Source organism: Labilibaculum filiforme (assembly GCF_002843315.1).
Taxonomy (GTDB): domain Bacteria; phylum Bacteroidota; class Bacteroidia; order Bacteroidales; family Marinifilaceae; genus Labilibaculum; species Labilibaculum filiforme.
In genome coordinates, this window is the sequence record NZ_MVDD01000011.1 from 1 (window position 1) to 57,671 (window position 57,671).

Here is a 57,671-nt window from a genome sequence, read left to right on the forward strand (position 1 = left end):
CAATGCAAAACTGAAAGCATTCAGAGCATCACTTAGAGGGGTGAGGGATATTAACTTCTTCCTTTTTAGAGTCGCTAAAATATATGCTTAAAAAATCTTACTCCACCTGATATTCGAATTGATCCAAAATACTGTAAAAACAAAAAAACGCTTCAATTTCTTGATGAGTTTTCAGTGAACGCGGAGGGATTATTCCTCGTTCCTCTACGGCCGTAACCCAAGAGTAATTAGGCACTATCCAGTTATGCTTTTTATTTAATTTTCTGCTCGATCCGATTCAAAATACTGAAAAACAAAAAAACTCATCAATTTCTTGATGAGTTTTCAGTGAACGCGGAGGGATTCGAACCCCCAACCTCTACGGCCGTAACGTAGTGCACTATCCAGTTATGCTACGCATCCTTGTATTACCTCGGTAATGCGGTGCAAATATAGATAAATTTTACATTTTAGCTTAGTAAATACGATCTTTTTTTCAATAAAAATGCAAGATTCCCATGGAGTCTGTATTAAAAAACTCTAAATCTTTCACTTAGGATTTTAGTTAAGAATAAAAAAAACTAAATTTACTTTAATGAGGATTATTTTTTCATCAAACCAAGTATAATACCTCTTGTTTTGTACTTTTGTTATGTAAATCCATATAAATAAATAATATAATGAAGAAGTTTCTAAAGTTTTTTGGAGGATTTGTAGTCTTGCTTTTGGCGCTACTAATCATTCTACCTTTTTTCTTTAAGGATAAGATATTAGATAGAGTGAAAACCGAAATTAATAATACAATAGATGCTGAGGTAGAAATTGGAAATTTGTCGCTATCGATGCTCAAAAATTTCCCAAACCTTTATGTAGAGCTCGAGAATGTAACCGTAATCGGTAAAAATGAATTTTCGAACGACACATTAGCTTCGGTAGGAAGTTTATATACCGCAGTTGATTTGGGTTCCGCATTGTCGGGTACTAAATTGGAAGTTGGAGCAATTGTTTTAACGAATACAAAAGTAAACGCCATTGTTTTGGAATCGGGCAAAGCAAATTGGGATATTGTAAAAGAATCAGACGATACTGTGGTTGAAGAGGAATCAGGCGAGGTTTCCGATTTTAAAGTAATTTTTGAAGAAGTTCGGGTAGAGGATTTTTCTTTGCTTTATGCCGATGCATCTTTAAAGACTACCCTTGTTGTAGATGATTTGGATTTGACATTGAATGGCGATTTTACTGTAAAATCAACCAATTTAAATGTAGAATCGCAAATAACAGGTGTCGATTTAGACTACGATGGAGTAAAATATTTGAAGAAGGCTGGGCTGACTTTAAATGCTGTTATTGGAGCTGACCTTCAGGATATGATCTTCACCTTTAAAGAGAATAAACTTACCTTAAATGAGTTGGTTTTCGGTATTGATGGAAGTATTGGAATGTTAGAGGATGGATATAGTATGGATTTGAAAATGAATGCTCAAGAGGCCGATTTCAAAAACTTACTCTCTATGGTTCCCGATGTTTTCAAAGCTAATTTTGAAGGCATAGAAACAACCGGAAAATTGGCATTAACAGCTTTTGCCAAAGGAGAATATAAAGAAGATTTTTTACCGGCTTTTGGTGCGCAATTAAACGTTAATAAGGCTTCTCTTAAATACCCCGACTTAAAAGAGTCTGTCAATAATATCACTATAAATGCAATGGTAAATCATCCGGGAGGGGATTTAGATTTACTTACTGCAGATATTAATTCCTTCCACTTTGAGGTGGCTAACAATCCATTCGATGTGGTGTTGCACGTTAAGAATCCAATGTCAGACCTTTATATGAGTGGTTTGTTTAAAGGAGTAATCGATTTCGCGAAAATTCGACATGCTATTCCTATGGATAGTGTGAAAATTACCGGTATTGTTACCTCCGATGTTAGTTTTAGTGGTAAAATGTCGGACATCGAGAAAGAGGATTACGAGAAATTTATGACCAAAGGAGATGTGAAATTGAAAAATTTCGAGTTTGCTACTCCTGATTTTCCGCAAGGAATTAAAATTATTAGCTCTGTTTTAAATTTCACACCTAAATACATCAGCTTGACTTCCTTTAACTCTAAAATTGGAGCTTCGGATATTCAGTTGGTTGGTAAAATAGAAGATTATATTCCATACGCCTTAAAGGATAAAGTTTTAAAAGGAAACTTTAATTTAAGTTCAAATTTGTTCGATATAAATGAGTTTATGACCGAGGAAGAGGAGGTGAAAGCTACTTCGGATACCATACCATTAAGTGTAATCGAAATTCCAGCAAATTTAGACTTGAGATTAGTTTCTTCGATGAAACTGATTCAGTACGATAAAATGAACATCGAGAATGTGAAGGGATTAATTGTTGTTAAAAATGCCAAAGCGCAGTTAACCGATTTATCCATGGATATGCTAAAAGGGTCGATGACAATGAATGGTTCGTACAGTACTAAGAATATTGAAAAACCAGCCATCGATTTTGGATTGGATGTAAGAGATTTCGATATCAATTCGGCTTACGAATCATTAAGTATGGTGAAGGAGATGCTTCCAATTGCAATGAATTGTTCGGGTAAAATCTCGTCCGATTTAAATATTACTTCTTTGCTCGATAAAGAAATGAGTCCCGTAATGAATACTTTAAACGGAAAAGGGGCAATTCATTCTAAAATGATTGTGATAAAAGACAATAAAGCTTTCGATGCATTGGCCGCAGCACTAAAAAATGACAAATACAAACGCATATCGATTACGCAAATGGATATGGATTTTGTAATTACCAATGGAAATATTGAGGTGAAGCCTTTTGAAGCCAAAGTTGCTGGACATCCTGCAAAAATATATGGAACACAATCGGTGGATGGGAAATTGAACTTTACCATGGATATGTTATTGCCTAAAGAGGAGCTAGGCAAAGAAGTGAATCAATATTTCGATAAATTGCCTGGTTTCGATGAAGTGAAAGAGCTTGATGTAGCTGTAAAGATTACTGGTACGGTTGATAATCCAAACGTAAAACTTGATTTAAGCAAAGCAATTAAGCAAGCACAACAAGCGGTAGCTAAAGAGTTGGAACGACGAGCCAAAAAAGAATTAGAAAAGAAAGGAAAGGATTTACTGAATAAACTATTCAAGTAGAAAAAACTTACCCTATTTAAGTATAGAACGGAGAATCTTAATGGTTCTCCGTTTTTTTATGCCTAATTGTGTAATGAATGGCGTGATTGTTGTAATTGTCATAAAATATTTATTGCCAATTAAAATTGAAAAAGATGAAAAGACTATTATTTCTGATGTTAATTCCGTTCTCATTTATCCTGGTAGTACAAGGCCAAACTTCATTACATCGGAGTTGTTCTGTTTCTAGAAAACCGGCACAACAACATTTGGTTCTTTTGGATGGAGAAAAGTATTCAGATCCTGAGTTTATGCATTCTATCGATGCAGGTACAATATATAAACTCGAAGTTCTTAAAGGTTATGATGTACAATTTTATGTCGATAAATATGGAGAGTTAGCTCGTATTGGTATCATTACTATTCAAACGAAGAGTTTTGTGGCAAAAGGATGGTACGATCGATTTGCAAAACATCAGGAAGAAATCAACGATATCGTGCAAAAAGAAAAATTCGATTACAAAGAGTACAGGGCCTTTGTAAATGATGAGTTATTGGATAATGAATATTTAGAGACTTGGGAACCTTTATTGGAGAATAAACAAATTACGAATGTTAGCTTTGAATCAATAGAATCTGATGAGGTAAAAGGGGAGATACGAGTTACGTGCAAAGCTCAAGAGGAAGAAAAATAGAATTTAAATTTAATTGAGGATACGAAATTTTAGGCACGAAAAAAGGGATGGCAACCACTCCATCCCTTTCTTAATTCACTTTATAACCTGAATTCTCAATTGAAAATTCAAGCTAAATATAAGAATAAAATTTTTATTGTCAACTAATTAGCTATTATATTGATAATTTATATTTAAAATCACGAATTATTAAACAACAAAAAAGGATGGAAACCACCCCATCCTTTTTTAATCTATTCACTTTAAACCTTAAAAACGGAAACCGTTTTGCTTGTTGTACGCTCAAATTTTTTAAAAGGTTATATAAAAGTCGACATTTTTAATTAATCTACATAAGTATTAAGGTAGATACTTTAATAATTTTGCTTTGGTTCGCTTTTATTTAGGCGCTATTTTAAGTTAGGTGTCGACGCTTTCACAGGAATAAAACAATTTATAAACTGCTCTAAAATAGATGTTTATCGGGAAGAAGGAGCGTTTTGTAATAGATTTTAAAAATTCTTTTCAGAGATGTTATTATTACAATTAGGAAAGGAGTATTTTAACTTTAAAAAAGTGTAAAAAAGTTCCGATTACTCAGTTTTCTTCTCCATTTTCTTAAATGTAAATTCTCATTTTGGAATTGTTCTATTGCTTTTTCCTACTTGAGCTTATTTCTATTGTCCCACGAAGGAATGTTAATGCCAACTTTATTCCATTTTCATTTTTCATTAGGTTCGCTATTTTGTTACAAATTAAAGAAAATTTTTTATTCTAATTTATTTCAAGAATACTTGGTGCAGGAAATGTGATTTAATGGAGAACAAATGGTTTGAAGGATGCAAAGGGCGTATATTTTTTTTCTGCTGAAATTGGTGCATTCAATTGGGATGTATACATTTGTCAGCCCAAAGACAAATGCCCTTCCCCAAATGAAATATCCAGCTTATCTTTGCTTTACATTTAAATTAGAATGAATAAATTTTTAAAAGTCTTACCAATACAATCGTATTTACCACATTACACTCCAATTATAAAGCTTGGGTTTCCGGTAGTTTTAGCTCAGTTAGGCCAAATTACTGTTGGTTTGGTCGATAATATGATGATTGGTCACTTGGGAACGCACGAACTTGCGGCGGCTTCGTTTGCCAATACAATTTTTTGGTTGGTAATTATTTTTGGAACAGGATTCTCTTACGCTATAACTCCTTTGGTAGGCGAGGCTCGGGGAAATTTCAAGCAATCGAAAATAGGAGCTTGGTTTAAGAATGGCATGCTGGCAATGGGTTTTATGGGAATATTACTAACTGTTGCAATTCTTTTACTTAGTCTGTTTATGGGTAAAATGGGGCAGCCAGAGGAAATTATTGCTGATGCGAAAAGTTATTTGTGGATTATTGCAGCCAGTATTTTACCCATGATGATTTTTATGGGATACAAACAATTTGGCGAAGGAATAGCCAATACAAAAGTGGCTATGAATATCATGTTACTTGCCAATTTGGTAAATGTAATAGCCAACTATATTTTAATTTACGGAAAATTTGGACTGCCAGTTATGGGATTAGCTGGTGCAGGATATGGAACTCTTATTGCTAGAGGATTTATGGCATTTGCTTTTATGTGGATTTTTGCAAAAGGCGAAACCTTTAGGCCTTACCGCGAAATGATTAAGGCGTCGGTATATAGTTTAAAAGATTTTTGGCGCATATGGCAACTGGGTTTGCCCATGGGATCTCAACTGGTAATGGAGGCTTCGGCTTTTATGCTGAGCACCATTATGATGGGATGGATTAGTGTGGAAGGATTGGCTGCTCATCAAATTGTACTGACTTTATCTACCGTTAGTTTTATGATTTATCAGGGAATTGCTGCAAGCACAACCATTCGAATTTCTACTTTATTGGGCGAGGAACGTTTTCTGGAAATGAAGAATTCGGCTTGGGCATCTATTCATTTAGTTTTGGGAGTTGTTATTGCAATGTGCGTGTTGTTTGTGAGTCTGCGACATATTTTGCCAACTTGGTTTACGCAGGAGCCTGCAGTAATTCAATTAACAGCTCAGTTTCTCATCGTAATGGTAATTTATCAGTTTTTTGATGCGTTACAAGTTGTTTTTGGAAGTATTTTAAGGGGAATGTCGGATGTCAATATCCCTACCTTGCTTACCTTTATTGCCTACTTTCTGGTTTCCATACCTACTGGATATTTGTGTGCTTTTGTTTTTGGTTTAGACGAGGTGGGAATTTGGTGGGGATTGCCAGCCGGATTAGGTGTAGCGTCTTTTTTATTCATGCTTCGTTTTAGAGGCTTATCCAATAAGCTTTTGCAAAGTAATAGGTAGTTTTTGCAGACTATAAAAAAAGCCACAGAGAAAATCTCTATGGCTAATTTTTACTTTGCTTGTATTCTGCTTGCAATATTTAATATTGCAGGTATAATACTAGTTTTCTTCTTCAGTAACAACTTCTTCTACAACTTCTTCAGTAGCAGTAGTATCTGTAGCACACTCAGTTTTAGCTGAACAACATTTTGTAGTGTCGTTTTCTACTTCTGCAGTAGCTTCAGTAGTTTCTTCAGCAGCAGCTGGTTTTGTTTGGTTTCCACAAGAAGTAAATACAAATCCGCAGATGGCAATAGCAAATAATAACTTTTTCATAATAATTAATTAATAGTGGTATAATTGTGTTAAAAAAAAACGTTTTACAGGTTGAATTAAGATAGTGAAAGTATCTATTCTTATTTAATTTAACAAGTGTTTGGATTAAAAAATAATATGTTTTATAATAGCTTTTAAGCTTTACTACTAGTGAATTTTTCGATGTAAGAATGCACTTTCGTAAAATGTGCTTTTTTCAATAATCTTTCTCTACAAATTGCTTTGATAAAAAAAGTGAATGAAAGCATTTTTAACCTTTTCCCATTTATAATTTCTCGCTGTATAAATTTAATTCGGTTTCCTAGCTAGAAGTTGGTTTTTAATCCGCCTCCTTAATTTGTTTCCTAAATTATTTTTTACAGCCGAGTTTATTTTTGTTTAAAAATCGGATGCAAAAATAGAGGAATGAAATTGCATTACAAAGCAAAGATTGATATTTAAATTTATAAAAATGAAGACTAAATTAATAATGGAAATTGTTGGTGAAATATTCCTGAATTTACTTTTTTTAGAAAGAGGAATGACTCCTTTTTTAAAAGGTATTTTACTTTAAATTTTAAATAATTGAATGTTTGCCAGGGTTTTATTATGTGATAACAAATGCAATAAAATATTTGATGAATGATACGGAATAAACTAATTTAGGTATGTGCTAAAGGGCTTGCCTTTAATTTGTGGTTTACTTCGCACAATGGGTTGTTATTGTTTGTGTGTAAAACTGATAGAGAGCGGTTTAGGCTCTTGTGTTTTTTGGTGTTTTAATTGATGAAAACAGAAAGGTTGACGATAAAAGATAGAATTCATCCTCTTTTATTGCAATTGTTGTTTAAGCGACTTGATAGGTTCATTTTCACACTTTATATGTTAGTTAAGCGACTGGGAATGTAGGTTTGGGGAGTTGAATGGTAAGCTAAGGGGATCGTAATGTAAGATAAAGGAGTAATGATGTAGCTTAAGGGATTCCTAATGTAACTCGAGGGAATAAAGAGGTAGTTTATAGTACTGAAAAAAAATATTCAATTATTAATATTGAAAAAGTAAAATTTGTAGGGTCTGTTATTTGTTTTTACACAAAGGTTTAAAAATAAATAAAAAGTGTGCTTGGAGAGTTTGTTTGTTGAATTTTGGATCGCATTATTTTTAAATCAACATAGTATTAATCAAACTAATTATTTACACATGGGTTTATATTATAAATTCAGACAAGAAGAACTACCAGTAGTGGGAGAGATTCTATTGCAACTGTTTTTGCGTGATCGTGAAAAGTTCGTAAACTTTTCGCCGGAGTTTAATGATGAGTTTGTTAAGAGTTTACAAACTGATATTACTCGTGTGGCTGATCTAACTCAGTCGAAAACACAGACTGCCGAAATTAAAAAAATCACTTCCGATTTGTATGCCAGCCTTGATGCCATTCAACACAAGTTGGAATTGATTGCTGCTTATACGCAACGTGCAAACAAATTAATGCTTGTGAAAGCCTCCGATTTTGGGGTGAAAGAAGCAAGAAAAATGATCCGATTAAGAAACGTGGAAGGGTATTGTGCTAAAGTAAAGGTAATTCAGCAAAATATTGCTAAAAATTTGGATGCATTAAAGGGAAAAGGATACAAGGAGAGTTTAGGTACTGAGCTGGAGCAAATGACTCAGAAAGTGTACGACTTAAACCTGTCGCAGGAGCAAAAAATCAGCGAACGGAAACAGTTGGTGGTTAATAACAATGTAGAACTTCTGCTATTCTGGAAGAAATTGAGTGATATTGCCAAAACAGGAAAAATGATTCTAAAAGAGGATGAGTCGAAAGCCGAAGAGTACATGTTTAGCCATTTAATTTATAAGGTGCGTAAAGTAAATGCTAAAATAGAGTCGAAAAAGAAAAGAATCGAGGTAGCTGTTGCGAACGAAATTCCTGCCCCAAAGCAAGCTCCCGTAAAAAAAGAAGAGGCCATGCTTCAATCCGAGGAATCTGAATCTTTTATTTAGGAGAAAAATTTTAAGAATATTTCCTTGGTGAATTTTAAAAGTAAAGCAAAAAAAATAAGTGTAGGTCCGATTTCTCTGGGCTTACACTTATTATATAGGGATGATTCATTAGAATCATTTGGTCGCTTGAACCAGACTGCTCACTACTTTCTGAAGGCATAGTTATACTCTTTATTGTCAGACACTAAACGAACTTTATATTCTCCTTTTGGCAATGCTTCTACATTGAATTTCTTAGAAAAATTTGGTTCCGACGCGTAAGAGCCATTAAATACTTCGTTTCCTGATTCATCATTAATTGAAATTTGGAAAGTTTTGTTGTTGAAAGAAAGGTAGGTTACAAACAAATCGTTGTTATCGGCTCTAAAAAGAGTTTTCTCAGCTAATTCTACTTCTTTTTCAGAAACTAATTTGTTGTTAGCAACTTCAAATTTCTTTTCAAGATTAATTGCTGCACCAGTTAAAACAATTTTGTAAGTTCCATCTTCCAAGTACGAGAAATCTAATAATTTTTGATCGGTAGTTGCATTACTAACTTTTTTCGAGAAGTAAAGGTTACCTGCTTCATCATAAATTTTCAATTTCAAAATTGATTCTGTTGGATTGATGATTGATACAATTGCTAAATCAGTATCCAAATAAGAATTGATTCGAATGTTTCCGGTTGCAAATACAGTATTTGCTCCTAAGAATAGTACTACTCCCAATACTAATCCTTTTAGTGTAACGTTTTTAATTTTCATGTTTTTTAATTTAAATGATTAAAAATTTTTCAAATCAGTCATTGTTTAGTTGTGATTGACTGACATTGTAAATCTATGTATAAATGATAGAAATGATCTAAATAATAGTTCCTAAAATTGAAGAATTAACAAAAAAAACAACTTAAAACGGTTTCGGAAGCCCTCGAAATTGTTTGCGTTACATTGATTTAATAAAGAAATTTGTCATTATTAAGCTCGAAACAGTAAATTTGTTTTTATGATAACGTTTTCGAATTTTGCCAAAAAAGGCCAAAACGTCATTTTTTTGCTTGATGCTAAAAAAAAGTGATCAAAAACTGCATTCGTGGGTAGGTGTAAAACGATCATTTAAGACTATTTTTGACAAGTATTTTTGAATCACCCCTAATTTTTAGGGGAAGCTTATTAAAAACAACATATTTCACATGAATTATCAAAAATTAATTGACTTCTCTGTTCATCCATCCGATTTAAATCGATTTGAGAATCAATGGAGAGGATTGCAAGAATATATAATAGACAAAAAACTGGATGGAGTGGAACTATTAATAGGTTATGATTCTCCTTCCGAAGAAATACCAAAAGAGATTATTAAAAGTGTTCATTTGCCATTTTGGGTTACTTGGTTAGATGTATGGCGAAAAGGAGGAGCTGCTGCAAACTATTATTTTCCAAACGTGCCGGCAGAGCAATTGCAGTTTTGTTGTGGAGGTGAAAATGCTGGCGAAATGATTGCAACACAAAAGAAATTGTGGGAATATGCATCTAAATTGAATCCGGCACATGCGGTTGTTCATGCAGCACATGTGGAATTAGAGCATGCTTTTACTCGCGATTTTACCTATAAAAGTACCGAAGTATTGGCAAGTCTTGCCGAAATGTTGAACCAAACAGCTCAGGAGTTTGGTAATGGCGAACCTCCTGTTCCTTTAGCCATTGAAAATTTATGGTGGCCTGGTCTCGATTTTTTGTTTCCGGCTCAAGCCGACGATTTTGCTTCTCGTTTGGAATTCTCAAATTGGAATTTACTTTTAGACACTGGTCACCTTATGAATACAAATATTGCTTTGCGTTGCGAAGATGAAGCGATTGATTTTGTATTGGAGCGGGTATCGCGCTTGTCGAAAGATATTCAGGAAAAAATAAAGAGTTTGCATTTAAATTTGAGTTTGTCGGGAGAATATCAAACCAATCAAGTGATGAAAGGTTTGCCTGAGGGATGGGCGGGTTTAAAGGATACGGATAAATATTCTACCACACGTAATCATGTTTTAAAAATAGATCAGCACCTCCCTTTTACAAGTAAGCGGGTAAAAGAAATTATTTATGAGATACAACCAGAAATTGTAATTCATGAATTTATTACTGAGAATATGAGCGAATATTCCGAAAAGTTGGATATTCAGATGAATGCATTGCGTTAGTAACATATTGTGTGTGTGATGCAAATGATTATTATTTTAGATATGCGTGAATGATGATAGTAAAGTCGTTTTTTCCTTAATTAGATACGATATATAATGAGCACTGTTTTGCATCGCATTATTCTATCTGTTTTTTTTGAATAAAATTGATATTTGCGTTTGCCATTTTTAAACTTCTTCTTTTTCCAAAATATTCCATAGATTTGCAACAAATTAGGTTTCTCTCTTTTTTTGAGAATTAAAATGGGAATCCGGTGTAATACCGGAGCTGTCCCCGCAGCTGTAAGCCTCTCAATGAGTTTTTATTGATATGTTCTGACAAATTAGCCACTATGTGAATGTAGTTTTACCTGGGAAGGCGTTAGAATAGGTAAGCCAGAAGACCTGCCTGATGCATTGAACTGTTTCGTAACTTCGGGGAACTGAGTAGCGAAGGTATAATTGTTGTAATTGTATTTTCAAGGCTTCTATCCCCACAATTATTGTGGAAGAAATGAATTTATTTAAACCAAGCTATTGGGTATTAATCCTGATTCTTATAATAGGAACTATTTCCTGTCAATTCGGCGACCATAAAAAGAAAGGAAAAGAATTTGAATCTGCTTCCGAAGCAGATTTAGCCTTTTATCATCCTACAATTATAAAGCATGCCAAGGGATTTAAAATAAATTTTTTGGAGAATGGCTTAAAAGAACTGATTGTTTGGGATCCATGGAACGAAGGAAAAATTTTTCAGAAGTACTATTTAAAGAACCGAGGGGAGAAATTACCATCGGATATTCCTACCGATGGAGTATTGGTAGAGGTTCCTATCAGAAGTATTGCCGCACTTTCTAGTACTCAAATTGGAATTCTAAAATTCTTAGGGGTGCAGGATAAAATCGTTGCAGTCTCTTTGCGCGATCGAATTTACGATGAGGAATTGAATAAAAAAGCACAGAATGGCACGATTCAAGCGGTTGGTCATGCCGAAAGTTTGAATTTTGAGAAGATTGTAGAGTTGGATCCTGAACTGGTAATGGTTGCTGGTTTTATGAAGATTAGCGATAAAGAATCAAAATTAATGAATGCTGGTTTGCCCGTTGCTTATAATATTGAGTGGATGGAAACTTCGCCATTAGCACGTGCCGAATGGGCAAAATTTATTGCTGCCTTTTTTAATAAGGAGGCCGAGGCCGAAAAGCAGTTTAAAGAAGTTGAAAACAGATACAATGATTTGAAGAAGTTGGTGGAGAAAGTGGAGTACAAACCAACTATTCTTTCGGGCTATAACTTTAAAGGTACTTGGTACATGCCGGGCGGGCAAAGTTATCTGGCTCAATTTCTTAGAGATGGGAAAGCAGATTATTGCTGGTTTTCGGATAGTACAAGTGGTAGTATGCCTTTAAGTTTGGAGCTTGTGTTCGATAGACAGGGCGAGGCAGATATTTGGTTTGGTCCCGGACAATGTAGATCCTTAGAGGATATGAAAAATTTGGATGACCGTTATACTCTATTTCAACCTTACAAAACAGGTCGTGTTTTTTGCACCACAAAAAGAATGAAAGATAGTGGAGCTAACGATTGGTTCGAGTTGGGTGTAATGCAACCCGATGTGGTTTTTAAAGATATAATTAAGATTCTTCATCCCGAATTATTGCCAGATTACGAATTGTTTTACTACCAACAATTGAATTAGGAGCTATGCTGTTGAATAAAAATGGAAGATTGTTTTCGCTCATATTTGGAATCATATTCATACTTGTTTGTGGGGTTTTTCTCCTGGATTTAATATACGGAAGTGTAAGCATTCCCTTTAATAAAGTATTTTCCATTCTTTCGGGTGCCGATGTGAAAACCTCCTGGAACTATATCATCTTAAATTTTAGATTACCGAAAGCTTTAACTGCCATTTTTGTTGGTGCCGGATTATCGGTTACTGGCTTAATGATGCAAACACTTTTCCGAAATCCATTGGCCGGACCTTACGTTTTGGGGATTAGTGCAGGAGCAAGTTTAGGAGTTGCTTTAATGGTGATGGCATCGGCAATACTACCTGTTGCTTTCGGAGTAATTGCATCGTTTTTGGGTAGCTGGGCCTTGGTGGTTGCAGCTATTGCAGGGGCATCCTTAGTTTTTATGCTTGTTGCCTTAGCTTCATTGAAAATATCCGATAGTGTTTCCCTGCTAATTATAGGAATCATGTTTGGAAGTATTACCGGTGCGGTAGTAAATATTCTGCAATACTTTAGCGATCCAGAGCAAATACAAAGCTTTATTGTATGGACTTTTGGTAGTTTGGCAGGGGTTAGCTGGAGTGAAATGAAAGTTATGGCACCTATTGTTTTTGTAGGCTTAATTATTGCTTTTTTTCTGATAAAACCTTTAGATGCACTTTTATTGGGTGAGAATTATGCACGCGGAGTAGGCATATCGGTTAACCGAACTCGTATTGCAGTTATTATTAGTACCGCATTAATTGCCGGAACCTTAACCGCATTTACAGGTCCTATTGCTTTTGTTGGTGTTGCAGTACCACATATTGCACGATCAATTTTTAGAACAGCAAGTCATAAGGTTCTTATGCCGGCAGTAGTTTTAATAGGTGCCGCTATAATGCTCGCCTGTGATATTATTTCTCAAATTCCGGGAAATCAAAATACATTACCAATTAATTCGGTAACAGCCTTGTTTGGAGGGCCAGTTGTAATTTGGGTGATCATGCGTAGTAGAAATGTAAAGGCTTCTTTTGCCGGTTAGGATGATTTTATGAAGGAATTCAAAGAAATACGAAAAGACATTCTGGTAACTCAGAATCTTTCCATTGGATACAAGCAAGGGAAAAAGGATCGATTGTGCTTACTTTCTGATATCAACCTAACAATAAAACGAGGAGAAATGGTTTGTCTTCTGGGGCCAAATGGTGCAGGAAAGTCAACCCTCATGCGAACTATTGCTGGTATTCAAACTCCCTTGTCGGGATCTACTTTGGTAGAAGGGATTCCCATTTGCGATCGAAATTTTAAAGAGATTGCCCAACTGTTAAGCATTGTTTTAACGGAACGAATTGATGTTGGAAACCTCACCGTTTACCATATCGTTTCTTTAGGACGACATCCTTATACTTCATGGATGGGACGCTTGTCGGAAGATGATAAGGAGAAAATTAAATGGGCACTGGAACAGGTTGGTTTATTGCACTATGCTGATAATTTTATTAATCAGTTGAGCGATGGAGAAAGACAACGGGTGATGATAGCCAAAGCTTTGGCACAGGATACGCCTTTAATCATGCTCGATGAACCTACGGCACATTTAGATTTGCCAAACCGTGTGGATATCATGCGATTACTGCATCGATTGGCTCGTGAAACCAATAAGGCTATTTTGCTCTCTACCCACGAATTAGATTTGGCACTTCAGGCTGCCGATATAATTTGGTTGATGGCACGTAGCGAACCGATTAAAATTGGAGCTCCTGAAGATTTGGTTTTGAATGGAAGTATAGAAGAAACTTTCCGTAATAAATCATTTAATTTCGACCGAAAAACTGGTAATTTTATTATGAATTATCAGAAAAAACAAAGCATTCAGGTTTTGGGTAATGATGTGATGGGTTTTTGGACTCAAAGAGCATTGTCTCGCGAAGGCTATCAAGTTACTTGTGAGAAGGTTGGCGATTGTTCCGTGAAGTTAATTGAAGATTCTATGGAATGGGAAGTGATACAAAATGGAAGTACTACAAGCTGTGTTAGTATTCAAGAATTATTGGCACACTTACGAAAAAATTCTTCCTTAGATTGAGACATTTATCAGTCGTAATACATAAGTAGATGCGGCAAATAATATTTTTTGCAGTTAAAAATAAATAGTTTTACTGCGCTAAAAAAGGATTCAACCTAAATGGTTGATTTAAGGGAATCCGGTTTAAATCCGGAACTATCCCCGTAGCTGTGAATCCTAGCCCTTATGGGCGAGCTTGTAAATATATTACCACTGTCATTCAATTACTTTATCGAGTAAGATGGGAAGGTTTTTTCAAGTGGGATAAGTCAGAATACCTGCCTTTTTAGAATTTTAATAATAACTTCGGGAGAAAGTCTATTACTGTGCTAGCATAGTTTCATACGCTTTCTTTTCGGCTAATTGTAATTGATGAAACAAATTTTATTGATTTTGTTTGTGATTGTATTGAGCGGAGGATGCAATAATTACAAACGGAAAGAGGTTCATCGTCAGGATGTATCGGCTCAGATTCGAATGAAAAAAGAGAAGTTTGATTTCTCTTTTACGCCTCAGGTGAAACATGCAAAAGGATTTTCGATTGAGGTAAAAAATGGTTTTAAGGAAATTACGGTTTACAATCCTTGGAAGAAGGATATTGTTCTAAAAAAATACATTCTAATCTCACAAGAATGTGAAGTGCCGGATGACATTCCCGAAAATGTATTCTACGTTAAAACACCGGTAAAATCTGTTGCTCTTTTCTCAAACTCACACATTGGAAGTTTTGCTGAGTTAGGATTGTTGGATAAAATTGTTGGACTTACCAGAGCTAATCGTATATACAACAATAATTTACAATCGAGATTTAACAAAGGGAGTCTACCTAATTTGGGGGGCGCGCACAATACAAACTTGGATATTGAGAAAATTGTAGAACTTGCCCCAGAATTGATTATTTTATCTGCTTTAAATGAGGTAAAAGCCGGAGAAACTCATTTAAATAAAATAGGATTCAATATGGCATATGCTTTAAATTGGATGGAATCAACTCCATTGGGTCGTGCTGAATGGATTAAATTTATTGCGGCTTTTTTCAATAAAGATTTGGAGGCAAATAACTTCTTTGAAAATGTGGAAAGTCGGTATGTAAAACTTCAGAAGATGGCAGGTAAGTTGGAGAAAAAATCTTCTGTTGTGATGGGCTGGAGCTATAGCGGAGTGTGGTATGTGCCCGGAGGAAGAAACTACATGGTTAATTATTTAAGAGATGCAGGTGCTAACTATTTTCTCCTTGCTGATACTACAAGAGGAAGTATTCCTATGAGTGTAGAAAGTGTAATGGATCATTGTAGTGAAGCGGATATTTGGTTAAGTCCGGGGCAAAGCAAAAGTTTAAAGGAAATCGAGAATGCAGATCACATTTATACTCAATTTAAAGCGTACAGGAATGGAGATGTTTACAACATCTATAAATTATTGTCTTTGTCGGGAGGTAGCGATTGGTGGGAGACCGCTCCAATTCGTCCTGATCTTGTTTTAAAGGATTTAATAAAGGTATTTCATCCGGAAATATTACCGCAGGATACGACATATTTTATTTCGAAACTACAGTAATCGTGTTGTGAGTTGTTCCTCGAATTTTATAGAGAAATTAGAAAGATATATGGCAAAAAGTAAATTGACTCAGGTAGCTATTTATGGAAAAGGAGGAATTGGTAAATCGACTATTTCAGCCAATGTTTCAGCTGCTCTTGCTGCATGCAACAAGAAAATTTTGCAAGTGGGTTGCGACCCTAAGCACGATTCTACACGTTTATTAATGAACGGGCGAAATATTACAACTGCCTTAGATTATTTGAAAGCTACCGAACCCAATGATTACAATTTAAACGATATCGTATTCCATGGATATCGTGATGTTGCTTGCGTTGAAGCAGGTGGACCAGAGCCTGGGGTGGGTTGTGCGGGTAGAGGTATTATCAGCACCTTTAAATTGTTAGAAGATCTGGGAATAAAAGAAATAAACTTCGATTATACGATTTATGATGTTTTGGGCGATGTGGTGTGTGGTGGTTTTGCAGTACCTATTCGTCGGGAGTATGCTGATCGAATTTATGTGGTCACTTCGGGTGAATACATGTCGATTTATGCAGCGAATAATATTTTAAAAGGAATTAAAAATTACGATCACGGCAAAAAGAGGATTGGAGGAATTATCTTTAATCAGAGAGGTGTTGCAGATGAGGAGGGAAGAGTTCAACGTTTTGCCAAAGCAGTAAATTTGCCAATATGCGTAAATATACCTCGCAGCGACGAATTTGCGATTGCTGAACAGGAAGGAATGACTTTAACTGAGCGTTTCCCTCATTCTTCTATGAGAGAGAAATTTGAGCAGTTAGCAGGTCTAATAATTGAAAATGGAGAGCTTTATGGAGCTAATCCGTTAGAAGATATCGATTTGGAAGAAACGGTTTTAGGCTTTAAAGTTAAAGATTCTAACTGTCGAAACGAGAAAGAAAAAGCAGGTGTAAATGATAAGAATAAGACGGTAGAATCTGACAGTGTAAAATTAGATCATAGTACTGCTAATGAGAGGTTTAATCGTAAAATAGTTGAAAAAAAAGATCCTAAAAGTTTTATTTCTAAGAGCCTTTTGTATCGAGAGCCTTTGCATGGATGTGCCTATAATGGAAGTATCGGAGTTAGTATACAGGTAACCGATGCCATAAGTTTATCTCATGGCCCGGCAAGTTGTGCTCATATGGCAAATAATGCAGTTACCAGTATTGGACGTAGAGCTATGTTTGAGAGAGGAGCAGTGTTGACATCAAATATTATTCCTCCCTTACAAAGTACCGATATGGATGAGAGTGTGATGGTTTTTGGAGGGATGGATCTATTGCGCAAAAAAGTAGAAAAATGTTTGAAAGAAAAACCTGCAGCATTAATTATTACTACATCTTGTACTCCCGGAATTAGTGGTGATGATTTAGATCATATTCTTCAAATGGGGACAGAGGAATGTCCTATTATTCCAATTAAAGCCGATGGGGATATGGCTGGAGATTATTTGCAAGGTGTAATCATGTCTCATCTGGAAATTGCGCGTTATCTGATTGATAAAAAAGTAAAGCCAGTTGGAAATAAGGTTAATATTATTGGAGAACGTTCTGTTGGGCGAAATGCAGAAAACAATCACAAAATAGTGGAAGAGTTAATTTCTTCTTTAGGCTTAGAGATTAACTGTCGATTTATAAAGAATACAACAGTTGAAAATATAAAAAACTTACTGCTTGCTGATTACAACATTCTTGCAATGGATGATTATATGGGTAGAATGTTGAAAGATTTTCTGGAGAATGAATATGGTGCTAAATTTTTCCCTCATCGTTTACCGGTTGGTTTTTATGAAACAAAACAATGGTTACAGGGATTGGCTTCCTTGTATCAAAAAGAGGATGTTTTGACAGATATGTTACTTGCTAAGGAGGATGAATTTACAAGAAGGTTGAATGAACTTAAGCCTTATTTGAAAGGAAAGAAAATATTGATAGTCATGTATATGAGAAATATTGATTGGTTGTTGGAAACTATTTTTGCCCTGGAAATGGAAGTGATTCAAGTTAATATTATCAATTCATGTATGGATGATCGTTTTCTGTCGAGATATTTAGATAGAGTGAAATTGGTCGAGAATTATGAGTTTGTGAATGAGGGTGAGGAGCTTGCAGAATTGCAACCAGACATTTTACTAACCAATTACAATACAACAGTAATTAAAGGAGATTTCTTTTGCGATACTATACCTTATAATCCGGGTTGTGGATTTTTTAGTGGGCTAGATTTGGCAAGTCGATGGAAAGAGATATTTAATAAAAACATTAAAGAAAGCTGGAAAAATGATAGAGAGCACTTTACCAAATATTTTGCCTGATGCCTTTTCAGGTGCATTGTTCGCTCTGGAGGGAATAAAAGACAGTCTTGTAGTATTAAATGGACCTACTGGTTGTAAATTTTATCATGCAGCAGTTTCTGGCGATCAATTAATTCGAGGATTCTCCTATGATCCGGTGACGAATCCAGAACGATATTATTTCAGACAAAATAGAATTCCCTGTACTTTTTTAGATGATCATGACTTTGTATATGGAGCGACTAAAAAGCTGGAAGCTATTCTGGAGTTTATTCGTAATGATCAATTCGAATATTTGGCAATTGTCAACTCTCCGGGAGCAGCCTTAATTGGAGATGATTTGGAAAGTTTTTTTAGAAATGCTTATCCCGATATGCCGGGAATCACAATAGAAAATACTGGATTCTCAGAGGCTTTTTCTAAAGGGTATTCCGATACGTTCTTAAAGATTCTTCAAAGCATAAAGCCTGTTGGAGAGTTGGTTAAAGAGAAAAAAACAGTCAATTTGTTAGGAGTCTCAATTTATCACAAATATTTTGAAGGTGATATTTTAGAAATGAAGCGCCTGTTAAATTTATGTGGCATAAAAGTTAAAACAAGCATGTTGGCTGGTGATTCAACCGAACAATTAAGCCGGTTTACTGAAGCTGAACTCAATATCGTTTTACAGCCGGAATATGGAAAGCGAGCTGCACAATGGATGGAAAAAGAGTTTGGAATTCCTTATATAGAAATGGAAACGGGAATGTGTATTGGTTTCGATGCTTGTGAAAACTTTCTGCAAGAAGTTTGTAATTGCTTATTATGTGATGTTTCGCCTGCAATTAAAGATGTTATGCATGCAAGAGCCAGAGCTTTTGCCAATTTGTACAGTTTTAATTCGTTAACAGGCTTGCCGAAAGGTGCTTATTTTTCTATCAAAGCAGAAGCATCAATGGCCTATGCATTTACCCATTTTATGCATTCTTATTTGGGTATGATCCCGGAAAAAATAGAGTTTATTCCGGCTGATAGGAATGGAGATTATGAGGAAAAATTGAATCGATTTTTAGAAGCTAACGGATTGAGGAATAGTATAGGAAAACTCGAGAATATCGAATTATCTTCTCTCGTATTAGCTGATGCAAACACTATTGCTCAAGTTCAGTTAACCCGTAATTCTTTATTTGGAATAGAAATTTCACTGCCAAGTTTTGGGTATGTACACGTACTTCCAAAAACATTTATTGGAAGTAATGGTTCTTTGTATTTGCTTGAACAGTTGTTGAATGGACTTAAGTTTGTAAGTTAAATTCTGTTCGAAAAAAAAATCTTATCGTTAGGAGGAATAAAATGATATAAAAAGGAATGCGCTGTAAAAATTTATTTATTTTTGCACCGCATTTGGTATTTCATTTCTCATAATCGAGAATGAAATGAAAAGGGAATTCGGTGAAAATCCGAGACTATACCCGTAGCTGTAAGTTCTAAAAAAAGCTTTTTGAAAGACCTATGCCACTGTTCCAATTTTGGAATGGGAAGGCCTCAAAAAGTAGAACAAGTCAGAAGACCTGCCTTTGCAATCAATTTTAAGTCATTGCTTTCGGGAAAAAGAGCAAGTGAACGAAAACTTTATCAACATTGATACAAGGATTGATCTGCCATAACTGGTTCGGTATGTTTTGTTGCAAAATTTTTCTGTGAGCTCCCTGTTTGCATTGCATTCGTTAAACTTATTTCATTTTATTCTTAAAAACATGAAAAGAACATTTTTAACGGCTTTTGCATTGCTATCATTATTTAATTCTGCAGTAAAAGCTGATGAGATTCCAAAATCAACCGAAGATAAAACGGTTGTGAAACACCTCGATTTATCCGAAGTTCAAATTAATGCATCGCGTGTAAATGCCAAAATGAAAGATCTTCCTCAGAAGGTGGAGGTTATTACAAGAAGAATGATTGAGGCAACTCCCGCTGTTGATATGGGAGAATTGCTAAAAAAGACTTCGGGTGTTGATATCATTCAATATCCAGGTATTTCTTCGGCAGTTAGTATGAGAGGTTTCGCTCCATCTACATCCAACAAATACAATGTAATTTTAATTGATGGTAGGCCTGCTGGAACCACAAATATTGCAACAATCGATTTATCGAATGTAGAGCGGGTTGAAATTCTAAAGGGCCCTTTTTCTGCTCAATATGGCTCTTCGGCTATGGCTGGAGTAATCAATATTGTTACGAAAGAAAGCACGCAAAACATTTCTGGAAATGCAAGTGTTTCTTACGGAAGCTTCGAAAAGTATACTGCAAATTTGAGTGTTGGTGGGGCATTATCAGAGTCGATGGATTTTGATGTGAGCTACAACTACCAAAAGCAAGGAGCCGATTATAAAATCGGGGAAAAGAATCTTCTGGGAAAAAGTGACGCCGAAGCCATATTAGATCCATCTACTTACGGAGAGAAAATGGAGCATTCTCAATTCGAAAGACAGAATGCAAGTGCTCGTTTAGGTTTTATTTTAGACGAAAACTGGAAAATCAATATCCATCAGTCTGTTTTTATAGCCAATGATGTCGAAACTCCAGGTTCCTTTTGGCATGTGTATGGGATGAATTCAAAAGATATGAATACATATACAACAAGTGCCGATGTACTGGGAAAAATAGGAAATCATAACTTAAGTTTGTCTCCTTTTCATAGTAAAGAGGAGTCAACTTCATTCAACTCTAAATATGGAGATACAGAAAGTATTCATAAGAACTACGGCTTTATTCTTCAGGATGCGTTTAAAGTTGGAGATCATTCTTTTGCTTTTGGTATCGATAATAAAAACGATGTATTTGAAAGCAATAAATGGACTACCACGGGTGATGTTATCGCGCCTTCTACTCCGAAATATAAAAATGTAGCAACGGGTATTTATGGTCAAATTAATACAAATACTTTAGAGGGTAAATTGAATATCGCCATAGGAGCAAGGTACGATTTGGTAAAATTAAATCTGGAAGCAGATCATCTGTTAGGAAATGAAGCGAGTTCAGAGGAATACAACGTGTTTACACAAAATATTGGGGTGAAATATGAACTTCTAGAGGGTTTAGCTCTGCATTCAAGTTGGGGAAATGCATTTTATGCTCCTGATGCATTTCAAAAGGCAGGTTTGTATACAAGTGCTTATGGAACGACTAAAGGAAATCCAAACTTAAAAAATGAAGAGAGTAATACTTTTGATCTTGGCTTTGAATATCAAAATTTTGCCAAGGGTTTTAATTTTGATTTCACTTATTTTAAAACACATCATAAGAACATGATTGTCAGATTTTCTGAAGATCCAGATGGTACCGCATACAATGGAGATGAGTACATTACATTTAAGAATGCAAATTTTGCCGATATGGATGGTATCGAAATTCAAGCATCTTACGATTTTGGCGCTTTGGTTGATTATAATTATTCACTGAAGCTATATGCAAATTATACCCATATTATAGATGCTATGGTAACCGAGCGAGAGAAACAAACCGATGGAACTTATAAAAATAAAGAAAGTTCGATGAGATATGTTCGCGATAACAATGCCAATTTTGGAATTGACTTTGACAATTTAAATGGATTTTCGACCCGTTTAAATGCTCGTTATATTGGGCATCGTTACGAAGACAATTGGTATACCCATTATCCAGTTCGAACTAATGTTACCGAAAAAGTTCTTCGTCATCCTGTTTCAATGGTTTTTGACTATTCAGCAAATTATACAATCAAAGAGAAGTATAGTCTTGGTTTATCTGTAGATAATTTGCTCGATGAAAATTACACCGAGAAAGATGGCTACAATATGCCTGGCAGAACAATAACAGCAAAGTTTAATTATAAGTTTTAAAAGATTTTTTATGCAGTTGAAAAGGGATGCTCCAGTTTTGGGATGTCCCTTTTCTTATGATTATTAATTTGTTGTGTATTGATTTACAAGGTGTTTTAAAATAGGTTCTAAATAAGAGATTAAGTAATCTGATTTGACTTTTTTTTATATTTTTGCAGAGTAATTGGTTCTCGTGTATCTGATATTTTATCAGGTGGAGATGAAAAGGGAATCCGGTGAGAGTCCGGAGCTGTTCCCGTAGCTGTAAGCTCAATAAAAAAGCTTTTTCACTGCAATGCCACTGTTCTTGTAAAAGGGAATGGGAAGGCCGAAAAAGTTGAGTAAGTCAGAAGACCTGCCAATGCAAACTTAATTTTCAAAACATTCGGAGAAGATGTTTGGAAGACGATCGAATTATCTATTTCTTTTGCTCTGTCCTTGTGTTTTCTTCTTTATCAAATAGTAAGATGAAGTTGAAATTTGTATTTGTGCTGTTAGGAAGCTTTTTAAGCTTGTATGGTAGTGGTCAAACACTTGGGATTGATACGATTCATATCGAATCGGTTGATATTGTAGCGCCACGATTACAGCATTTTTCTGCCACCGAAAAAACAGTTCAAATTGATTCTATTCTTATTCAGAGATACGACGGAAAAGATTTATCTAATTTACTCCAGAAAACATCTTTGGTAAATGTATCGTCCAATGGTGCTTTTGGAGGGCTTGCCACGGTCGGAATGCGTGGTGCTTCGGGTACTCATACATCTGTAAATTGGAATGGAATTCCGGTTAATTCTTTAACAACAGGATCTGCCGATTTATCATTAATAAATGCTGGTTCTTTCGATGAAGTTCAGGTAATTTATGGTGCTGTAGGATCTTTGTATGGTTCCGGAACTTTGGGGGGAGCTATTGAGTTGTCGAATTCTCCAGATTGGAAGAAAAAATCTACTTTGGGAATAATGTCTGAAGTGGGAAGTTTCTCAAACACGAAAACAAAACTTTATGGGAAGTATTCCAATAATTGGATTTCCTATTCAGGTCAGGCATTTTTTCAATATGGAAAGAATGATTTTTCGTACACCGATTTTCATGATTTTGGTTCTCCTACCGAGCGATTAAATAACAATGAGAACAGAGCCTTCGGAACTATTCAGGACATGCATTTAAAAATAAACGAACATTATATCGATTTAGGGGTTTGGTATCAGGTGAAAGAAAAAAATATTGCCGGTTTAATGGGAATTGGCGATCCGGTTAGTTTTCAAAAGCAAAGAGATTCTTCCTTTAAAGCTTACGTAGGGTGGAAGAAGCTGATTGGTAAATTCCGACTGGAAGTCAAATCAGCCTATTTGTCGGATTATTTGAAATATACCGATAGAGGTAGCGCTACAAATACCGGATACAAAATATTTTCGGAAATAGAATCAAAACGATGGTTGAACGATGCCAATTTAAGGTACTATTTAACGGATAAATTGAGCGTTGATGTTAACGGAAAGTACAATTGGTTAAAGGGAATTACGAACAATTACCAAGGCGATATCATTGAAAATGAATCGAGATTAACTTTAGCGACTAAGTATTCTCCATCAATCGGAACCTTTATTTTTACCTATGGTAAAGAATGGAATTCGGAGGTGAACCCACCAGAAATGTATTCTTTTAGCTCTTTGTTTCATCTCGCACCTCATGTTTTAAACTTCCGAGCGAAAGGATCCACTCATTACAGAAGACCAACATTTAATGAGCGATACTGGAATAATGCGGGTAATCTCGATTTAAAATCGGAGAATGGCTGGAATTATGAATTAGGTTTGGTAATGTTGCCACAAAAGACATTAGGTGGCAGTCTTTCTGTTGATTTGAATGCATATAAAGCTTTAAATGATGATTTAATTGCTTGGCAACCAGAATCAGGAACAATTTGGAAACCGATGAATATTGGAAAAACTGTTATTCAGGGATTCGATATAGAGGCGAATCATGTTAAAAATATTAGAAAAAATAGTCTTCATACTTCCTTAAAGTATGCTTATAACGACTCCTATAATAACGATAAAGAAAGTGAGGAGTACAAAGAAACATTAGCTTACCGTCCTCATCATCTAGTGAAATTTTCTTCCGATTATTTATGTGGAAGGTGGGATATTGGAGCCTTGGGAACGCTGCGTTCCAATACCAATACTTGGGAAGGCGATCAGGTAGATGGAAATTTGCTTATTGATTTAAATGGAGCTTATCGTTTCGATACCAAATTTGCAAAAATTAAACTAACGGGAAGAGTAGAAAATCTGTTGGATGAATCATATGAAATTGTTAGGTTTTACCCCATGCCTGGCAGAGCATATTATTTTGGGGTGAATGTAATTTTTTAATACTAAAAATATGAATAGGTTTTTAAAATTTGGATTAGGCTTGTTGATTGCGAGTTTTGTATTCGTATCGTGTTCTGATGATGATAATGACATCTCTAAATTAAAAGGAAATTTTGTACTGAACGAAGGAAGTACTAATGGATCAGTTAGCTTAATTGATGAAGATGACCAGGTTACTTTAAATTATTTCGCTGCTGCAAATAGTGGTATATCTTTAGGTCAGTATCCTCAATCTATGGCAATGAATGGCGATTACATATTTATTGTTGTAACTACAGTAAACGGGGCTGGTTATGTTGAAGTTGTTACGGCTACAGATTTTAAGCATTTTGCTACTATTTCGGGTTTCTCGTACCCTAGGGAAATTGCTTTTGCTAATGGAAAAGCCTACGTATCGAATGGTAATGGTGCTGATGCAAGTTATTCAAAGCAAAATAATGAGGTTTACATTATCGATTTAGAAACAATGACTAAAAATGGGGAGATTGCAGTTGGTGCAGGACCTGAAAAAATGATTGTTTCCGGGAATAAATTATTCGTTGTAAATAGTGGCGGATGGTCGAATGATGACAATACAGTTTCTGTTATTGATGTGGATACAGACAAAGTGGTAGAGACAATCACTGTGAAATCTTGCCCTAAGGATATGGTTGAAGATGCAAATGGCGATCTTTGGGTGTATTGTAGTGGTGTACCTAACTATGATAACTATCCAAGCGTTAGTTATACTAATGCTGGAATATCAAAAATTAGTGGAGATACATATGCAGTATCATCATTTGATTTAACCAATTTAAGTTCTCCAGGAATTAAAAATATTGCAATCAGTAAAGATGAAAAAACTGTTTATTATATGTCTGATGCTGTTTATGCAATGAGTATTACAGCTACAGCTCTACCAACAGCTAAATTTATTGATGCTACTTTCTACGGAATGGATGTAAATCCTCAAAATGGTAACCTTTGGTTGTGTGTAGGAGCAAATCCTGGGAAAGTAATTGTATATTCTTCAACAGCTGAAAAGTTAAAAGAATTTACAGTTGGAGCAATGCCTAATTCAACAACATTTTCTTACTAATAAATCTGTTTTATAAAATATTGGTGGCATTCCTAAATTTAGGGATGCCACTTTTTTTATGCTTATGATTAAATTATGGGAAGAGGATGGAATATTTGTTTATTTTTATACTTCCAAAAGCCTAATACAAATTATTAATCCATTCATTCTATGAGAACTTCCATTTTGTTCTTGTTGCTAATAAGTGCGCAAGTTATGAATTCTACCAATTCCAAAGCTCAAGCAAATAGCTCCATCAGTATTATTCCCAAACCAGCCAGATTAATTCATTCGGAAGGTAGTTTTTTGTTGGAGAAAACTACAAGTATCGTATTTTCTGAAGGTATTGAGAACAAAGAGATTCTAGCCAGCTATTTGTCCGATCAAATTACGGAACTAACAGGATTAAGAATTCAAAAAAATAGTTCGGATAAAGTGTTTGCTACCAATCTTATTTCTTTTCAATTGGTACAAGATGTAGAGTGGGGAGAGGAAGAATATTCGATGATTATTGACCAGAATGGAGTTTTGATTGAGGCTGTTAGCGCAAGTGGTTTTTTCTACGGAATACAATCCTTATTGCAGTTAATTCCTTTAGAAGGTGCTCCAGAAGTTCCATTTGTAAAAATATTAGACGAACCAAGATATTCGTATCGAGGAATGCATTTGGATGTTTGTCGTCATTTCTTTTCGGTTGATTTTATTAAAAAGTACATCGATTTAATGGCCATGTATAAAATGAATACTTTTCATTGGCATTTAACCGAAGATCAAGGCTGGAGAATTGAAATTAAGAAATATCCAAAATTAACCGAAGTAGGAGCATGGCGTACCGAAAAAGACGGCAGTCGCTATGGTGGATTTTATACTCAGGAACAAATTAAGGAAGTTGTTGCTTATGCTACAGATCGTTATATAACTGTAATTCCAGAAATTGAATTGCCTGGTCATTCTGTTGCGGCACTTGCAGCTTATCCCGAATTGGCCTGTAACGAAGGTCCTTTTGAGGTGGAGAATGAATGGGGCGTTTTTGATGATGTATATTGTGCCGGAAAGGAAAGTACCTTCGAATTTTTACAAAACGTGATGCTGGAGGTTATTGAATTATTTCCTTCTAAATACATTCATATCGGAGGAGATGAGTGTCCAAAGGCAAGTTGGGAGAAGTGTCCTTTGTGTCAAAAAAGAATGAAAGAGGAAGGCTTAAAGAACGAACACGAATTGCAGTCCTATTTTATCCAGCGAATGGAAAAATTTCTTCAGACTAAAGATCGGAGAATAATTGGATGGGATGAAATATTAGAAGGAGGTTTGGCTCCGGAAGCAACCGTTATGTCGTGGCGGGGAATTGCAGGAGGAATAGAGGCGGCAAAGCAACATCACGATGTAATAATGACACCAGGAACGCATTGCTATTTCGATCATTATCAGGATGTAAATTACATAGAGCCAACGGCTATTGGTGGTTTTACTTCCTTGCAAAAGGTATATGAATTTGAACCAACACCAGTAGAGTTAAATGATGAGGAGGCGAAATATATTTTAGGAGCTCAGGCAAATGTATGGACGGAATATATGCATACTTCAGATCGAGTGGAATACATGGTGGCTCCGCGTATTTGTGCTTTGGCTGAAGTCGTTTGGTCGCGCAAGCAACAGCGCAATTGGAAGGATTTCCAGACCAGATTGAATCATCACTATTCCTTATTGAAGCAGAAGAACATTCACTTTTTTGTGAAGGCTCCTCATGGAGGAGTGAATAAAAACTTCTTTTTTAATAAAATGGTACTTCCATTAGAAATAGATTCTGAGAATACAAAAATTCGATATACTTTGGATGGATCCGATCCAGATATTTATTCTTCCGTATATCAGCAGGAAATAGAGTTAGATAAAACAAGTACAGTTAAAGTTCAGAGCTTTCATAGTTCAGGCGCAAAAAGTAGAGTAAGAAGCATAGAGTGTATTAAGATTGATCCTTTAGTAGCCGATACGGTTTCGAAATTAAATGTAGGCTTGAAATACAAAATAGTAAAAGGGAAATTTGCTTCGATTTACGATGTGGTGGAAAAAGAAGTTCTAAATTGTGGAGTTGTTGATGAACTTAAATTCCCTGAGAATATCGAGGCAGAATTTTATGCTGTTGAAATTACTGGATATCTTAAGATTGATGAGAACGCGACTTATACATTCTTTAATTACTCTATCGATCCGGCTCTTTTTAGTATTGGGGAGCATGTAGTGATAGAATCGGATGGTTTAAATTCTAGATTGGAGAGAAGAGCTCGTATTTATTTAAAACAAGGTGTGTATCCTATTCGAATGCTGCTAGTGAAAAATACACCTTATGCAAACCAAAAATTAACGTGGTGCTCTCAAGCTTTTGATCAAATAGAAATACCAACAACTCATTTATGTTATTAGTAAAAAAAACAATCTCCTATTGCTATTAAATAGGAGATTGTTGTGCTACAAAAAAAATCATTAGCAACTCATGCTTGTAATATTTTGATTTTATGTATCTTGTATATAAAACGGAAAAAGATGCCAACTACAGAAGAAAATACCAGTTTAAGTTTATTTTATAAAGAGAGGTTCGATTCTTTTTTAATTTATTTGTCGGAGGCAAAACAAATTAAAGAAGAAGACATTCATAAGTTGCGTGTAAGTATTAAATACCTGCGCAGTCTGCTCTTATTAGTCGATGAATTAAAATTAAATACCGATGTTGGTTCGAAGCTATTGAAGCAGTTAAAAGGAATCTTCAAAAGTGCAGGAAAACTTCGTGCATTTCAGGTTTCTAAATCACTGATGCTTGGTGGGGATGTTGTCTTATCTTCCGAGATATTGAGTCTTTTAGATGCTAAACTGAGTGCTCAAGCCGAAGATTTTAGAAAAAAACTAGCTGCATTTGATACGCTGAAGTTTAAAAAGAGAGTTGCACGTTTGTATCCATTATTAAATCAGGTAAATGTTTCGGAATTAACTATTAAGGTGGATAGCATTATTCACGACGAGCTGGGAATCGTCAATAAATTATTTAACTCTTCGAGAGGAGAGGAATATCATCATGAAATTCGAAAAATATTGAAGCTTGTTAAGGCGCTTCAGTATGTATTGCTTGCTTTTCAGGATGAAGAGAATAGACGACAAGCGTTGGATATTGTAAATTCTACCGAAACATTACTTGGTAATTGGCATAATTATAAGTCTTTGGATGATTTACTGATTCTATTCGACCAGGAATTAACGCAACCAACGGTGAAACGAACTATTCGAAATTTAAAAAATCAGAACAATAGATTAAAACAAGAATTTAAAAGTGAGTCTGACAAATTATTGAGAAACCACTTTTAGTTTTTACGTCCAAATATATTTTTAATTTTCTGGTAAATCGAGTTTTTCTCTTTGTCCCGTTTCTCTTTTCTTGCTTTTCTTTTCATCAATTTATCCTCATCATTTGCTTGTACACCAAATAAATTGTCGAAAAAGTTTGATTCCGGTGGCAAATAGTGAGGCATATCCAAATCGGCTAAAATATCACTGTCAGGTCTAGTAATTGGGGCATCAGTATAGCGATTAAAGTTCCTGTTCGAGCTTAATTTATTCATGAATCTTCCGTAAATAGGCAAAGCCATGCTTGCTCCTTGTCCCAGACTTAAGGAGTTAAAATGAACGCGCATATCTTCAGCACCAACCCAAGCTCCGGCTACTAAATTGGAATTGTAACCAATATACCAACCATCGGCTTGCGATTGTGTTGTACCGGTTTTTCCAGCTAAATCACCTTCTAACCTGTAAATAGAACGAAGCGATTTTGCCGTACCATCGTTCACCACCGCTTGAAGCATATGATTCATAATGTCTGCATTTTGCGGGGATATTACGAACCGATTATCTTTTCGTTCAGCACTTAAGTCTACAATTACATTCCCTTTTTGATCCTCGATTTTCGAAATATAGTAAGGATCTGCATGAATTCCTCGGTTGGCCAAGGTGGCATATACTTGAATCATTTCATACAAAGAGATGTTGGCAGTTCCTAAGGCTAGAGATGGAACCTTTGGTAAGCTGCTATCAATTCCCATTTCTTCGGCCAGAGCAATTGTATTGCGAATACCACCTTCCAAAAGAACATCCACGGCGATGGTGTTTACCGATTCGGCCAAAGCTCCTTCCATGCTGTAACTTCCCTCGTAAAGATTATCAGCATTTCGTGGCGACCAATTATCATATTCTTCATAAATCTTCCGTTCGTTAGGAAGGTAATCGAAAGGCGATATTCCTTCCTCCAAAGCTGCGGCATAAACAATAGGTTTAAATATCGATCCTACCTGTCGCTTGGCTTTTACATGATCGTATTTAAAATGATCGAAACTAATACCGCCAACCCACGCCTTAATTTTCCCGCTTTTAGGTTCCATGGCTAAAAAGCCTGTGTTTAATAGTTGGGCATAATGTTTTAAGGAGTCAAGAGGAGACATTTTTACCGCTTTATCTCCATTCCAAGTGAATATTTTCATATTCACCTTTTGGTTAAAAATTTTATTAATTTCTTGTGCCGATTTTCCTTTTTGTTTTAGTTGTTTGTAACGATCGGATCTTAGTTTAGCATCTTCTATTACAGCGGTATTATCTCCCCAAGGGGATTTTTTGCCCCAGTGTTGTACAAATTGTGTTTGTAGGTTTTTCATGTGCTCTGCAACGGCTTTTTCGGCATGCATTTGCATTCTGGCATCCAATGTGGTTATAATGTTTAGTCCGTCGCGATAAATGTCATAGTAGGTGCCATCCTCTTTGGGATGGTCTTTTAAAATCGTATTTGCTTCAATTCTTATTCTTTCGCGCAGGTAGGATGCTAAACCAGCTTGTGTAGATTGCTTTTGATAATTTAATAGTAATGGTCGTGCCTGAATTTCTTTTAGTTGATGATCGGATATAAATTCATATTTGGCCATTTGACTCAAAACAACATTTCTTCTTTGTTTTGATTTTTCAGGATGCAATCGTGGATTATAGGATGTTGGAGCTTTAAGCATTCCAATAAGCACGGCGCACTCATGAATCTCCATTTTCGATGCTGGCTTGCTAAAGAATTGTCGGGAGGCACTTTCAATACCAAAAACATTCTCTCCAAACGAAACTGTATTTAAGTACAGTTGTAGAATCTCTTTTTTCGAATAAATTTTCTCAAGACGCGATGCTGTTATGGTTTCCTTTATTTTATTTACAGGCATACTTAAAGGACCAAAATTACCCCGGGGGTATAGGTTTTTTGATAATTGCTGACTCAGGGTACTTCCTCCACCTGAGCTTCTGTCGCCCATTACTAATGATTTTACCAATACACGCATCAAACTTCTTTGATCGATTCCTTGATGCTCATAAAATCTAGCATCTTCAGTAGCTATCAAGGCATTTATCGCCGCTGGAGGAATATCTTTAAAGCTTACATTGGTTCGGTTTTCGGCATAAACTCTTCCCAAAATAGTTCCATCTTCGGAGTAAATCTCCGAGGCATTTGCATTTTTAATACTTTTAAGAGTATAATAATCTGGCAGTTTGCCCCAAATTCCAATGTAAACACTTCCCAGTAATATTCCTACAAATACCAGCAGTGCAAGTAGACCTAAACCTAAGAAGCGGAACAAGTAATTGGAAAAGGAACGCTTTTTGGAGCTTTTCTTTTTATTGCTTTTTTTCTTTGGAGAGGTGGTTTTTCCTTTGGAAGGTTTTTTTGTTGCTGCCATTCTAAAATTTAATAACGTGGTAGTTTATACAATAACGATTTTTTTTCAAAAGGAGTATGAGCCGAATCTAACCATTTGAAATTTTTCGTGCTCAAATGTAAACAATAATGCTTGTTTTTTTAGTATCTTACTGTAACAGTCTCAAATTTTCACCGTATTCGTTCAATTGACGAGAGGTCTATTTGTTGTTGTTAATTGTTAGATACGGATGATTTAAGTCGTGTGAGAAATTAGACTTTAGTTTAAAACCAAGGGGATGAAAGTAGAAAAAGTTATCATAAGTTCCAGTGCGGAATATTCTAAACTAAAAGACATTCGGCTACAGCCGGATTTACTATTTATATTTGGACTAGGTGAATTGATAAGTGATAAGGAATTTAGAATTGCAATTCGGAATTCTTTTTCTGATTGTCTTATTTTTGGATGTTCAAGTTCTGGTGAAATTTCAGGCTTAGAGGTATTTAAAAATAGTATTTCGATTACTGCAGTTCAATTTTCTTCTACCAAACTTAGAATTGAATCGGTTGATTTGAACGATTATAAAACGAATATTGAATGTGGTGAAAAACTGTGCGAGAAATTTCCGGCTAAGGATTTAAAGCATTTAATGGTTTTATCGGATGGAATTCATATCAATGGATGCCATCTTATCGAAGGAATTCAAAATAAACTATCGAAGAAGGTAGCCGTAACTGGTGGTTTAGCTGGCGATGGAACCAGATTTTCCGAAACTTTTGTATTTACTAAAGAGGGAGAGGCAAAAAACAATTGTGTTAGTGCCTTGGGATTTTATGGCGATGCCATTTCGGTTGGTTATGGTACAAATGGAGGTTGGGAAAATTTTGGTATTGAGCGCCATGTCACAAAATCAAAAGATAATGTTTTGTATGAGTTGGATCAGCAACCAGCGCTTTTGTTGTACAAACAATTTTTGGGCGAACGTGCAAAAGAATTGCCATTATCCGGAATGTCATTTCCCTTAAGTTGCCGCATAGGCGATTCTAAAAATGCAGTAGTTCGCACGGTGCATGGAATCAATGAAGCAGATCAAAGTCTTTTATTTGGTGGAAATATTCCGGAAGGATCTTATGTGAAATTGATGAAGGCCAATGTGGATAGTCTGATTTTAGGAGCTGAACTATCGGCAAAAGCTTGTACGGATATGATCCCAACAGGCGAGTCGGAATTGGCAATCTTAATTAGTTGTGTTGGTCGCAAATTGGTATTGAAGCAGTTAGTGGAAGAAGAAGTGGAGGTAGTAGCTGATGTAATCGGAAATCAAGCAATTATTGGTGGTTTTTATTCCTATGGTGAAATCTCTCCTTTTACGAAAGATAGTAAGTATTATCTGCACAATCAAACCATGACAATAACCACCTTTTCTGAAAAATAGAACTTATGCATCGACTTTTGAAAAGGCAGATCCGTAAGTATTTATCTGCGGAGGATGAAAGTAAATTTGAATACTTTCTGAAGGCAGTGAATGAAGCTTACACAGACTACGATACCGACCTAAAACAGCACGAGAATATTTTGGAAACTTGTTCGGTGGAACTTTTTACGCTTAATAAGGAGCTGCAAAAAACGCTTCAAAATAAAACCGAAGAGGTGAAAGAAACTTCTTCCCGAATGGAAACTATTGTAAATAGTATTTCGGAAATAATTTTTCAAACTACTTTTTCGGGGGAATGGTTGTATTTAAATGTGGCATGGACAAAAATTACTGGTTTTACTATTGATAAGAGTATTGGAGTTAATGCTTTTGAATTTATACATCCTGATGATATTAAGTCCTGTTTGTTGAAATTGAGAACTTTGATAGAAGGGGAAAGTAACTTTTGTTTTATTGAAGGTCGAATATTAACCAATAGTGGTAGTTACAAATGGTGCGAAGCTACTATTAGACTTGCCAAAGAAAGGGATGGAATTAAAAGTGGTTTTACCGGAACTGTAAAAGATATTACCGAAAGAAAAAGATTAGAAGCAGAGAAGAACAAAACAGAAGAAAAATTTAAATTGATATTTGAAAAGTCATCTGTAGCTTATTTAATTACTAAAGGATCGCAGTTTTTTGAATGTAATAAGGCTTGTCTCGATCTATTTGGGGTAAGCCGAAAAGAAGATTTTATTGGTAGATCGGTAGCCGATTTTTCGCCCCAATACCAACCAAATGGAGCTTTGTCATTAGAAACAGCAAGAACTTGGATTGAGGAATGTAAGACCAAAGGTTATGCGAAGTTCGATTGGATACATCTGAAGGAAAATGGGTCGGAATTTCCTGTTGAGATTGCTTTAAATACGGTTCCATTGATGGAAGGGACTGTCTCTTTTGTTGTTCTGAATGACTTATCGGAAAGAAAACGGGTAGAACAGGAGTTAATTATTGCCAAAGAGAAGGCCGAAAATGCAACATTGGTAAAAGCACAGTTTTTGTCCACCATGTCGCACGAAATACGTACTCCCATGAATGCCGTGATTGGAGTTACTCATTTATTATCGGAAGATAATCCTCGCGAAGACCAAATTCAGAATATCAATATATTGAAACTTTCGGCGGATAATTTAATGGCTTTAATTAATGATATTCTTGATTTTAGTAAAATTGAGGCTGGTCGCGTTACTGTGGAAGCGGTAGAGTTTAATTTTAGGAATCTGATTCAAAATATTGCTTCCGTTTTTATCCCTCGATCGAGAGAGAAAGGATTGGATTTTATAGTGGATATCGATCCTAAAATTCCTGTTAATTTAATTGGAGACCCAACACGTATTTCTCAAATTCTTAATAACCTGTGCGGTAATGCAATTAAGTTTACCGATAAGGGAAATGTACAGATTGTAGTTTCCTATCAGGAACGGTATGCGGATAAGCTAAAAGTGAAATTTGAGATAAAAGATACGGGAATAGGAATTCCAGAGCATAAGCAGGACGAAATATTTCAATCTTTTTCGCAGGCCGACTCAAATACCACTCGATTGTATGGTGGAACTGGTTTAGGACTTACCATTTCGAAAAAGTTAATTGAGATAATGGGTGGTTCTATTGATGTAAAGAGTGATCTTGAATTTGGAACTACTTTTACTTTTGATTTGCATTTAATTGTGAGTCATCACCCTCAAATAAAGCTTGATTTTACAGTTCGGAATTATCGGAATCTTAATAAAGTGAAAGGTTTGCATATTTTGCTGGTGGAAGATAATCCGATGAATGTTTTGATGATAAAACAGTTTCTGAAAAAATGGGAAATTACCTACGAAATTGCAACGAACGGACGAGTAGCCTTGGAGAAAGTTCAGTCGGATAATTTTGATATGGTGCTAATGGATTTACAAATGCCGGTAATGGATGGTTACGAGGCAACCGAGAGTATTCGAAGTTTGCCCGGTGAGAAATACCAGAAAATACCAATTTTAGCGATTACAGCTTCGTTATTTAACGAAATTCATACAAAGGTATTGAACGCAGGAATGAACGATTTTGTATCCAAACCAATTAATCCCGAAGATTTATATCTTAAAATTGAGAAATACGTGCACTAACACTACTTACTCTTTAACTTCTATCCACTGATTCATTTTTAGCAACGGACAAAATTCGTCTGATGGATCCAATTCTATAAATGGGTACTTAACTTTCGATAGGTACAAACCTTGCGCAGGAGCTAGTTGTAAAAATTTAGAAGGAATCTCGTTTTTTATCATGGTTTCGAAGGCTTCAATACTTTTTATTCCCATTCCAACTTCAATTAATTCGTGAACAAGAATTCGAATCATTCCTCTTAAGAATCGATTGGCTGTAATTTGTATGCGGAAGCTTGTCTCGGAACTATCGGTAAATATTTGTAGCGAAAATATGCGACAGCGTGTATGGTTGTGCTTGTCTGGCGATTTGCAAAAAGCCCTGAATTCGCGATATTTTGAGAAAATAGAAGCGGCCTTAGCCATTTTATTTAAGTCGGGCTTGATATTATAATAGGAACTAAGCTCACTTAAAAAAGGATTTTCTTTGGTGTGAATAAAGTAGTTGTAAGTTCTTTCTTTGGCACTGGTTTGGGCATGATCATCGGCGCCTGCCTCAAAAACATCGTGCACCACAACATCCGAAGGAAGCATTTTATTTACAACGAAAAGATGTTGTTCGTTCCAGATTTTGTCGGTATTAATATGAAAATAATATTGCGAGGAATGTACTCCTGCATCAGTCCTGCCACATCCAATGCAAATGGTTTTTTCCTTTAGTAGTTTCGACAGATTATCTTCAATAATTGCCTGAACACTTACAACATTTAACTGTCGTTGCCATCCTCTATATTTGGTTCCCTTGTAACTAATGCGAAAAAAATACCTCACTTTACCTAATTTTAACTTTTAAAATTTTCTGCAGGCAAAGGTATAAATTCATCGGGTCAATTTTCAAAATGCATAGCAATTCTCTAAACTCCTTTTAAATAGACTGTTTTTTGCCAATAAATCTTCCGAATAAGTTATCTTAGAGCTCATTTTTAGAGAAATTATAACACAATTGGGTGTTTAGAGCAGAAACTTAAACAACAAAACAATGAAAAAATTATTGGTTGCCATTTTGGTGATTTTCACAATTACTACTCACCAGTCTAATGCCCAATCGGTATTCGATCAGGTGAACGATCCTTATTTCGGAGAAAGTTGTACCAGTATATTGGTCGGCAAAAAAGCCACTACCGACGGATCGGTAATTACCAGTCATACCTGTGATGGAAAATACAGAACTTGGCTGCAAGTAGAAAAAGGACAAAAATTTGAGAAGGATACAAGCCTTGAAATCTACAAAGGAAGTTTAAAAACCGAGACTGCCTGGGACAGACGGAACATGACTGTGGTGGGCACAATTCCTCAGGCAAAAGAAACTTATACCTACCTAAATACCGCTTATCCATGTTTAAATGAGAAACAATTAGCTATTGGCGAAACAACCATTGTGGGACCGAAAGAGTTGGTGAACGATAACGGAATGTTTCTGATTGAGGAGTTGGAGCGGATTGCATTGCAAAGATGTGCAACGGCTCGCGAGGCGATTGATTTAATTGGAAAGCTAATTAAAGAGTATGGCTACGGCGATTGGGGTGAATGTATTACCATTGCCGATAAAAACGAGGTTTGGCAATTGGAGATTTTTGGCGAAGGACCCGATAAAATTGGTGGGGTTTGGGCCGCACAGCGCATTCCAGATAATCATGTTGGTGTATCGGCAAATATTTCACGTATAGGTGTGATCGATCAGAAAAACAAAGACTATTTTAAGTATTCGGAGAATGTATTTTCGGTAGCAAAAGAATTAGGCCGTTGGGATGGACAAGAGGAATTTAAATTTTGGAAAGCCTACGGAAAAGTCGAAAAACCATTTAAAATTCGTGAGTTTTTTATTCTGAATGCCTTGGCACCATCCTTACACCTGGATTTTGAGGCGGCTGAGTTACCATTTTCGGTAAAACCGGATCGGAAGGTTTCTGTGCACGATGTAATTGCTTTGTATCGCGAAACCTACGAAGGAACCGTGTATGATATGACCCAAAATTTGAATGTGCTTCGAAAAAAATACAATGAGGAGAAGGAGGAGATTGGTGTAGATACGATTACTGCTCTTAATGCGCATCCTTGGCCAAATGGCGATAATCGTAAGCTTTATAACTACCTGGAAGAGGGTTCTGTTGAGTACCAGCGAACTGTTGCCGTTTCGTGGTGTTCGTATTCTCATATCATTCAGTTAAGAGATTGGTTGCCCGATGAAATTGGTGGAAGAGCGTGGTTTTCTTTCGATAATCCTGGTCAAAGTCCTCGTATTCCGATTTATTCCGGAACAACGGAATTGCCAGAGAGTTTCCAATTTTGTGGTCAGCAACGCTATCGTAACGATGCTGCAATTTGGCAATATCGGAAGGCCAACAAATTGGCTACTTTGCAGTGGCAAACTACTCGAAAGGAAATGATGGAAGAGGTTGCTTACTTCGAGGAGAAAGGATTTAATGAGGCTGCAATATTAGAAACACAAATTCAGAAATTACTGAAAGAAGGAAAAACCGAAGAAGCAAAAGTAATTTTGAACAAATATACCCGCGATTTTACTGGCGCTACCATGCTGCGTTGGAAAGAACTGGAGAATGAGTATTGGGGAAGATTTGGCATGGGATTTTAATCCGGAAAGTCCTGTAAATAAATAACAAATGAGTTCTAATATATAAATTAGCGACCTTGTTGGAATAAGGAGGAGCTGTTCAATTACCAATTGAATGGCTCTTTTTTTTGTCAAAATCCCATCTTTTTTAACGAAAATCTAGCTGGAAAGAAACATTTTATAAGACTTATTTTGATGTTAATTTGTGATGATGTGCAGTAGACATTCGCCCAAGAAAGAAAAATTGTTACATGTTGAAGTGTTTCGAAAGCGGCGAGGGGGGTGTTTGATTCTAAAAGAAGGTTTTATTTGGTAAAATAGGTTTTTAACTTATTTTTGTTTTAGAATGTTTGCTTAATAAGCATATACTTGCATTTATATAACAAGTTTAAATTATATTTTAGAACTATGAATTGCACATTATTATTCTTACTTGTATTTATATTATTGCCATTTAGTAGTGTTATAGCTCAAAATAACTCAGCAAAAGCACAACAGATTGAATCCATTTTAAGTAAGCTTAGCATCGAAGAAAAGGCTGGGCAGTTGAACTTGATTCCAATTGAGGGAGAACCTAGCGAGAAGCATTTGCAAATGATTCGGGATGGGAAAATTGGAAGTGTGATAAAATCGAATGGAGCAGCTCAGAATTTGAGATTACAGAAAATTGCTGTGGAAGAGTCGAAAAGTGGCATTCCTATTCTATTTCAGGAGGATGTGATTCATGGTTACAAAACCATTGCTCCAATTCCATTAGCCGAAGCTGCCAGTTGGGATTTAGAGGCCATTCGCAAATCGGCGGCTGTTGCTGCCAGAGAAGCTAGAGCTGCAGGCATCCAACTGACTTATGCACCTATGGTTGATGTTTGTCGCGATCCTCGATGGGGACGAATTATTGAAGCTGCTGGTGAAGATCCTTATTTGGGGAGCTTGGTGGCAGCCGCTCGTGTGCATGGCTTTCAGAATTCTGGAGAGAACGAAAATCAAAATATATTGGCTTGTGTAAAGCATTTCGCAGGCTATGGCGCGTCTTTAGCGGGTCGCGATTACAACATTCAGGATGTATCGGAACGGGAATTGCGCGAAGTTTATTTGCCTCCTTTTCAGGCGGCAATTGATGCAGACGTGGCCAGTTTAATGTGTGCTTACACGGCTTACGATGGTTTGCCTCTTACAGCCAGCAAATTTTTAATGCAGGATGTGTTGCGTGGCGAAATGGGTTTTAAAGGCTTAACAATGACCGATTGGCAAACCATTCCAAACATGGTGAAAATTGGCGTTGCCGAGAATGACACGATAGCAACTGTGATGTCTATGGATGCGGGTATTGATATGGACATGTCTTCAGAAAAATACGTTCAGTTGATTCCATACTTGGTAAAAACGGGAAAGATTACAGAGAAACAAGTAGACGATGCAGTTCGTCAAGTTTTGATATTAAAACAAAAAGCTGGTTTGCTGGATGATGCCTTGGCTTTATTCGATGAGAAAAGACAAGATAAAGAGTTGTTATCGGAAAAGAATTTTGCCGAGACAAAAGACATTGCATTGAAGAGTATGGTTTTGCTTAAAAATAAAGAGCAAATTCTACCCATCAAAAAAATAGTGAAGAACATTGCCATAGTGGGTCCTTTTGCAAAAGTGAAAAGAGATCTATTAGGCTGGTGGGCTTGCAAGGGAAATCCTGAGGATGTGATTTCTATTTATGAAGGATTAGAAAAGGAGTTTGGCGGAGATGTTAATTTGACTTATGCCAAAGGATGTGAGATCGATAGCTTTAAAATGGCTGGAGCCCATTTAATTCCAGAAGCTGTGAAAGTGGCTCAAGAAGCCGATTTAGTAATTGTAGTTTTGGGTGAGGAGTATTGGATGAGTGGGGAAGGTGGAGGAACAGCTTCCTTGCATTTGCCTGGATTGCAGGAGCAATTGTTGGCTGAACTAGCCAAAACAAGCAAGCCAATTGTTTCGCTTATTGCAACAGGAAGACCTTACGTTTTAACACAGGTAGCCGAAAATTCGGATGCTGTTCTACAGGCTTGGATGCCGGGAACAGTAGGAGGAGAAGCGGTTGCAGAAGTGCTATCTGGAAAATTTAATCCTTGTGGGAAATTGCCAGTTACTTTTCCTTATCACGAAGGTCAGGTGCCAATTTTTCATAGCTATAAGAAAACAAGTCATTCCTTTAATGCCGGACCTAACGACGACAGGTATTCTACCACTTATCGTGATGTGCAAAATGCACCCTTGTATCCATTTGGTTACGGCTTGTCTTACACCAGTTTCGATTATTCAGCTATTGAGTTGAGTAGTTCGGAAATGACCCAAGAAGGAAGTCTTAATGCGAGTATAAAAATTACCAATACAGGAAAAGTAGCTGGTCGTGAAATTGTTCAGTTGTACTTGCGCGATCAATTTGCATCGGTAATTCGCCCCATGAAAGAATTGAAAGATTTTGCTTTGCTTGATTTAGAAGCAGGAGAGAGCAAAACCGTTATTTTCGAAATTACATCCGATAAGCTAAGTTTTATTGGTCGCGATTACAAAACGACTGTTGAGGCAGGAGAATTTACCCTCTTTATTGGTCCCAATTCAAGCGATTTAAAAGAAACTAGTTTTCACCTAAAATAAGTTTTTAATTAAGAGTTATGAATTATGGAATTCATATTGGAGCTCAGTGCTTAAACTTATCAATATTCTATTTGCTAATTCTCGAGCCTGAAGGGCTCCAACTCCAATAACCCGGGGAAAATGAGCAACGCGAATGCTACCCTGGGATAAGAAGTAACAGTAAGTGCCGACGCAGAAAAAAATGTCATTTGGAAAGCGAGACTTCTTTGCGTCGGAATAGCAATACAGATGATTAAGAGTTATGAATTTGATAATTAAGAATTATAAATTGGGGAATTCATATTGAAGCTTTGTGCTTAAACTTATCCATATTCTATTTGCAACTCTTCGCAAATGGGAATTTGATTTCACTCGAGCCTGAAGGGCTCCAACTCCAATAACCCGGGGTAAATGAGCATCGCGAATGCTACCCTGGGATAAGAAGTAACAGTAAGTACCGACGCAGTGAAAATATCATTTGGAAAGCGAGACTGCTTTGCGTCGGAAAGGCAATATTGATGATTAAGAGTTATGAATTTGATAATTAAGAATTAAAAATTAAGAATTAAAAATTAGGGAATTCATATTGAAGCTTTGTGCTTAAACTTATCCATATTCTATTTGCAACTCTTCGCAAATGGGAATTTGATTTCACTCGAGCCTGAAGGGCTCCAACTCCAATAACCCGGGGTAAATGAGCGGCGCGAATGCCACCCTGGGATAAGAAGTGACAGTAAGTACCGACGCAGAAAAAAATGTCATTTGGAAAGCGAGACATCTTTGCGTCGGAATAGTAATACTGATGATTAAGAGTTATGAATTTGATAATTAAGAATTATAAATTAAGAATTAAAAAATGGGGAATTAACTTTGAAGTTTTTTGCTTAAAAATTAACAAGATTTTACCATATCTGCGGTTCACTTTTGTGTGTTGATAGTTGCTATTGAAATAACATTTTTTTTGAGTGCCTTAGGAGTTGGCATTTTATTAATTATTTAGAATAAGATTGATTTTAAACCAAACATCTTTAATTTAACGAATCACTATAGTCTATGAAATCCATCAAATTTTTAATTGTTTTTATTGTAATCATTGGCTTGGCATCTTGTTCGCAAACGAAAAAAGAGTCACAACAAATTTCAGAATCAGAAAAGCAGATCGCTAAAAAGATAGATGGTCTATTGTCTCAAATGAGTTATGCGGAAAAAATGGGGCAGCTATCTCAGGTGGTTCTCAAAAAGAGTGATGACAATTTAGAGCAACAAATTAGAGCCGGAAAAGTAGGTTCTTTGCTACTTTCTGCCGGTTCGATTCCCAGTGTGGCCAAGCGAAACGAAATGCAGAGAATTGCTGTGGAAGAATCAAGATTGGGCATTCCCATAATTTTTGGCCATGATGTGATTCATGGCTATAAAACCATTTTTCCCTTGTCTTTGGCGCAGTCGTGTACTTGGGATACCCTTTTGGTAAAAGAAGCGGCTTCGCTAGCAGCCAAGGAAGCTTCGGCATTTGGTATCGATTGGACATTTGCACCTATGGTGGATGTATCGCGCGATCCGAGATGGGGACGCATTGCAGAGTGCTTTGGTGAAGATGCTTATTTGAATGGATGTTTCGGTGCGGCATCCATAAAAGGCTATCAGGGAGAGGATGTTGCCAATCCTGAAAAGGTGGTGGCTTGCTTAAAGCATTTTGTAGGATATGGTGCTGCCATGGGCGGACGTGATTATCAGTACACCGAAATTTCGGAACGTAGCTTGCACGAGGTGTATTTGCCACCTTTTAAAGCAGGTGTTGATGCAGGAGCCTTAACGGTGATGAGTGCTTTTAACGATATAAATGGAATTCCATCTACTGCGAACGAGAAAAACCTGACTCAAATCTTAAAAAACAAATGGCAGTTTCCGGGTTTTGTGGTGAGCGATTGGGATGCCGTTGAGCACCTCACTCATCATGGTATGGCTGCCGATTCGATTGATGCTGGTGTAAAAGCATTGCATGCGGGCATCGATATGGAGATGAAGAGTTTGATTTACCCTAAAATCCCGAAAGGGAAAATTGATGGTGAGAAATTGGATGAGGCCGTTCGAAGAGTTTTGTATGTGAAATTTAGAAAGGCTTTGTTCGCAAATCCGTATACCGATGAGAAAAGACAAGATTCGGAATTGTTGAGCAAAGAGAAAAGAGCATTGGCTCGTAAAGTGGCTGCTCAAAGTATGGTTTTGCTCGAGAACAATCAGGTTTTGCCAATCCGCAAAGGAAAATTGGTGGTTTCGGTAGTGGGTCCTTTTGCCAAAGAAAAGCAACTGATGGGCTGGTGGCGATCGGAGGGAAATGAAAAAGATCTGGTTTCAGCCAGTAAAGGATTAAAAGACAATGCACCTGCAGGTGTTCAAGTCATTGATGAGGTAAATGCATCAACAGATGTCATTATTGCCTGTGTGGGTGAAAAACGCAATCTGTTTGGCGAAAACAATTCTCGTTCCGATATTCGCTTACCGAATAATCAAAGTGAATTTATTGAAGGGCTAAAAAAGCACAAAAAACCCATTGTTACTGTTGTATTTAATGGTCGCCCTTTGAATTTAGCCGCCGAAAAACAAAATTCTGATGCCTTGTTGATTGCCTGGCATCCGGGTACCGAAGCGGGAAATGCTTTGGCCGATCTTATTTATGGAAATGAAAATCCATCAGGAAAATTAACCACCACTTTTCCTGCCGCTACGGGACACATTCCAATGTATTATAACCACCGAAACAGTGGCAGACCAGAGTTGAATACCTACTTGCATCAACTGGTGAAGCCTTTGTATCCTTTTGGCTATGGTTTGACTTATTCGGTTTTTAAGTACGAGGATATCCAATTGTCATCTTCAAAAATGAACACGAAGGGATCGTTTGAGCTATCAGCAAAAATCACCAATACCAGTAAAACAGAGGGCACTGAAATTGTTCAATTGTACATTCACGATTTGGTAGGTTCTACCACTCGTCCGATAAAAGAATTGAAAGGCTTTAAAAAAATCAGCTTAAAAGCAGGAGAGGCTAAAGAGGTGAAATTTATTGTGAAGGCCAAAGATTTAGCAGTGCTGAATGCCGATTTGGAACCTGTAGTGGAAGCAGGAGAGTTTGAAGTGTGGATTGCTCCAAATTCGGACAAAGGATTGAAAGCAAGTTTTACGATTGAAGCGTCAAAAAATTAGAAGAAGATTTCAAACAATAAATCATCGGCCATGAGCCGTACTACCGATAGTAATATGGTCTTTTTATAGCTATAAAATAGAGAGATCTGTAAAGAATAAAATGATGATGCAGAAATTAACAATTGGATTGAGTTTACTGGTTCTAGGCCTGTTTTTGTCTTGCACAAACAGCACCGAACCAAAAATGAGTGAAAAAGCAGGGGCATTTCCACTTTACCTTAAAAATTTAGAGTCCGATAGAGAAGTAAGTTCGGCCATAAAACGCAGTTTTGAACACTACGAAGCACCTCGATTGTTAGATAATGAGTTGTACACCAATTTTAAGTATACCGAACTAAAAGGCTTGGATTACCATGGGGGAGATGGAACCATTACCCGTCGCGATCCGTCGAAAGTGATTTTTGAAGATGGAAAATATTACGTGTGGTACACGCATCGTAACACGGCTACAAAACCGATGGGCTACGAGAAGTGTAACGATACCATTCCATCGGTAGATTGGGATTTGGCCGAAATTTGGTACGCCACAAGTACCGATGGTTTTACCTGGGAAGAACAAGGTGTAGCCGTAACTCGTCCGCCAAAACCACAACCAGGCTGGCGTTCGGTAGCTACCTCTGATGTTTTAAAATGGAAAGGGAAATTCTATTTGTATTATCAGGCATTTAGTGCGCCAAGTGGAAAGAAAACTGCTGGCGGAGCTACTGATGCTTGTCCTGTGGCCATGTCGTATGCCGATTCGCCAAATGGACCGTGGACTGCTTTAAATAAAGTTGTGATTCCTTTCGGAGCCGAAAATGAATGGGATCATCGGGTTATTCACGATCCATATCCTTTGGTACACAATGGCAAAATTTACATTTACTACAAATCGGGCTTGGGCGAGCGAGATGCCAACCGTAAACATTGGGATTGCTGGGGCGTGACCATTGCCGATTCGCCAGAGGGACCTTTTGTGAAGCATCCGCTAAATCCGGTGATGAACTCGGGACATGAAACCATTCTGTTCCCATTTAAAGAGGGAGTAGCAGCTATTGTTGGAACCGATGGAATTGAGCATTACACCATACAGTATGCCAAAGACTGGGTGAACTTTGAGATTGCCGCAGTCACCCAATTGGTGCCGACCGCTGCAGGGCCTTTTTCACCCGATGCCTTTGCGGATAATAAAAATGCCGATGGTATAACTTGGGGATTGTCGCACTTTATTAATGCCGGTAACAATTGGAATAAAATGTATTCTAAACTGGGTCGCTTCGATTGCGACTTAAGTCAAAGTACCAACGATCCTAGCATGAAACAATCTAATGTACTCTTGCCAAACGAGCTGTATTTTAAGCAAGGATTAAGTCAACAACAACGCGAGCGAATTGCAAAAGAAAATGCAGAAGTGCTTAGTACCCAATAAAAATACCTGCTTAGCTTGTTCTTGCTGCAAATAAATTGCTTGAGAATAGCCGCAAAAGCAAAATAAATTCCAAAAAATAAACCCTTCGCGCCATTTGGTTCGAAGGGTTTGGTATTTGTTGTATGTAGTTAAAAGAAATATAATTTTTAAATAAACAAAAGAATATAGCTACCTGCAATTTTCCTCCCCCATATAATAGTAATTACTTGCGATAAGGGAACCAGACTATTTTGGTGGGGAGTGCGAAGCTTTTCGATTGCTTAAAATTGAAAATTTTATTTCTCACCTGTATTGACTTGTATTTTTGTAAAAGGTTTAATGGAAGACAGCTTTTTTTATAGAGTGTAATATTTGTTATCCGTTAAAGACATTATTTTACCATCGTGGATGGGTGATCTAGTCTATTGATTTAGTTTTTAGGTCAGTTGAAGCTATTTTTAAGCTAATGGGAGGAGTTTACAAGTCTGTTGATATCGTTTTTTGGTCTATTGAGATATAAAATGCCCCAATGGATAGGTGATACAAACCTTGGGATTAATGATTTCAAGGGTTTCGATAAAAACCTTTTTTTTGTAGCTGATTAAAAAAGAGATAGGAGACAGATCAGATCTTTTGCAAATTTTATTGGAACTTTGGTTTTTCCTTCTAAAACCTCCTGCCATTGTCTTACTTACCGATAATATTTTGCATACAAATCGTTGCGGTTATGTTGGGTGAAGCAGGCCATTTTCGATTTTCGAATGGTATCGAGTTGGTTGGGATCGATAGTAGTTGCACTAAAACCCTTTTCTAACGATTTGGATATGGTTTTTCCTTTAGGGTCGATAATAATACTTAAGCCAGGAATCGCTGTTCCTTTATCGGATACACCATTTAAATTGCAGGCCATCACATAAGAGGAATTATCGTAGGCACGTGTGCTTAAAAATCGCTCGAACCGATCCAGTTTTGTGTTGGCATCTTCTTTTGGCGAGGCAAAGGCGTAGGCGAGAATGCTGGCTTTTTGTTGCGCTTGTATGGTACTTACTATCGGAAAGTGCGACTCGTAGCACAGCTGCATTCCAATAACTTGCTGTGCCAAATTGCACACTGCAATTTCGTTACCAGCCGTAAAGGTATCTTTTTCGGTGGGGCCTAAATGTGTTTTTCGGTGAATGCCGGCAATTTCTCCATTTTCAAATAAAACTTGCGAGATGTAAATTTCCATTCCTATTTGTTCGGGAAAACCTACTGCAAAGGCAATATTTAAACGGGTAGAGGCATTCTTTAAAGCATTAAAAATAAGTTCCTTTTTTTGGTTGGCAGTCTTAATTACCTCTGTGTTTTTTGTGTAGCCAGTCAAATTTAATTCTGGAAAAAGCACAAAGTCAACCGCTTCTGCGCTTAGCTTAGTAAGCCATTTAATCGTTTCTTTTACATTAAAGTCAAAATCCCCAATAATCGATTGGATAGGCACTGCAGCAAGTTTCATTTTTTTGAATTTCGGTTCTTATTTTTTTATTCCATGCCATTAAAGGCTTTTCGGGAATAGTAAAGCTTGGGGGGATGATCCTCTAAATTAGATTCTTTTACTGCTTGCTGTCAGGTGTTTTTAGACGGCGGTTTTTCCTCGTTTTGTTTATTTAATTTGTCGATGGTATTATATTTTGCCTGTCTTTCCTGCCATCTATCCTTTGCATATTTTTGCATGTCGATAATGGTATCGGTTTCATCAATTATTTCCAAACCAAGCATGGTTTCAATAATATCTTCCATGCTTACAATTCCGTCTAAACCACCATATTCATCAACAATTAATGCAATGTGTTCTTTTTTCTCCAGTAGTTTTTCCCACAATGCAAATAGTACCATCGTATTGGGAACGGTAACTATTTTTCGTTTTACATCTTTCAGCTGTAAATTATGTTGGTCTTCTGCCAGTTTCTCAAAAACTTCCTGTCTAAAAACGTAGCCGGTTATGTTTTCATCATTTCCGGAATAAATTGGGATTCGGGAGAACCTTAAATAGTCTTTATTCTTTAAAAATTCGCTTAGAAAGAGGTTTTCATCGGCAACAGCAACAACAACTCTTGGAGTCATTATTTTGGTTGCTTTCACATTTTTAAGACGAAGTAAATTTTGAATTATTTTGTGTTCTTTATTGGTAAAAATACCTTCGTCGGCTCCAATATTTGTTAATGCTGCAATTTCCTCTCTACTAGTAGTTTGCTCCTGCTTATTTTTCGAAATAAGTTTCGTAAGCACTGCCGACAGAATTACCAAGGGATAGGTAATAATAATCATGCCTTGAATAATTTGAGAAGAAATCATGGCCAGATTTCTCCAATAGGTAGCGCCAATTGTTTTTGGAATTATTTCGGTGATCACCAAAATTAGAATGGTTAAAATTGCAGATACAATGCCAAATGAAGCTTCCCCAAAAAGTTGAACAGCTTGTGCTCCAACACCAGCGGCACCAACTGTATGCGCTACCGTATTTAAAGATAAAATTGCAGATAAAGGCTTATCAATATTGGTTTTTAAATCAATAAATGATTTTGCTTTATTGTCGCCATTTTCATGCTTAACCATTAAAAAGGATAGTGGTGTTGAAAGCAATACGGCTTCCATAATAGAACAGAGAAATGAAACAAATAGGGCCAGAAATAAATAGATGATCAGTAAGGTCATGTTTTTTTTTTCAAAATTTATAATGATACAAAAAAATAGGAAGCTGTTTTCTTTACCATGCGTCCTACAATTTTCACTAATTTTTTCGCGCTTTCGAAAACTTTTTGTTCAAAAAAAATTACTTACAAGAGCATGCAAAAACAAGTTGCATAAATTTAAATATTTATTTCGTAACGGGCAGTTTTCGTACTTAAATTAAGAAAGTTTTTAAATAGGGCAGGAGTGGATTTGTATCGCCTTGGCTTGCTGCTTTCCCGGCTTATACCATAGCCCCGTTCACTCCTATTACCTGTCCCGAAATCCATTTGGATTGATCGCTGGCTAAGAAAAGTACCACTTTAGCAATGTCACTTGGTTCGGCAAGTCGGTCGAAAGCGTTCTGACGGATCAATGTTTTTATAAACTCTTCCGATTTTCCGTTTAAAAAAAGTTCTGTGTTGGTTGGTCCTGGTGCTATCGCATTCACCGAAATTCCCCTGCCAATTTCTTTCGAGAAAACTCTTGTCATTTGTTCCACCGCAGCCTTCGATGCCGAATAAAGAGCATAGGATGGTAGCATTAATTTTACGGTGCTCGAGGAAAGATTAATTATTATTCCATTGTCCGATAGTTTAAAGAAAGCCTCCTGCAAGGTATTAAAGGTTCCTTTTACATTGATATCGAATTGTTTTATAAAATCAGCTTCGGTATTTTCCGCTAGTGGTTTATTAATCATTATACCTGCATTGTTGATTAAAACATCTACCTGACCATAGTGCTCCATCGCTTTGTCGAATAGCGATGTAACTTGCTTTTTATTGCTTACATCTGCTTGAATGGCAATTGCAGCACCACCTTCTTTTTTTATTTGTTCTACTGTATTTTTTGCCTCCTTTTCACTATTGGCATAGTTAACAACAATTTTGTCTCCGTTTTTAGCCAATAAAACCGCTATTTCTTTACCAATTCCTCGCGATGCTCCTGTTACTATTACTACTTTATTCATTTTCTATTTTATTAGGTGTTCAGCTTATTTTTAAGTTTTTGCCAATGCTAGTCGGTCAAAAAAAAAGATTCAGTTATACCAATTTAATTTCAAATGAATCATTTTATTAGATGTGTTTCGATGTTAATTTGGTATTATATGGTTTTAAACTTAAATATACTTGTTTTACGGAGACACAAAAAATAACTGTGCTTGTAATTTGCAACACTAAACTAAGTTTTTAGCGGTGTACATTTCAACATTATTTGGTCGAATAGGAGCGGGCTTGAATTGTTTTTATTGGTTTCAATTTGCAAGGCTGGTTCAATTACCATCTTTTTTCACCTCTTTTTCAGGAAAGCATTTTTATTGTCGGTAAAACAAAAAAATAAGCTGCAGATTGTTCTACAGCTTACTTCTATTTTTAAACTTACTACAAGTTTTTATGCTTGCGAGTGTGTCTGCTTTTATGCAACGGCCTTTCCGTAATATTTTTTCTTCAGCCAAAACGAAACCCGAACCAATAAAATTAAAGCAGGAACCTCCACCAAAGGGCCAATAACTCCTGCAAATGCTTGTCCCGAATTTAATCCGAAAACTGCAATGGCAACGGCAATTGCTAATTCGAAATTATTACCCGCAGCTGTAAAGGCTACCGAAGTTGTTTTGTCGTATGTTGCACCTGTTGCTTTGGTAACGAAAAATCCGATGATAAACATTAAGGTGAAATAGATCAGCAAAGGAACTGCAATAATCAGCACGTCCATTGGAATTTGAACAATCAATTCTCCTTTTAGCGAGAACATAACCACAATGGTAAACAAAAGAGCAATTAAGGTAATTGGTGAAATCTTTGGAATAAACTTTTTGGAGTACCATTCTTCTCCTTTTAGTTTTACTAAAATCAATCTACTTAGTATTCCCATAACAAACGGAATTCCTAAATAAATTGCTACACTTTCGGCGATCGTTCCGATGGAAATATCGACAATAGCACCTTCGAATCCAAAGTAGGGTGGAAGAACGGTAATAAAAATCCAGGCATAAAAACTGTATGCAAATACCTGAAAAATACTATTTAAGGCAACTAAGCCAGCTCCATATTCACTACTTCCTTCGGCAAGGTCGTTCCATACCAAAACCATTGCAATACAACGGGCCAAACCAATTAAAATAAGTCCAACCATGTATTCGGGATAATCGCGCAGAAAGGTAATTGCTAAAATAAACATCAAAACAGGACCAATGATCCAATTCAGAACTAGCGAAATAGAGAGAATTTTTGTGTTTCGGAAAACTTTTGGCAACAAGGCATAGTTCACTTTTGCCAAAGGCGGATACATCATTAATATCAAGCCAATTGCAATAGGAATATTGGTTGTTCCGCTACTAAATGAGTTAATGATATTTGGGAAAGTGGGTACGAAATAACCTATTCCAACTCCAATAGCCATTGCTACAAATATCCATATTGTTAGGTTTCTGTCCAGAAAACTTAATTTTTTACCTGCCATCTTTTAATATTTTATTTGAGAAAAAACGAATAATAGTTCGCTTGCAATCTGCAGACTTCTTTCTTTATATTTTTCAGCTTGTTGGGGCGTATTGTCGAATGCTTTCGGATCTTCAAAGGTAATTGGAATCCGTTTTTCGGCACCGGCAATAAAAGGACAAGCTCCATCGGCTTGCGAGCAAGTCATAATTGCTGCAAATCCCGATTTTGGGTTGAAATTATCATTTAGGCTTTTCGAAAATCCGATAATTGGATGCTCGTTATCGGCATATTTAATACTATAAATTGGGTTGTTGCTTTCGGCAATGGTCTCAATTTGAAAGCCTGACTCTTGCAATGTTTTGGCAACCATAGGAAAAAGAGCAGTGCCTTCGGTTCCGCCCGAATAACAAAATACATTTTTAATACCAAAATGGTGAGCCATGGCTTGTGCCCAAATTTGTGTTAAATGACTTCTCCGCGAGTTGTGGGTGCAAATAAAGTTGAGTCTTATTTCCTCCCCATTGGTAACTTTTGATTGAATAAAGTCACTTAGAGCTTGCAAAACTGCTTTACGCTCTGCCGAAATACTTTCCGGATTCAATCCCTTTATGGTTTGGTCTATTTCTGTAAATAGCATAACTTCTTATTTTTATTATTTTATTTTAAAATTATATCGTTTTTTTTAGCAACAGTTTCCATTGGGCGAACAACAAGTCACCACCTTTAAATCGGCAGGATTCAATTTGATTTTATCCTCGGGAATACCACATTTATCTTTGGCCAAACAGTCGGTTTGTTTGCTGCTTAGTAAGAAATTTTTTCCGTCAAAATCAAGTCCGAATTTTCCAATCGTTTCTGCTTGGTATTCTACTTCGATTTCTAAATCTTCTATTTTTAAAATTTTTTCGGAAAGCTCGATGATGTTCAACAATTTTTCGGGATGCAAGCGGTGGTCGTAGTCATTTGCATTCCAAAGTTGAAAGTTTACCACTTCTTCGTTTCTTACGGTTCCGCCACAATCAATAAAGTGTTTTGTGACTTTACCTACCTCGGTTACGTGAAAGTGCTGTGGTACTAATTCTCCGTTTGGCAATTGAAAGCTGATGGATTTCAATTCTTTTAATATCGATTTTACTGCTGATAATTTCATTTCTGTATCTATTTGTTGATTGCGATAATACGATTAATTCATTTAAATTTTTTAGCAACAATCGTCTAATTGACTTAGATCTTGATTTAGAAAATCGGAAAGAAGGCTTTTCATTGCAGTCCAATTTTCTTTGTGAATGCAATAGCAAACACTGGTACCTTCTACATTTCCTTTTATTAAGCCTAACTGTTTTAGTTCTTTTAAATGTTGCGAAATGGTTGGTTGGGCCAATCCAATTTCACTTACTAAATCTCCACAAATACACGAGTCTGTTTTAAAAAGGTATTGTAAGATAGAAACCCTTGCCGGATGTCCGAATGCTTTTGCAAAAAGAGCAATTTCATTTTGTTGATCGGTAAATATTTCTGTTTTTGCTAAACCCATTTCATTTATTTATTTGTTCATTGCAATATTACGATTAAGATTTAAAAAATCAAAATGATGCAGAGGATATTAATACAAAATTTATGTTTTTCAATGCAAATGGGAGTAATTTGTCGTGAAAAAGGACGGCCAGCTTTTAAAATTCGAGGAATGATTGAGGATTGGGTAAAATTGGCTTTTTCTACAGTTTTTCTCCGAGTTCAACTGTTTTTCTTCGTGCGAATGGGCATGGAGTTTATTGCATTTCCGCTTATTACCAGCAATAGCTTTCTTACAAATGAGCAATTTTACTTACATTTGCATCCCGAATTTAGTATCAACAAAGCAGGTGGCATCTCCCTGCGGTGAAGTAAAGAACTGTTTAATCGCGATTTGCGGTCTGTTTTTTCTTACTTCAATTAAAAAATAAAAAAATGCAAAATGAAATTTTATGGCTGGCCATGTTGCTGGCAAACTTCTTGTTCATTATTTTGGCGTATCGAATATTTGGTAAGTGGGGATTAATTATTTGGATTCCAATTTCGGTTATTGTTGCCAACATTCAAGTTATTCAAACTGTTGAGTTTTTTGGTTTAATTGCCACCTTAGGTAATATTGTTTATGCTTCGTCGTTTTTGGTGACCGATATATTATCGGAAAATTACGGGAAAGAAGACGCAAAAAAGGCGGTTTGGATTGGGTTTTTTAGTCTCATTTCCATGACCCTGTTAATGAATATGTCTTTGCTTTTTATTCCCTTAGCGGGAGATGAGTTTGCAGGCCGTGCACACGAAGCTACTAGTACTATTTTTAGTTTAATGCCTCGCATAGCGGTTGCTAGTTTGGTGGCATATTTACTTTCTCAAAGGCACGATGTGTGGGCTTATCATTTTTGGCGAAAACGCTTTCCAAACGAGAATCAAATTTGGATACGTAACAATTTGAGTACCATTATTTCTCAGTTTATAGATAGTACTGTTTTTGTACTTATTGCGTTTTGGGGAGTTTTCGAAACGTCTGTAATGTGGGAGATATTTATCACCACTTATTTCTTGAAATTTATTGTTGCTGTGGCCGATACGCCATTCGTATATTGGGGCAAAAGAATATTCAAAAAGGGAAAGTTCTATTTGGATTAATGTCTGTTTAAACGATGCCTTCATCTGGTTTGCAGTGGTTTAGAGAAATTTTCGTTTTACAAAATCATCAAAAACATCTTTGTACTGCTTGCTAATTGGAATACGTTCTTTTCCAAATAGAATACGATCTCGTTCTATGGTTTTAATTTTATCGAGACTCACGATATAGGAGCGATGGATTCGCATAAATTTATCAGTCGGTAATTTTTCTTCTAAGGATTTCATGGTAGCATGAAAAACGATTGGTTTTATCGAGTCTTCAACATATAATTTCACATAGTCTTTAAGACCTTCAATGTAAAGTATTTCGTTATAATCAACACGCTTTACTTGATAGTCGGCCTTTACAAACAGATAGTTTTCGTCGGTTTCCATTGCGGAATTGGGAGCAACAGATTGTAATAAATCAAAATGCTGTTTTGCATGCTTCACAGAGGTTAGGAATACCTCATAACTAATTGGCTTTAATAAATAATCGAGTGCATGTAATTGAAAGCCTTCAACGGCATATTTATTGTAGGCTGTAGTAAAAATGACTTTACAATCTTCATCAAGTGTTCGTGCGAATTCTATGCCTGTAAAATCGGGCATTTGAATGTCTAAAAAGATAAGTTGTACCGATTTTTTTTGTAAAAACTCCATGGCATCAATAGGATTATCGAATTCACCTTTTAATTCAAGGAAGGGAGTTTTTTTTATATGTGATACCATTAAGCCTAAGGCTAAGGGTTCATCGTCGATGGCTATGCATGTAATTTTGTTCATCCTTATAAATCTAATGGAATGGTTAAGTGAACCAGATACCGGCTTTTGTCTTTGTCTATTGTTAGCTCGGCCAGATTCCCATAAATAAGCTCTAAACGTTTTTTAATATTTACGATGCCAATTCCTCCTGTCCCCTGGGCAGTTTCCTGTTTGTTTTCGGGAATACTATTGGTGCATTCAAAAATGATAGTATTCATTTCTGCTTTCAGCGATATGGATATAAAGGAATTCTCCCGGTAGCTAATGCCATGCTTAAAAGCGTTTTCGATAAATGGGATGAATAACAATGGCGGTATTTTGGCATTGGGTAGTTGAGAATCGATGTCGACATTTAATTTTATTTTTGAACTTAGCCTTTGTTGCATCAAATCAATGTAGTTTTGCATAAATTCAAATTCCTTTTTTAGCTCTACCGTTTTAATATCCGATTCATAGATTAAATAACGCATTAATCCAGATAATTTTTCTACGGCTTTTTGAGCTCTATCTCCATCAATTGCAATTAATGCGTATATATTATTCAGTGAATTAAAAAAGAAATGAGGGCTAATTTGATTTTTTAGGAATGCCAACTCCGTATTTAGGCGCACTTTTTCAATTTCTTTTTGTTCATTTTCTTTGTGTTTTAAGCGTTGTATATTCGCCATTCCCGTGCTAAAACCAAGTACAACCGACAGTAAGAAGAAGTTGTCGATAATTTTAGGATGCAAGCCAAAAGTTCTTTTTGCATGGGCAACTTTTCCACCAATTATACTTTTAGGTCTTAAATTGTCTATCTGCAACAGCTCATATAAATATTGCGATGCAATAAGTAACAGAATGGTAAACAGTAATAGAACACCAATAAAATATAGTTTTTTCTTTTCGAAGAAAAAACGGGGAGCAATTACTAAATAATTAACATAGAAAGCTACAAGCATAAAAATTAGTTGATAATAGTAGCTATACATCCAAAAAATATCTCGGTCATCATTGCTATCAAATACAAAGAGTGGGAGAATGGAAAAAAGTAGTATGCCAGCAACATGAGGTAAGCATTTTTCTATTCTGTTTTTATAAATTTCCATACTGTAAATTTACTATTTTTAATATTGACAACTACAAAGCATGGCATTCATTTCACTATTCGTGACGTAATGCTTCAATTGGTTCCATTTTTGCCGCTTTTCGTGCAGGATACCATCCAAAAAATACACCAATAAATGTGCAAAATAAAAAGGATAATAGGATCGAATTTGTTGTAATTAAAACGGGCCATCCCAATGCATCTTCTACAATATTTGATGCTGTAATTCCTAGTACGATACCAATAATGCCGCCAAAAACACTTAAAAGGGTAGCTTCTAAAAGAAACTGACGCAAAATATCTTTCCCTTTTCCACCAATAGCCATACGTAAGCCTATTTCGCGTGTTCGTTCGGTAACCGACACGTACATAATATTCATAATTCCAATGCCACCTACAATTAAGGATATACCCGCTATGGAGCCTAACAAAACCAACATCATTTCCGATATCGAACCAAAATTGCTAATGAGCTCTTCTTGAGTTCTTATTTCAAAATCATCATCTGCACTCTCTTTTAATTTATGAGCTGTACGCAACAGCTTGGTTATTTCAGCACTTGTTGCCACAATCTGATCTTCCGATTTGGCCGATATAACAATGGCGCGTAAATACGTTTGTCTGTTAATACGTTTCATTACCGTTGTGTAGGGTGCAAGTATCATATCATCCTGATCTTGCCCAAAGGTGTTGTTACCTTTCTCCTTTAAAGTACCAATGACTTTAAACGGAATGTTATTAAATCGTATGCTCTTACCAATAGGATCTTCACCTTCGGCAAATACATTCTCAATTACGGTTTGTCCGACCAAGCATACCTTAGCAGCCTTTTTTATTTCTGCCGAAGTGTAAATTCGTCCAGTTTCAACTTCATATTTTTTAATGAAAGAATACTCCTCGTTGCCACTATAAATTTGAGTGGGCCAGTTGTTGGCGCCATATATTACCTGCCCGCTGCCATCTACCTCGGGGGATATGGCATTAATAAGAAGGCTCTTACTTTTTAAATAGTCAACATCGCTTACTTTTAGTTTTTGTGAAGTAGATTGCCCTTGGTGCACACCACCACGATTCTGACTTTCGGGTTTTACGCTAATCAGATTGGTTCCCATAGAGGAAATTGTACTGCGAATACTTGCATTCGATCCTTGGCCAATGGCCAACATGGCAATTACGGCAGCTACACCTATTACAATGCCAAGCATGGTTAAAAACGAACGCATTTTATTTCGGATAATAGCTGCGGTGGCGATCTTAAATAAATTAATCAGTTTCATTGTTTTATACTTTTTTTATGAAAATCTAATTGCCAAAGGCATACGTTTCGTCTTTTAATTGAGCAAGAGCAGTAATTGCATTTTGTCTGTTGCTTATTCTTTCGTCTTTAATGATAAGTCCATCACGAAAAACAACATTTCGTTTTGTAAATTCGGCAATGTCTGGTTCGTGTGTAACAAAACAAACGGTCATTCCATTATTGTTTAGCTGCTGAAAAAGAGCCATTATTTCAAAAGAAGTTCGTGTGTCAAGATTCCCAGTTGCTTCGTCGGCAAAAATTACTACCGGATCATTTACCATGGAGCGTGCAATAGCTACCCGTTGCTGCTGTCCGCCCGACATTTGATTGGATAAATGCTTCATTCTATCTTTTAAGCCAACAGCAATTAATGCTTGTTCTGCTTTTTCTCTTCGTTCCGTATTGCTAACCAAAGGGTTGTACAGTAAAGGTAATTCTACATTTTCAAGTGCTGATGTTCGGGGCAATAGGTTGTAGGATTGAAATACGAAACCTAGCTTTTGATTTCGAATAGTCGCTAATTGGTTCCTGTTTAATGATTTCACATTTCCACCATCTAAAAAATAATCGCCTGAACTAGGCAAATCGAGGCATCCTAGTATGTTAAGTAACGTGGATTTTCCAGAGCCACTTGTGCCCATTATGGCTACAAATTCTCCTTTCGAAATAGTTAAGTCTACACCTCGTAAGGCCTTTACAGTTTCCTCGCCAACCTGATAATTTTTATGAAGGTTTTTTATTTCGATAATTGTCTTGTTGTTCATTTTAGTCCTTTTTACATGATGATCAATAGTTTCAAAAGCCTTGTGTTAGCGAGGAGGTCCGCCAGCGCCATTTTTTCCTTTTGGTCCTTCCTGAATAAAGGGACTTTTTTGATCCTCATTCTTTTGAGGTAGAGTACTTTCTTCAGAGTCATTGGTTAATGTTAAAGAAGTAACAAGAATATCGCCTTCCTTTAATCCTGAGATTACTTCCATGTTGGAACCATCATTAATGCCTATTTCAACGACAAGTGGATGTATTTCCTCTCCATTTTTTACCCAAACCATTTTGTGTGCATCGTCTAATTCCGGCATGTTTCCTCTTGGAGGCTTAGGTCTGTTATCATTATTTATTGTATTGGAATCATCCGATGGGGCGTTTTGTACTTCCTTCAACAGACTTCTTTTATATTCTTCTAACAATTGTTGGTTTGGAGTAAAACGAGTTGCTTTTCCTGCTATTAGCAGCACATCATTAGCCTCTTCAACAAAAGTGGTAATACTTGCTGTCATTCCTGGTTTCAATTTTAAATCAGGATTACTTACGCTAATAATTACGATGTAAGTAATTACATTGGATGCTTCGTTTGGTTGTAATCGAATTTCCGATACTTTCCCTGTAAAATTAAGATCGGGAAACGCATCTACAGTAAATTCAACTCGTTGATTTTCTTTTATCATTCCTATGTCTGCTTCGTCGATATTTGCTTCTACCTGCATTTCCTTTAAATCGTTAGTAATGGTAAAAAGTTCAGGAGTATTCATGCTCGCAGCAACTGTTTGTCCGGCTTCTACTGCACGATTAAGCACAATTCCATCAATTGGAGAGTAGATAGTAGCATAGCTTAAATTACGAGCCGATCGATCCAAATTTGCTTTGGCAGATTTTACAGATGCTTTGCTCTTTTTTAAGTTGTAAACTACTAAATCGTAATCGCTTTTGGCTAAAAGTTCCTTGTCATAAAGAACTTTCATTCGCAAGTGATTGGAATTTTGATATTCGTATTCTGCTTGAGCATTATCTAAATCTGCTTGAGCATTTTCCAGACTCGATTGCAAGGTGTATTTATCGAGTTCGGCAATTAATTGGCCTTTTTTAACTACCGAATTAAAATCGACATATAGTTTTTCAATAACACCGGATACTTGAGTGCCAACCACCACTGTATTAGTAGCTTCTAGTGTTCCGGTTGCTGTAATGGTATTACTTAACGATCCTTTTTTTACTAGCTCTGTTTCAATAACAAATTTATGCTCATTTTCAATCCATGATATATAGGTGATAGAAATCACAGTAATTAAGAGGATGCCGATTGCGCTTAGTACTAATTTCTTGCGTGGAAAATTTATCTTTTTCATCATCATTGTATTTAAAATAATATCGTATTGCCTA

Annotated in this window: 41 protein-coding genes, 1 tRNA gene and 4 riboswitches (1 of these 46 running past the window's edge); of the genes, 24 read left to right on the top strand and 18 right to left on the bottom strand. The window is 36.3% G+C overall.

Annotated elements, in window-relative coordinates:
* Nucleotides 1-328 precede the first annotated feature (328 nt).
* Nucleotides 329-402: transfer RNA gene (locus BZG02_RS14375), tRNA-Arg, on the bottom strand.
* Between the two features lie 257 nt (nt 403-659).
* Between BZG02_RS14375 and BZG02_RS14380 the strand changes: the two genes are divergently transcribed.
* The 3 genes from BZG02_RS14380 (at nt 660) to BZG02_RS14390 (ending at nt 6,134) form a co-directional block, all read left to right on the top strand.
* Nucleotides 660-3,137, top strand: a complete 2,478-nt coding sequence (locus BZG02_RS14380; RefSeq protein WP_101262141.1) for an AsmA-like C-terminal region-containing protein — start codon at nt 660-662, stop codon at nt 3,135-3,137.
* 134 nt (nt 3,138-3,271) lie between these two features.
* The gene (locus BZG02_RS14385) at nt 3,272-3,811 is read left to right on the top strand and encodes a hypothetical protein (RefSeq protein ID WP_143470482.1); all 540 of its coding nucleotides are present in this window, start codon (nt 3,272-3,274) and stop codon (nt 3,809-3,811) included.
* A gap of 952 nt (nt 3,812-4,763) precedes the next feature.
* Nucleotides 4,764-6,134, top strand: coding sequence for an MATE family efflux transporter (locus BZG02_RS14390; protein ID WP_101262143.1), 1,371 nt, complete (start codon nt 4,764-4,766; stop codon nt 6,132-6,134).
* A gap of 99 nt (nt 6,135-6,233) precedes the next feature.
* Here the strand turns inward: BZG02_RS14390 and BZG02_RS14395 are convergent, their stop codons facing one another.
* Nucleotides 6,234-6,449, bottom strand: coding sequence for an entericidin (locus BZG02_RS14395; protein WP_101262144.1), 216 nt, complete (start codon nt 6,447-6,449; stop codon nt 6,234-6,236).
* Between the two features lie 1,179 nt (nt 6,450-7,628).
* Here BZG02_RS14395 and BZG02_RS14400 point away from each other — a divergent pair.
* The gene (locus BZG02_RS14400; protein WP_101262145.1) at nt 7,629-8,432 is read left to right on the top strand and encodes a hypothetical protein; all 804 of its coding nucleotides are present in this window, start codon (nt 7,629-7,631) and stop codon (nt 8,430-8,432) included.
* Between the two features lie 143 nt (nt 8,433-8,575).
* Here BZG02_RS14400 and BZG02_RS14405 read toward each other — a convergent pair whose 3' ends face one another.
* Entirely contained in the window at nt 8,576-9,175 is a 600-nt protein-coding gene (locus BZG02_RS14405; RefSeq protein WP_101262146.1) for a hypothetical protein, read from the bottom strand.
* A gap of 425 nt (nt 9,176-9,600) precedes the next feature.
* On the opposite strand from BZG02_RS14405, the gene BZG02_RS14410 reads away from it, so the two are divergent.
* From BZG02_RS14410 to BZG02_RS14465, 12 genes are all read left to right on the top strand, one after another.
* Entirely contained in the window at nt 9,601-10,599 is a 999-nt protein-coding gene (locus BZG02_RS14410; RefSeq protein ID WP_101262147.1) for a TIM barrel protein, read from the top strand.
* Nucleotides 10,600-10,797: 198 nt separating this feature from the next.
* Nucleotides 10,798-11,005, top strand: a riboswitch (cobalamin riboswitch).
* A gap of 87 nt (nt 11,006-11,092) precedes the next feature.
* Complete coding sequence (locus BZG02_RS14415; protein WP_143470483.1) at nt 11,093-12,277, top strand: ABC transporter substrate-binding protein; 1,185 nt, start codon at nt 11,093-11,095, stop codon at nt 12,275-12,277.
* A gap of 5 nt (nt 12,278-12,282) precedes the next feature.
* Entirely contained in the window at nt 12,283-13,338 is a 1,056-nt protein-coding gene (locus BZG02_RS14420) for an iron ABC transporter permease (protein ID WP_101262149.1), read from the top strand.
* A 9-nt stretch (nt 13,339-13,347) separates the two neighbouring features.
* On the top strand, nt 13,348-14,382 hold the full coding sequence (locus BZG02_RS14425; protein WP_218972249.1) for an ABC transporter ATP-binding protein: 1,035 nt from the start codon (nt 13,348-13,350) through the stop codon (nt 14,380-14,382).
* A gap of 68 nt (nt 14,383-14,450) precedes the next feature.
* A riboswitch (cobalamin riboswitch) is annotated at nt 14,451-14,661 on the top strand.
* A 72-nt stretch (nt 14,662-14,733) separates the two neighbouring features.
* Entirely contained in the window at nt 14,734-15,918 is a 1,185-nt protein-coding gene (locus BZG02_RS14430; RefSeq protein WP_101262150.1) for an ABC transporter substrate-binding protein, read from the top strand.
* A gap of 49 nt (nt 15,919-15,967) precedes the next feature.
* Nucleotides 15,968-18,238, top strand: coding sequence for a nitrogenase component 1 (locus tag BZG02_RS14435; RefSeq protein ID WP_101262151.1), 2,271 nt, complete (start codon nt 15,968-15,970; stop codon nt 18,236-18,238).
* A complete protein-coding gene (locus BZG02_RS14440; protein WP_101262152.1) occupies nt 18,204-19,508 on the top strand; it encodes a nitrogenase component 1 in 1,305 nt (434 codons plus the stop codon). Before BZG02_RS14435 ends, BZG02_RS14440 begins: the two co-directional genes overlap by 35 nt.
* A gap of 75 nt (nt 19,509-19,583) precedes the next feature.
* Nucleotides 19,584-19,789, top strand: a riboswitch (cobalamin riboswitch).
* Between the two features lie 164 nt (nt 19,790-19,953).
* A complete protein-coding gene (locus BZG02_RS14445) occupies nt 19,954-22,077 on the top strand; it encodes a TonB-dependent receptor plug domain-containing protein (protein ID WP_101262153.1) in 2,124 nt (707 codons plus the stop codon).
* A gap of 147 nt (nt 22,078-22,224) precedes the next feature.
* Nucleotides 22,225-22,434, top strand: a riboswitch (cobalamin riboswitch).
* 89 nt (nt 22,435-22,523) lie between these two features.
* Nucleotides 22,524-24,434: a TonB-dependent receptor plug domain-containing protein gene (locus BZG02_RS14450; protein WP_101262154.1), complete on the top strand. Its 1,911-nt coding sequence runs from the start codon at nt 22,524-22,526 to the stop codon at nt 24,432-24,434.
* A 10-nt stretch (nt 24,435-24,444) separates the two neighbouring features.
* Entirely contained in the window at nt 24,445-25,512 is a 1,068-nt protein-coding gene (locus BZG02_RS14455) for a DUF5074 domain-containing protein (protein ID WP_101262155.1), read from the top strand.
* 150 nt (nt 25,513-25,662) lie between these two features.
* Nucleotides 25,663-27,915: a family 20 glycosylhydrolase gene (locus BZG02_RS14460; RefSeq protein WP_101262156.1), complete on the top strand. Its 2,253-nt coding sequence runs from the start codon at nt 25,663-25,665 to the stop codon at nt 27,913-27,915.
* A gap of 120 nt (nt 27,916-28,035) precedes the next feature.
* Nucleotides 28,036-28,848 (top strand): CHAD domain-containing protein, encoded by an 813-nt coding sequence (locus BZG02_RS14465; protein ID WP_101262157.1) that lies wholly within the window; start codon nt 28,036-28,038, stop codon nt 28,846-28,848.
* Here BZG02_RS14465 and BZG02_RS14470 read toward each other — a convergent pair.
* On the bottom strand, nt 28,845-31,241 hold the full coding sequence (locus tag BZG02_RS14470) for a transglycosylase domain-containing protein (RefSeq protein ID WP_101262158.1): 2,397 nt from the start codon (nt 31,239-31,241) through the stop codon (nt 28,845-28,847). The genes BZG02_RS14465 and BZG02_RS14470 overlap by 4 nt on opposite strands.
* Before the next feature lie 256 nt (nt 31,242-31,497).
* Between BZG02_RS14470 and BZG02_RS14475 the strand changes: the two genes are divergently transcribed.
* Both BZG02_RS14475 and BZG02_RS14480 read left to right on the top strand, forming a co-directional pair.
* Nucleotides 31,498-32,634 carry an FIST signal transduction protein gene (locus BZG02_RS14475; RefSeq protein ID WP_101262159.1) on the top strand — a complete coding sequence of 379 codons (1,137 nt, stop codon included), beginning with the start codon at nt 31,498-31,500 and terminating at the stop codon, nt 32,632-32,634.
* Nucleotides 32,635-32,639: 5 nt separating this feature from the next.
* On the top strand, nt 32,640-34,778 hold the full coding sequence (locus BZG02_RS14480; RefSeq protein WP_101262160.1) for a PAS domain-containing hybrid sensor histidine kinase/response regulator: 2,139 nt from the start codon (nt 32,640-32,642) through the stop codon (nt 34,776-34,778).
* 6 nt (nt 34,779-34,784) lie between these two features.
* Here BZG02_RS14480 and truA read toward each other — a convergent pair whose 3' ends face one another.
* Complete coding sequence (truA, locus tag BZG02_RS14485; RefSeq protein ID WP_101262161.1) at nt 34,785-35,588, bottom strand: tRNA pseudouridine(38-40) synthase TruA; 804 nt, start codon at nt 35,586-35,588, stop codon at nt 34,785-34,787.
* A 208-nt stretch (nt 35,589-35,796) separates the two neighbouring features.
* On the opposite strand from truA, the gene BZG02_RS14490 reads away from it, so the two are divergent.
* The 4 genes from BZG02_RS14490 to BZG02_RS14505 all read left to right on the top strand — a co-directional run bounded on the left by BZG02_RS14490 (nt 35,797) and on the right by BZG02_RS14505 (nt 44,608).
* The gene (locus BZG02_RS14490; protein ID WP_101262162.1) at nt 35,797-37,410 is read left to right on the top strand and encodes a dipeptidase; all 1,614 of its coding nucleotides are present in this window, start codon (nt 35,797-35,799) and stop codon (nt 37,408-37,410) included.
* Between the two features lie 387 nt (nt 37,411-37,797).
* Entirely contained in the window at nt 37,798-40,017 is a 2,220-nt protein-coding gene (gene bglX / locus BZG02_RS14495) for a beta-glucosidase BglX (RefSeq protein ID WP_101262163.1), read from the top strand.
* Between the two features lie 1,032 nt (nt 40,018-41,049).
* A complete protein-coding gene (locus BZG02_RS14500) occupies nt 41,050-43,200 on the top strand; it encodes a glycoside hydrolase family 3 N-terminal domain-containing protein (RefSeq protein ID WP_101262164.1) in 2,151 nt (716 codons plus the stop codon).
* A gap of 103 nt (nt 43,201-43,303) precedes the next feature.
* Nucleotides 43,304-44,608, top strand: coding sequence for a glycoside hydrolase family 117 protein (locus tag BZG02_RS14505; RefSeq protein WP_218972250.1), 1,305 nt, complete (start codon nt 43,304-43,306; stop codon nt 44,606-44,608).
* A 670-nt stretch (nt 44,609-45,278) separates the two neighbouring features.
* On the opposite strand, the gene BZG02_RS14510 is transcribed toward BZG02_RS14505, so the two are convergent.
* From BZG02_RS14510 to BZG02_RS14540, 7 genes are all read right to left on the bottom strand, one after another.
* On the bottom strand, nt 45,279-46,079 hold the full coding sequence (locus tag BZG02_RS14510; protein ID WP_101262165.1) for a carbon-nitrogen hydrolase family protein: 801 nt from the start codon (nt 46,077-46,079) through the stop codon (nt 45,279-45,281).
* 110 nt (nt 46,080-46,189) lie between these two features.
* A complete protein-coding gene (locus BZG02_RS14515) occupies nt 46,190-47,278 on the bottom strand; it encodes a CNNM domain-containing protein (RefSeq protein WP_101262166.1) in 1,089 nt (362 codons plus the stop codon).
* Nucleotides 47,279-47,537: 259 nt separating this feature from the next.
* Nucleotides 47,538-48,263 carry an SDR family oxidoreductase gene (locus BZG02_RS14520; RefSeq protein WP_101262167.1) on the bottom strand — a complete coding sequence of 242 codons (726 nt, stop codon included), beginning with the start codon at nt 48,261-48,263 and terminating at the stop codon, nt 47,538-47,540.
* 446 nt (nt 48,264-48,709) lie between these two features.
* Nucleotides 48,710-49,756, bottom strand: a complete 1,047-nt coding sequence (arsB, locus tag BZG02_RS14525) for an ACR3 family arsenite efflux transporter (RefSeq protein WP_101262168.1) — start codon at nt 49,754-49,756, stop codon at nt 48,710-48,712.
* Nucleotides 49,757-49,759: 3 nt separating this feature from the next.
* Nucleotides 49,760-50,374 (bottom strand): arsenate-mycothiol transferase ArsC, encoded by a 615-nt coding sequence (locus BZG02_RS14530; RefSeq protein WP_101262169.1) that lies wholly within the window; start codon nt 50,372-50,374, stop codon nt 49,760-49,762.
* A gap of 45 nt (nt 50,375-50,419) precedes the next feature.
* On the bottom strand, nt 50,420-50,887 hold the full coding sequence (locus BZG02_RS14535) for a DUF6428 family protein (RefSeq protein ID WP_101262170.1): 468 nt from the start codon (nt 50,885-50,887) through the stop codon (nt 50,420-50,422).
* A 51-nt stretch (nt 50,888-50,938) separates the two neighbouring features.
* Complete coding sequence (locus BZG02_RS14540; RefSeq protein ID WP_101262171.1) at nt 50,939-51,271, bottom strand: ArsR/SmtB family transcription factor; 333 nt, start codon at nt 51,269-51,271, stop codon at nt 50,939-50,941.
* Between the two features lie 54 nt (nt 51,272-51,325).
* On the opposite strand from BZG02_RS14540, the gene BZG02_RS14545 reads away from it, so the two are divergent.
* Both BZG02_RS14545 and BZG02_RS14550 read left to right on the top strand, forming a co-directional pair.
* On the top strand, nt 51,326-51,619 hold the full coding sequence (locus tag BZG02_RS14545) for a hypothetical protein (RefSeq protein WP_143470484.1): 294 nt from the start codon (nt 51,326-51,328) through the stop codon (nt 51,617-51,619).
* 65 nt (nt 51,620-51,684) lie between these two features.
* Nucleotides 51,685-52,389, top strand: a complete 705-nt coding sequence (locus BZG02_RS14550) for a queuosine precursor transporter (RefSeq protein ID WP_101262173.1) — start codon at nt 51,685-51,687, stop codon at nt 52,387-52,389.
* Between the two features lie 39 nt (nt 52,390-52,428).
* Here BZG02_RS14550 and BZG02_RS14555 read toward each other — a convergent pair whose 3' ends face one another.
* The 6 genes in view from BZG02_RS14555 to BZG02_RS14580 are tightly spaced (at most 55 nt apart) and all read right to left on the bottom strand, a layout consistent with a single transcriptional unit that may run on beyond the window.
* Nucleotides 52,429-53,154 carry a LytR/AlgR family response regulator transcription factor gene (locus BZG02_RS14555; RefSeq protein ID WP_101262174.1) on the bottom strand — a complete coding sequence of 242 codons (726 nt, stop codon included), beginning with the start codon at nt 53,152-53,154 and terminating at the stop codon, nt 52,429-52,431.
* 2 nt (nt 53,155-53,156) lie between these two features.
* Entirely contained in the window at nt 53,157-54,221 is a 1,065-nt protein-coding gene (locus BZG02_RS14560) for a sensor histidine kinase (RefSeq protein ID WP_101262175.1), read from the bottom strand.
* 55 nt (nt 54,222-54,276) lie between these two features.
* Nucleotides 54,277-55,497, bottom strand: a complete 1,221-nt coding sequence (locus BZG02_RS14565) for an ABC transporter permease (RefSeq protein ID WP_101262176.1) — start codon at nt 55,495-55,497, stop codon at nt 54,277-54,279.
* Nucleotides 55,498-55,522: 25 nt separating this feature from the next.
* Nucleotides 55,523-56,281 (bottom strand): ABC transporter ATP-binding protein, encoded by a 759-nt coding sequence (locus BZG02_RS14570; RefSeq protein WP_101262177.1) that lies wholly within the window; start codon nt 56,279-56,281, stop codon nt 55,523-55,525.
* A gap of 45 nt (nt 56,282-56,326) precedes the next feature.
* Nucleotides 56,327-57,637, bottom strand: coding sequence for an efflux RND transporter periplasmic adaptor subunit (locus BZG02_RS14575; RefSeq protein ID WP_180335737.1), 1,311 nt, complete (start codon nt 57,635-57,637; stop codon nt 56,327-56,329).
* Between the two features lie 11 nt (nt 57,638-57,648).
* On the bottom strand, nt 57,649-57,671 hold the final stretch of the coding sequence (locus BZG02_RS14580; RefSeq protein ID WP_101262179.1) for a TolC family protein. The gene runs 1,312 nt beyond the window's last position; 23 of the gene's 1,335 nt are visible here — the last part of the coding sequence; its start codon lies off the right edge, out of view; the stop codon is at nt 57,649-57,651.

Excerpts from the sequence above, each read along its gene's own strand:
- BZG02_RS14380 (WP_101262141.1), top strand. The coding sequence starts at position 660 with ATGAAGAAGTTTCTAAAGTTTTTTGGAGGATTTGTAGTCTTGCTTTTG.
- BZG02_RS14385 (WP_143470482.1), top strand. The coding sequence starts at position 3,272 with ATGAAAAGACTATTATTTCTGATGTTAATTCCGTTCTCATTTATCCTG.
- BZG02_RS14390 (WP_101262143.1), top strand. The coding sequence starts at position 4,764 with ATGAATAAATTTTTAAAAGTCTTACCAATACAATCGTATTTACCACAT.
- BZG02_RS14395 (WP_101262144.1), bottom strand. The coding sequence starts at position 6,449 with ATGAAAAAGTTATTATTTGCTATTGCCATCTGCGGATTTGTATTTACT.
- BZG02_RS14400 (WP_101262145.1), top strand. The coding sequence starts at position 7,629 with ATGGGTTTATATTATAAATTCAGACAAGAAGAACTACCAGTAGTGGGA.
- BZG02_RS14405 (WP_101262146.1), bottom strand. The coding sequence starts at position 9,175 with ATGAAAATTAAAAACGTTACACTAAAAGGATTAGTATTGGGAGTAGTA.
- BZG02_RS14410 (WP_101262147.1), top strand. The coding sequence starts at position 9,601 with ATGAATTATCAAAAATTAATTGACTTCTCTGTTCATCCATCCGATTTA.
- BZG02_RS14415 (WP_143470483.1), top strand. The coding sequence starts at position 11,093 with ATGAATTTATTTAAACCAAGCTATTGGGTATTAATCCTGATTCTTATA.
- BZG02_RS14420 (WP_101262149.1), top strand. The coding sequence starts at position 12,283 with ATGCTGTTGAATAAAAATGGAAGATTGTTTTCGCTCATATTTGGAATC.
- BZG02_RS14425 (WP_218972249.1), top strand. The coding sequence starts at position 13,348 with ATGAAGGAATTCAAAGAAATACGAAAAGACATTCTGGTAACTCAGAAT.
- BZG02_RS14430 (WP_101262150.1), top strand. The coding sequence starts at position 14,734 with ATGAAACAAATTTTATTGATTTTGTTTGTGATTGTATTGAGCGGAGGA.
- BZG02_RS14435 (WP_101262151.1), top strand. The coding sequence starts at position 15,968 with ATGGCAAAAAGTAAATTGACTCAGGTAGCTATTTATGGAAAAGGAGGA.
- BZG02_RS14440 (WP_101262152.1), top strand. The coding sequence starts at position 18,204 with ATGATAGAGAGCACTTTACCAAATATTTTGCCTGATGCCTTTTCAGGT.
- BZG02_RS14445 (WP_101262153.1), top strand. The coding sequence starts at position 19,954 with ATGAAAAGAACATTTTTAACGGCTTTTGCATTGCTATCATTATTTAAT.
- BZG02_RS14450 (WP_101262154.1), top strand. The coding sequence starts at position 22,524 with ATGAAGTTGAAATTTGTATTTGTGCTGTTAGGAAGCTTTTTAAGCTTG.
- BZG02_RS14455 (WP_101262155.1), top strand. The coding sequence starts at position 24,445 with ATGAATAGGTTTTTAAAATTTGGATTAGGCTTGTTGATTGCGAGTTTT.
- BZG02_RS14460 (WP_101262156.1), top strand. The coding sequence starts at position 25,663 with ATGAGAACTTCCATTTTGTTCTTGTTGCTAATAAGTGCGCAAGTTATG.
- BZG02_RS14465 (WP_101262157.1), top strand. The coding sequence starts at position 28,036 with ATGCCAACTACAGAAGAAAATACCAGTTTAAGTTTATTTTATAAAGAG.
- BZG02_RS14470 (WP_101262158.1), bottom strand. The coding sequence starts at position 31,241 with ATGGCAGCAACAAAAAAACCTTCCAAAGGAAAAACCACCTCTCCAAAG.
- BZG02_RS14475 (WP_101262159.1), top strand. The coding sequence starts at position 31,498 with ATGAAAGTAGAAAAAGTTATCATAAGTTCCAGTGCGGAATATTCTAAA.
- BZG02_RS14480 (WP_101262160.1), top strand. The coding sequence starts at position 32,640 with ATGCATCGACTTTTGAAAAGGCAGATCCGTAAGTATTTATCTGCGGAG.
- BZG02_RS14490 (WP_101262162.1), top strand. The coding sequence starts at position 35,797 with ATGAAAAAATTATTGGTTGCCATTTTGGTGATTTTCACAATTACTACT.
- bglX (WP_101262163.1), top strand. The coding sequence starts at position 37,798 with ATGAATTGCACATTATTATTCTTACTTGTATTTATATTATTGCCATTT.
- BZG02_RS14500 (WP_101262164.1), top strand. The coding sequence starts at position 41,050 with ATGAAATCCATCAAATTTTTAATTGTTTTTATTGTAATCATTGGCTTG.
- BZG02_RS14505 (WP_218972250.1), top strand. The coding sequence starts at position 43,304 with ATGATGCAGAAATTAACAATTGGATTGAGTTTACTGGTTCTAGGCCTG.
- BZG02_RS14510 (WP_101262165.1), bottom strand. The coding sequence starts at position 46,079 with ATGAAACTTGCTGCAGTGCCTATCCAATCGATTATTGGGGATTTTGAC.
- BZG02_RS14515 (WP_101262166.1), bottom strand. The coding sequence starts at position 47,278 with ATGACCTTACTGATCATCTATTTATTTCTGGCCCTATTTGTTTCATTT.
- BZG02_RS14520 (WP_101262167.1), bottom strand. The coding sequence starts at position 48,263 with ATGAATAAAGTAGTAATAGTAACAGGAGCATCGCGAGGAATTGGTAAA.
- arsB (WP_101262168.1), bottom strand. The coding sequence starts at position 49,756 with ATGGCAGGTAAAAAATTAAGTTTTCTGGACAGAAACCTAACAATATGG.
- BZG02_RS14530 (WP_101262169.1), bottom strand. The coding sequence starts at position 50,374 with ATGCTATTTACAGAAATAGACCAAACCATAAAGGGATTGAATCCGGAA.
- BZG02_RS14535 (WP_101262170.1), bottom strand. The coding sequence starts at position 50,887 with ATGAAATTATCAGCAGTAAAATCGATATTAAAAGAATTGAAATCCATC.
- BZG02_RS14540 (WP_101262171.1), bottom strand. The coding sequence starts at position 51,271 with ATGGGTTTAGCAAAAACAGAAATATTTACCGATCAACAAAATGAAATT.
- BZG02_RS14545 (WP_143470484.1), top strand. The coding sequence starts at position 51,326 with ATGATGCAGAGGATATTAATACAAAATTTATGTTTTTCAATGCAAATG.
- BZG02_RS14550 (WP_101262173.1), top strand. The coding sequence starts at position 51,685 with ATGCAAAATGAAATTTTATGGCTGGCCATGTTGCTGGCAAACTTCTTG.
- BZG02_RS14555 (WP_101262174.1), bottom strand. The coding sequence starts at position 53,154 with ATGAACAAAATTACATGCATAGCCATCGACGATGAACCCTTAGCCTTA.
- BZG02_RS14560 (WP_101262175.1), bottom strand. The coding sequence starts at position 54,221 with ATGGAAATTTATAAAAACAGAATAGAAAAATGCTTACCTCATGTTGCT.
- BZG02_RS14565 (WP_101262176.1), bottom strand. The coding sequence starts at position 55,497 with ATGAAACTGATTAATTTATTTAAGATCGCCACCGCAGCTATTATCCGA.
- BZG02_RS14570 (WP_101262177.1), bottom strand. The coding sequence starts at position 56,281 with ATGAACAACAAGACAATTATCGAAATAAAAAACCTTCATAAAAATTAT.
- BZG02_RS14575 (WP_180335737.1), bottom strand. The coding sequence starts at position 57,637 with ATGAAAAAGATAAATTTTCCACGCAAGAAATTAGTACTAAGCGCAATC.